The following is a 57,671-nucleotide window of genomic DNA, read 5'->3' on the forward strand; positions in this document are numbered from 1 at the left end:
AGACCGCCCAGCAGGCCGTCGTCGCCGAGGACACCACCCAGCAGGCCACCGTCGCCGCCGAGCAGGCCGCCCAGCAGACCGTCGTCACCCAGCACGCCACCCAGGAGACCACCGTCGCCGCCGAGCAGACCGCCCAGCAGGCCGTCGTCGCCGAGGACACCACCCAGCAGGCCACCGTCGCCGCCGAGCAGGCCGCCCAGCAGGCCGTCGTCACCCAGCACGCCACCCAGCAGACCGCCGTCACCGCCGAGCAGACCGCCCAGCAGACCGTCGTCGCCCAGCACGCCACCCAGCAGCCCATCGCCGCCGATCAGATTCGCCACGCCATCGGTCAGGAAGTCGACCTGCGTGCCCACCGCGCCCAGCAGTGCGTCGGTGGTGCCGGCGCCCAGCAGCTGGTCGGTCAGCGGGCTCAGGAGGCCGCCGACACCGTCGGTGACCTGACCCACGAGGTCGTCCACCGGATCCAGCACGTTCGGGTCGTTCGGCGTGAAGGTATCGCCGAGCACCGGGCCCAGCAGGCCGCTCACGGTATCGGTCAGGCTGTCGGTCAGGCCGACCACCGGGGCGAGCACGTCGCCCAGGCCGAGCTCGCCGAGCAGGCCGTCGTTGAGGCCGTCGACCAGGCCGCCGACGATGCTGTCGGTCGGGTCGAGCAGTTGGGCACCCGTGCCGCCGCCACCGCCGTCGAGCAGGCCACCGAGCAGACCGCCCAGCAGGCCGTCTTCGCCGATCAGGCCACCGACCAGACCGTCTTCGGCCAGCAGGCCGCCGACCAGGCCGTCCGGACCCAGCAGGCTCGGCACCAGGCCGTCTTCGCCGAGCAGGCCGCCGACGATGCCGTCATCGCCCAGCAGACCGCCGAGCAGGCCGTCGTCACCGAGCACGCCACCGAGCAGGCCGTCGTCGCCGAGCAGGCCGCCCAGCAGGCCATCGCCGCCGATCAGGCCACCGAGCAGACCGTCGTCGGCCAGCACGCCGCCGAGCAGGCCGTCGTCGCCGAGCAGACCGCCCAGCAGACCGTCGTCGCCCAGCAGGCCACCGAGCAGGCCGTCGCCACCCAGCAGGCCGCCGAGCGGGCCGCCGGCACCGAGGATGCCGTCGTCGCCGAGCACGCCACCGAGCAGGCCGTCGTCGCCGAGCAGGCCACCCAGCAGGCCGTCGTCGCCCAGCAGGCCGCCGAGCAGACCGTCCTCACCGCCGAGCAGGCCGCCCAGCGGGCCGTCGGCCAGCAGGCCACCGACCAGGCCATCGGGGCCCAGCAGGCTGTCCACGATGCCGCCTTCGCCGAGCAGACCGCCGGCGAGGCCTTCGCTGCCCAGCAGGCCGCCGAGCAGGCCGTCGTCGCCGAGCAGGCCACCGACCAGGCCGTCTTCGCCCAGCAGGCCGCCCAGGGCGCTGTCTTCACCGATCAGGCTGCCCAGCAGGCCGTCGGAACCGAGGGCCGGGCCGAGCAGGCCGCTCAGCAGGCCGCCTTCGCCGCCCACGCCGCCGAGCAGGCCGCCGTCACCCAGCAGGGTGTCGAGCAGGCTGCCGACCGCGGTGCCTTCGCCGATCAGGCCACCGACCAGACCGTCGTCGCCGAGCAGTTGGCCCACGAGGCCGTCTTCGCCGAGCGCGCTGCCCAGCAGGCTGCCTTCGCCGAGCAGGCCATCGACCACCTGGCCGATGGTGCCGTCGGTGCCCAGCAGGCCGTCGACGAGGCCGTCGATGCCCAGGCCGGTGGTCACGCCACCGAGCAGGCCATCGCTGCCCAGCACGTTCTCGAGCGCGTTGCCCAGGGCGTCGGTGACGTAGTCGACCTGGCCGTTGAGCGAGCCGATCAGCGCGTCGGTCACGCCGTTGCCCAGCAGGGCATCGACGACCGGAGCGACCGCGCCGCCCACGCCGTTGGTCAGGTTGTCCACGGCCGTGTCGACCGGGTCGAACTCGTTCGGATCGTCGGGCGTGAACTCTTCGCCGACGATCGGCGAGAGCACGTCGTCGAGCAGGTCGGTGACGCCATCGACCACCGGCTTCACCGGGTCGAGCGCGCCGCCCAGGCCGAGGGTGTCGTCCACGGCATCGATCACGTGGTTGACGAGGCCGTCGCCCGGATCGAGGAGGTGGTCGGCGTCGGCGTCTGCGTCGGCATCAGCGTCTGCATCGGCATCGGCATCGGCATCGGCATCGGCGTCTGCGTCGGCATCAGCGTCTGCGTCGGCATCAGCGTCTGCATCGGCATCAGCGTCTGCATCAGCGTCTGCATCGGCGTCAGCGTCTGCATCGGCGTCAGCGTCTGCATCGGCGTCAGCGTCCGCATCGGCGTCAGCGTCAGCGTCAGCGTCAGCGTCAGCGTCTGCGTCTGCATCGGCATCTGCATCCGCATCGGCATCGGCATCGGCATCCGCATCCGCATCGGCATCGGCATCGGCATCGGCGTCAGCGTCGGCGTCGGCGTCGGCGTCGGCGTCAGCGTCGGCGTCGGCGTCCGCATCAGCGTCGGCGTCCGCATCAGCGTCGGCATCCGCATCTGCGTCGGCATCCGCGTCAGCGTCCGCATCCGCGTCAGCATCCGAGTCCGCGTCAGCATCAGCATCCGCGTCGGCATCGGCGTCCGCATCGCCATCGGCATCCGCGTCCGCATCGGCGTCCGCGTCGGCATCGGCGTCGGACTCACCCACGCCGCCTGGAATCTGGAAAGGAATGAAGCCGCCATCGCCACCACCGCCGCCGCTCAGCGCGGCACCCAGTGCGGCCGCGCCCAGCGCGCCGAGGGCGAACTCGCCCAGGCCGATGCCGCTGCCGGCAGCGAGCTTCTTGGTGACGGCCAGCGCGGCGGCATCCGCATCGCTGTCGGGCGGCGTGACCTGCAGGTCGCCCGAGGCCACGTCGACGTTCACCTGCTCGAGACCGCCAGGCAGCTTGGTGGAACCCACGGTGGCATCGGTGCCGCCGGTGAAGACGCCGGCCAGCGGCGCCTTGTTGCCGGCCGAGCCGGGGAACAGGACGTTGGCCTGGCCACCGTCGGGAACGATCACGCGATCGCCGGCCATCAGCGAATGGCCGCCGTCGACGGGAATCGACACGCCATCGCGCATGACGACCGTGCCCGGCGTAGCATTGGATAGCGATCCGATGCTGGCGGGCCCCGTCGCGACAGGCGCGGAGGGTGCGACCACCGGTGCCGAGCCCATGGGGGCGATCGGCGTTGCGGTGGCCTGGGCGATGACCACTGGAGCAACGCCGTTATCGGCAGTTCCCGCGGTCGAAGGGGTCGATGCTTGTGGTGCAGTCATGGCGGCCTCTGTGACAAAAGATGGAACTACAGGGGCAACTTGCGTGCCGCCTTTTCGCGGCCTTGCACCCACTGCCCATCGACCGCCGCAACTCGTTGATCTGCTTGGGTTTTTCTTTCAAATCAGTCCTTCGCGAGACGGCTTGCGAGGGCTTTCACCGAGGTCTTTTCTCGATTCGTTACGTAACGATGTAACGTGTGCGCCCCGGAACGCCGGCCCGACCCCAGGGGTTTTCGGCCGACACGCGCAAGCGCCACGGACCTGCGTTACGCGTCATCGCCGCGCACGTGCCCACGGCCTCGCGGCCTGCGTCCCCTCCGCTTCTTCTCTGCCTATCTATATATGTTCAATCCCTCCCAGGAAGACGTGCGCCGCTTCTTCTGCGACGTGTACGCCAAGCACCGCCAGGGCCTGCCGATGGAAGCGCTCGAGACCATCGCCGCCGGCTGGATCGAGGCGCACCCCGAGTACCACGAGGACCTGCTCGACGCCGACGCGGCGGTGGCGCGGGTCTACGACGGCGCGAACGGCCGCGAGAACCCGTTCCTGCATCTGTCGATGCACCTGTCGATCAGCGAGCAGTGCTCGATCGACCAGCCGCGCGGCATCCGCCAGGCGGTCGAGCTGCTGGCCGCGCGCCGCGGTTCGCTGCTCGATGCGCATCACGAGGCGATGGAATGCCTGGGGCAGATGATGTGGGAGAGCCAGCGCGCGGGGCGCCCACCGGATGGCGACGGCTACGTCGCCTGCGTGCAGCGCCGCGCCACGAAGGACTGAGGTCGACTACCCCGCCGACGCCCCGCGCCGCCGCGCCGGCAGCGAGCCCTGCGGCTTCGCGGCCTCGCGCAGCAGCCCCGCCATCGCGGTACGCAGTGCCGAGGGCTCGGCATCGCTGCGCTGCAGCAGGCCCACGGGCTCCTCGGTGCCGGCGGTGTCGATGCGCAGCCGCACCATGCGGCCGTCGGCCAGTTCGCCGCGCGCCGCGCCCAGCGGCGTGATCCACACGGCATCCGACAGCGCGACCAGCGCGCGCGCCAGCGCGACGTCGAGCGTCTGCAGCGTGTTGGCCGGCAGCGCGAGGCCGCGCGCCGACAGGAAGCTCTCGGTGTTGTGGCGCGGGATCGTGCCCTCGCCGTAGACCATCAGCGGATAGTCGAGCACGGCCTGCACCGACACCGGCCGGTGCGCGAGCGCATGGCCGGTGCGCACCGCGAACACCAGCGGCTCGGTGTGCAGCAGCTCGAAGCTCAGGCCGCCCATCAGCCGCGGATCGCTCATGCGCCCGACCACCAGGTCGAGCTCGCCGGCGCGCAGTTCGTCGAGCAGCACCGGGTTGGCCGCGCTCTTCACCACCACCTGCACCGCGGGCCAGAGGCCGCGCAGCCGCGCCAGCGCGCCCGGCAGCAGCGCGGGCGCGACGCTGGGCAGCGCGCCGATGCGCAGCCGCTCGACGCGCCCCGCTGCCGTGGGCGCGATGGCCTCGGCGCTGGCATCGAGCGCCTCGAGCACCTTGAGTGCATGCGCGAGCAGCTGCTCGCCGGCCGGCGTGAGCCCCTGCACGCCGCGCCGCCCGGCGCTGCTGCGCTCGACCAGCCGCGTGCCGGCGATGCCCTCGAGCTCCGACAGCGTCTTCGACACCGCGGGCTGGCTCAGCGCCAGCCGCTCGGCCGCGCGCGCCAGGTGGCGCTCCTGCGCCACCGCCACCAGGCAGCGCAGGTGGCGCAGCTGCACGTTGCGCACGAAGTCCAGCCGCAGGTCGCTCGTCATCGGCCCCTTGTCCTCGTCTTCTGGATTACCAATGGTTATTGAAACGGAATCAATCTTCAATTTACATCATCGAAGCGGGATTCCAGAATGCGCCCATCCGGACCCGGTCCGTCCCACGACAGGAGACAACAGGCATGTTGACCAAGACCCAGCCCCAGCTCACCCCGCGTGACTGGGACGCCCATCCCAGCTACGTCTACCCCGGCTACAAGTCGACCGTGAAGCGCGGTCCGCAGAAGCCGCTGATCCCGCTCAAGGCCTCGCTCGGCGAGCTGCAGCAGCCGGTCTACGGCCACGAGAGCATCGGCGAGTTCGACCACGACCTCACGCGCAACGCGCGCCGCAACGGCGAGCCGCTGGGCGAACGCATGATCCTCACGGGCCAGGTGCTCGACGAGCGCCGCCGCCCGGTGGCCAACACGCTGGTCGAGCTCTGGCAGGCCAACGCCTCGGGCCGCTACGTGCACAAGGTCGACCAGCACGATGCGCCGCTCGACCCCAACTTCCTCGGCGCGGGCCGCTGCCTGACCGACAGCGAGGGCCGCTACCGCTTCCTCACGATCAAGCCCGGCGCCTATCCCTGGGGCAACCATCCGAACGCCTGGCGTCCGCAGCACATCCACCTGTCGCTGTTCGGCCAGAGCTTCGCGAGCCGCCTGGTCACGCAGATGTACTTCCCGGGCGACCCGCTGCTGCAGTACGACCCGATGGTCACCGGCACGCCCGAGCGCTACCGCAACCGGCTGATCGCCGACTTCAGCCTCGACATCACCGAGGAAGGCTACGCGCTGGGCTACCAGTTCGACATGGTGCTGCGCGGCGCCGACGAGACCCCGTTCGAGACCCGCTGAGCGAAGAAGGAAAGAGACACGCCATGAGCAAACTGATGAGCGCCCAGGAAGCCGACTTCGGCCAGACGCCCTCCCAGACCGTCGGCCCCTACTTCGCCTACGGCCTCACCGCCACGCAGTACGGCTACGACTTCGACCAGCCCTTCGACGCGGTGCTGGCGCTGGACGACGCCGCCGGCGAACGCATCCGCCTCGAGGGCCGGGTGATCGACGGCGACGGCAATGCCATCAACGACGCGCTGGTCGAGATCAGCCAGCCCGACGGCGAGGGCCGCTATCCGCAGACGCCGGCGCAGGCGCGCGAACTGGGCTTTCGCGCCTTCGGCCGCGTGGGCACCGGCACCGACGCGCAGAACCGCTTCGTGTTCCACACGGTGAAGCCCGGCGCCGAGTCGCCCGGCGAGGCGCCGCACATCAACGTGATCGTGCTGATGCGCGGCCTGCTGCTGCATGCGTTCACGCGCGTGTACTTCAGCGACGAGGCCGAGGCCAACGCCAGGGACGCGGTGCTGCAGAGCGTGCCGGCCGAGCGCCGCCACACGCTGGTCGCGCAGCGCGTCGAGCGCGGCGGCGCAGTGAGCTACCGTTTCGACATCCGCATGCAGGGGGCGGAGGAAACCGCCTTCTTCGACGTCTGAGCGCCTGAACCCGAAGCCGGCCACCGCGCCGGCTTTTTCGTACCCGGACTTCTTCTTTACAGCGCGGCAGCCGCAAGGCGGCCGCGCGCTCGCCGCTGCGCAACGCAAAACCATTCCAACACGGAGCAACGCATGTCATCCCCCTCGGCTTCCCTGGACGTCCAGTCATTCCTCGACCGCCATCCCTTCTCGGCCTTCCAGTGGCGCATCTTCGCGCTGAGCTTCCTCGTGGTGCTGCTCGACGGCTTCGACACCTCGGCGATCGGCTACATCGCGCCCTCGCTCGCGAGCGAATGGGGCGCCAGCAAGATGGCGCTCGCGCCGGTGCTCAGCGCGGCGCTGTTCGGCCTCGCGGCCGGCGCGCTGCTGGCCGGGCCGCTGGCCGACCGGCTGGGCCGCAAGCGCGTGCTGGTGGGCGCCGTGCTGGTGTTCGGCCTGGGCTGCCTGGCCTCGGCCTTCTCGCAGAACATGCCGCAGCTGGTGGGGCTGCGCTTCGTCACCGGGCTCGGCCTGGGCGCGGCCATGCCCAACGCGGTGACGCTGATGAGCGAGTACTGCCCGAGCCACCGGCGCGCCACCATCACCAACACCATGTTCTGCGGCTTCCCGCTGGGCGCGGCGCTCGGCGGCTTCCTCGCGGCCTGGATGATCCCGCACCTGGGCTGGCGCAGCGTGCTGGTGCTCGGCGGCATCGCGCCGCTGCTGCTGGTGCTGCTGATGGCGGTGCTGCTGCCCGAGTCGGCGCGCTACATGGTCGCGAAGAAGTACGCCACCGAGCGCATCCGCGCCGTGCTGCGCCGCATCTCGGAGAGCGCCGCGCAGGCGCGCGCCTTCACGCTGACCGAGGCCGGCCCGGCGCCCGTGGACGGCAGCGGCGGCGGCCTCGCGCTGGTGCTCTCGCCGCGCTACCTCGTGGGCTCGGCCATGCTGTGGATCGCCTACTTCATGGGGCTGGTGATCTTCTACGCCATGATCAACTGGATGCCGATCCTGTTCCGCGAGGCCAACGTGCCGCCGCAGACCGCGACCGTGATCTCGGCGCTGTTCGCGCTCGGCGGCGTGGGCGCCATCTTCTTCGGCTGGCTGATGGACCGCTTCAACGCCAACCTGGTGATCGCCACCGGCTATGCGCTGACCGCCGTCAGCGTCTACCTGATCGGCCAGTCGCTCGGCAACCTCGCGGCGCTGGTGCTGACGGTGCTGCTGGGCGGCACGCTGATGAACACCGCGCAGTCCTCGATGCCGGCGCTGGCCGCCGCCTTCTACCCGACGCAGGGCCGCGCCACCGGCATCGCCTGGATGCTGGGCCTGGGCCGCTTCGGCGGCATCGCGGGTTCGTTCCTGGTGGCCGAGCTGGCCAGCCGGCAGCTGGGCTTCGCCCAGATCTTCGCGGTGCTGGCGGTGCCGGCGCTGATCGCGACCGTGGCACTGCTGGTCAAGCAGGTGGTGCACCCGCATGCGGCCGATGCCGGCCGGGGCGCCGGGGCGGTGGCCGGGCACTGAACACGCCCGCCTCCCGGAAAGCAAAAAGCCCGCGTCCGCGGGCTTTTTGCTTCTTGCGCAGGGCCGGCGGACCGGCTCGCCCGCTGTTACTTCTCGGCGTGGTGGATGCGCGACTCGGGCACCGTCTTGAGCTCGCCGGGCACCGAGGCGATGTAGCTCGCGAGGGTCTTGAGTTCGGCGTTGCTGAACTTCTTCGGCTCGACCTGGCCGGCCATCACGGCGTTCGAGCGGCCGAGGTGGATGTTGTTCTTCACGCGGTAGGACTTCAGCGCGACGAACAGGTAGTCGGCATGCTGGCCGGCCAGCTTGGGCACGGTGCCGTCGTTCGGGGTGTTGAAGTTGGCGCCGTGGCACTTGGTGCAGCTGTTGTCCTCGCCGTTCTTCTTGATCAGCGCCTGGATGTTCTCGGGCATGGCCTTGGCCAGCGCGGCCGGGGGCGCGTCGCCTTCCTTCACGCCAAGCTGGCTGTAGTAGGCGGCGAGGTCGGCGATGTCCTGCTCGGTGAGCGTGTCGGCGATCGCGCGCATGGTCGGGTGCTTGCGGTCGCCGCCCTTGTAGGCGGTGAGCGCCGCCGTGATGTACGTGGCGCTCTGGCCCGCGATCATCGGCACCTTGTGGATTTCAGGAAAGCTGGCCTGGTAGCCGATGATGCCGTGGCAACCCACGCACATCTGGACCTTCTTGGCGCCGTCCTGGGGCTTGCCCGTGACTTGCTGGGCTTGTACCGACACCGTCCCGCAAGCGACAGCAAGGGCAAACATCGTGGTCAACAACTTGTTCATTTTGCGCGCACAATCTCGTGGAGATACCGTTTTTCGAACCAACTTTCGATTATATGCAAGGCTCCCGCGGGCGCCTGTGCGGGCCGACCCGAAGGACGCACGTTGCCGATCGAGTGTGTTCTTTTCTCCACCACAGCCTCCCGTTCACGCATGAAATTCAAGGGCTCAGACAACTACGTCGCGACACAGGACCTGATGCTCGCGGTCAATGCCGCCATCACCCTCAAGCGCCCGCTGCTCGTCAAGGGCGAACCCGGCACCGGCAAGACCATGCTGGCCGAGGAAGTGGCCCAGGCGCTGAACCTGCCGCTGCTGCAGTGGCACATCAAGTCGACCACCAAGGCGCAGCAGGGCCTCTACGAGTATGACGCGGTGAGCCGCCTGCGCGACTCGCAGCTCAAGGACCTGGATGGCGGCGAGCGCGTGCGCGACATCCACAACTACATCGTCAAGGGCGTGCTGTGGCAGGCCTTCACGGCCGAGCAGCCGGTGGCGCTGCTGATCGACGAGATCGACAAGGCCGACATCGAATTCCCGAACGACCTGCTGCGCGAACTCGACCGCATGGAGTTCTACTGCTACGAGACGCGCGAGCTGATCCGGGCCAAGCACCGTCCGCTGGTCTTCATCACCTCGAACAACGAGAAGGAGCTGCCCGACGCCTTCCTGCGCCGCTGCTTCTTCCACTACATCAAGTTCCCCGATGCCGAGACCATGCGCAGCATCGTCGACGTGCACTTCCCCGGCCTCAAGCAGGAACTGCTGGCCGCGGCCATGAAGACCTTCTACGACGTGCGCAACCTGCCCGGCCTGAAGAAGAAGCCCTCGACCTCCGAGCTGCTCGACTGGCTCAAGCTGCTGGTGGCCGAGGACATCCCGCTCGAGGCGCTGCAGAGCAAGGAAGACAAGGTCGCCGTGCCGCCGCTGGTGGGCGCGCTGCTCAAGAACGAGCAGGACGTGACCCTGTTCGAGAAGCTGGTCTTCATGCAGCGCAACAACCGCTGAGGCAGCGTCGCTCATGCCTGTGCGGCCATCGCCCCCCGTCGGCCAGCTGCTGGTGCTGGGCGTGGCCCAGGCCGTGCTGTTCGTCGTCGGCGCACTGCTCGGCCGCTGGATCGGCCTGTACTTCGGCCTCGATGCCTTCGGCCCGAACGGCTACGGCAACCGCGAGATCTTCGGCATCCTGCTGATCGGCCTCGGCGGCGGCGCGGGCGTGCAGCTCGCGCGCGCCTGGTACGACCGGCGCTACGGCAAGCCGGCGCCCTGAACGACACGAGACACCGCGCAACCATGGCTTTCGTCGAACCCGTCACCCTGACATCGCGCGGCCTCGCGCTGGTACCGCTCGCGCTCGCGCACGAAGAGGGCCTGCGCGCCGCGGCCGCCGATGGCGAGCTCTGGAAGCTGCGCGTGACCTCGGTGCCCGAGCCGCAAGATACGCGCGCCTACATCGAGACCGCGCTCAAGACCGCCGACCGCTTCGCCTTCGCCGTGACTGAGGAAGCCACCGGCACCGTGCTCGGCAGCACCAGCTTCCACGACATCCTGCCGGCCGTGAAGCGCGTGGAGATCGGCTACACCTGGTACGCCAAGCGCTGCCAGCGCACCCACGTCAACACCACCTGCAAGCTGCTGATGCTCACGCACGCCTTCGACACGCTGGGCTGCAACGTGGTGGGCTGGCGCACCGACAACTTCAACCACGCCTCGCAGCGCGCGATCGAGCGGCTGGGCGCGAAGAAGGACGGCGTGATCCGCGGCCACGCGATGCGCCGCGACGGCACCATCCGCGACACCGTGATGTACAGCCTGCGCGCGGGCGAATGGCCCGAGGTCAGGGCGCAGCTGCTCTACCTGCTCGACAAGCCGCGCGGCTGACAACCCCAAGGAGCGTCCCATGCTCATCGATTTCTTCTATACCCTGCGCTCGGCCAAGCTGCCGGTCTCCGTCAAGGAATACCTGACGCTGCTCGAGGCGCTGCAGGCCGACGTGGTGGGCCCGAATTCCGACGACGCCTATGGCCTCGACGACTTCTACTACCTCTCGCGCACCGCGCTCGTGAAGGACGAGAAACACTACGACAAGTTCGACCGCGCCTTCGCCGCCTACTTCAAGGGCGTGGAGATGCTGACCGACTTCACCAAGGAAGTGCCGCTCGACTGGCTGCGCAAGACGCTGGAGCGCGAGTTCTCGGCCGAGGAAAAAGCCAAGATCGAGAAGATGGGCTGGGACGAGCTCATGGAGACGCTCAAGAAGCGCTTCGAGGAGCAGAAGGAGCGCCACGAGGGCGGCAGCAAGTGGATCGGCACCGGCGGCACCTCGCCCTTCGGCCACGGCGGCTACAACCCGCAGGGCATCCGCATCGGCGGCGCCGGCAAGAACAAGAGCGCGGTCAAGGTCTGGGACCAGCGCGCCTACAAGGACTACGACGACACGCAGGAACTCGGCACGCGCAACATCAAGGTCGCGCTGCGCCGGCTGCGCAAGTTCGCGCGCGAGGGCCACGAGGAAGAGCTGGACCTCGACGACACCATCCACTCGACCGCGGCCAACGCCGGCTTCCTCGACATCAAGATGCGGCCCGAGCGCCACAACAACGTCAAGGTGCTGCTGCTGATGGACGTGGGCGGCACGATGGACGAGCATATCCAGCGCGTGGAGGAACTGTTCTCGGCCGTGAAGACCGAGTTCAAGCACCTGGAGTTCTACTACTTCCACAACTGCGTCTACGACTTCATGTGGAAGAACAACCGCCGCCGCTTCTCGGAGAAGTTCGCGACCTGGGACATCCTGCGCAAGTACAACAAGGACTACAAGCTGATCTTCGTGGGCGACGCGACCATGAGCCCCTACGAGATCCTGCAGCCCGGCGGCAGCGTCGAATACAACAACGAGGAAGCCGGCGCCGAGTGGATCCAGCGCCTCACGCACGCCTTCCCCAAGTTCGCCTGGATCAACCCCGAGCCCCAGGGCGTGTGGCAGTACCGCCAGAGCATCTCGGTGATGCAGCAGTTGATGTCCAACCGCATGTACCCGCTGACCCTGCGCGGCCTCGAAGAGGCGATGCGGCTGCTGTCCAAGTAACGGAAAAGACCTCCCGGCATACCGGGCCTTGACGGCCCCCGAGCCCCGGCCGCGCGAGCCTGGCGGCCCGCACATCATGTATCCGAACGCGTCCGACACGGACGCGCCGGATCATGCTGTCAGAATCATCGCCCATGTTCAGGGTGGTTCGTGTCGTTTTGCCGGCGTGTTGGCCGGCATTGCTTTTTTCCGGCGTCCTGCTTTTGCAAGGCTGCAGCCTGCTGCCGAAAAAGGACGCGGGCGACTCGGCCGCGTCCACCCCCGCGCTGGTGAGCGACGGCGGCGACCGCGCGGCCAGCGCGTCCACGGACGGCGAGAGGGAGGGCAAGGACGGCAAGCGCCGCGATGCCTTCTCGGTCGACGTGCGCGGCCCAGACAGCGTGCGCGAGTACCTCTCGCTGCACCTCGAGATCCAGCGCTACAAGACGCTCGACGACCTCGGCGCCACCGAGATCTCGCGCCTGATGGTCGCGGCCGAGGCCAATGCGCGCGAGCTGCTCGCCACGCTGGGCTACTTCACGCCCGCGCTCACGCTCGAGCTGCACGAGACGCCCGCGAGCGACAAGGCGCCGCGCGAGATCGTGGTCACCGTCGAGCCCGGCGAGATCACGACCGTGAGCAACGTGCAGCTCAGCTATGCCGGCCCGATCGCCGACGACCCGAGCGCCGAGTCGCAGCGCGACACCATCCGCACCGCCTGGGCGCTGCGCGCGGGCCAGCCCTTCACCCAGCAGGCCTGGGACGACGCCAAGGCGGTCGCGCTGCGCAGCCTCACGGCCAAGCGATTCCCCACCGGCAACATCGAGATCAGCCGCGCCGAGGTCGACGCCGACCGCCACGAGGCCCGCCTCAGCGCCACCTACCAGTCGGGCCCGGCCTACAAGTTCGGCCCGCTGCTGCTGCGCGGCAACCAGCGCTACAGCGCCGACGGCATCCGCCGCATCGCGCAACTGCCCAGTGGTGCCGACTACGACCAGCAGAAGCTGCTCGACGCCCAGCAGCGCCTGGCCAGCAGCGGCTACTTCGATTCGGTGTTCCTCACGCTCGACACCGAGAGCGGCACGCCGCTGGCCGCGCCGGTGATCGCGCAGCTGCGCGAGGCGCCGCTGCAGAAGGTGGTGCTGGGCGTGGGCTTCACCACCGACAACGGGCCGCGGCTGTCGATCGACCACATCCACAACCAGCTGCCGCTGCTGGGCTGGCGCGCGGTGTCGCGGCTGTCGGTGGACCGCGACATCCAGTCGCTGGGCACCGAGTGGAAGGCGATCCCCGGCGACGACGGCTGGCGCTGGTTCTCGGGCGCCGAGCTCAAGAGCGAGCAGTCGGGCAGCTACGTGGTCGACAGCGGCCGGCTGCGCGGCGGGCGCAACAAGACCAGCGACCACATCGACCGCAGCTATTTCCTGCAGTACGACTACGCGACCAACCGCGGCACCGATGCCCCACCCTCGGCCTCGGCCGTGACCGCCAACTGGGGCTGGACCGGGCGCTACTTCGACGACAACGGCTCGCCGCGGCGCGGCTACGGCCTCGCGCTCGAACTGGCCGCGGGCTACACGCTGACCGGCCAGCAACTGCCGTTCACGCGCACCTACGTTCGCTGGCTCGGCATCGTGCCGGTCGGCTGGGCCGACGGCAAGGACGCCGCCACGCTGGCGCGCCGCAGCCGGCTGCAGCTGCGTGCCGAGGCCGGCGCGGTGGTCGGCAAGGACTCGGCACAGATCCCGTCCACCCTGATGTTCCTGACCGGTGGCGACACCACGGTGCGCGGCTACGCCTACCGCGACATCGGCACGGTGCGCGCCGACGGCCAGACCGTGGCGGGCCGCTACCTCGGCGTGCTGAGCCTCGAGTGGCAGCGCCCCTTCGTCTACAAGGACAAGCTCACCGACTTCGAGAGCGTGGTGTTCGTCGATGCCGGCGCGGTGGCCGACAAGCCCAGCGAGCTCAAGCCCAAGGTCGGCGTGGGCGTGGGCACGCGCTGGCGCAGCCCGGTCGGACCGGTGCAGGCCGACCTGGCCTATGGCGTGGACACGCGCAAGTTCCGGCTGCACGTGCGGCTGGGCTTCACCTTCTGAGCACGATGGCGAACGCAGCGACCGAGACCCCAACCCCGCCGACGCCGCCCACGCCGCCGGCCCGGCGCTCGCGCACCCGCCGCGCCCTGCGCGCGCTGGCGTGGACCGTCGCCGGCCTGTTCGTCGCGCTGCTGCTGGTGCTCGGCGCCGCCTGGTGGTGGCTGGGCTCGAACCAGTCGCTGGCCTTCGCGCTCGCCAAGGCCGCGGCCTACCTGCCGGCCGGCCAGACGCTCGAGAGCCGCGAGGTCACGGGCTCGCTGCGCACCGGCGGGCGCATCGGCTGGCTGCGCTGGCAGAGCGAGAGCCTCGCGGTCGAGGTGCACGAGGCGAAGATCGGCTGGCAGCTCGCGCCGCTGTTCGAGCGCAAGGTGCAGCTCGGCGAGGTGCATGCGGCGCAGCTGCTGATCGAGCGGCGCGGTGCGCCCAGCGACAAGCCCGCCGAGCCGCTCGAGAAGATCGTGCTGCCGGTCGAGGTCGACCTGCCGTTCCGCATCGACGACCTGCGCTGGGCCGGGCCGCCCGCGCTGCAGGCGCAACGGCTCGCGGGCCACTACCGCTACACCGGCGGCGAGCACAAGCTCGACGTCGAGGGCGTCGACATCGCCGAGGGCCACTACAGCGCGCGCGTGAAGCTGCAGGGCGCGGCGCCGATGGCGATCGAGGCGACGCTCGACGGCCGCGTGAAGGCGCCGCTGCCCGAGGAACGCAGCCTCGAGGTGCTGGCCAAGGCCGGCATCCAGGGCACGCTCGCGGGCGCCGACGCGCGCCTGAACGTTCAGGCCGAGCTCGCGCCGGCCGAACCCGATGCCGACGCGCCGATGGAGGCCAAGCTCGCGGCCACCATCGCGCCCTGGCAGCCGCAACCCGTGATCGCGGCCAAGGCCGACCTGCGCAACGTCGATGCGTCGAGCCTGTGGCCCGGCGCGCCGCAGACGCTGCTCACGGGCAGTGTCGCGCTCGAACCCGATGCCGCCACCGGCCCCGCCGCCTGGAAGGCCCAGGCCGACCTGCGCAACGCGCGGCCGGGCCCGTGGGACCAGGGCAAGCTGCCGCTCGAGCAGTTGCAGGCCCAGGTCGGCTACGACGGCACCAGTTGGGACATCCCGCAGGCCACGCTGCGCGCGGGCGGCGGCCGCATCGAGGCCGCGGGCCGCTGGAGCCCCGCGCCCGCGCCCTGGCAGGCGCGCGCCGAGGTGCAGGGCGTGCGGCTGGGCGCGCTGTACAGCGAACTCTCGGGCGCGCCGATCAGCGGCCGCGTCACCGCGCAGCAGCGCGACGACGGCATCGGCTTCGACCTCGCGCTGCGCGCCGAGGGCGGCGCCGGCAGCAAGGCGCTGCCGGGCTTCGGGCTCGACCGCGTGCTGGCCCAGGGCCAGTGGAAGGACCAGGTGCTGGACCTGCGTACGCTGCGCGTCGATGCGCAGCGCGCCAGCGTCGAGGGCAAGCTGCAGGTGCGCGTGGCCGAGCAGGCCGGCAGCGGCAACCTGAAGCTCGCACTGCCCGGCGCCGAGGCGCAGCTCGACGCCCGCATGGCGCCCGCGCAGGGCACCGGCGAGCTCAAGGCCCGCATCGACGACACCGAGGCCGTGCAGCGCTGGATCGAGAGCCTGCCCGAGATGGCGGGCCTGTTCGCGGGCCGCAGCGCGAAGGGCTCGGCCCGGCTCGACGCGAGCTGGCAGGGTGGCTGGCAGAACTTCCAGCGCCGGCTGCAGAACCCCGCCGCGCCGCTCGCGCGCGGCAACGCCGAACCGAGCCTGAAGGCCAGCCTCACCGTGCCCAGGCTCGACCTGCTGCTGCCCGCGGCCCAGGCCGGCGCCGCTGCAACCCAGGTGCAATTGAGCGCGCTGCGCGCCGAGCTCGCGGGCAGCATCGCGCAGGCCACGCTGTCGCTGCAGGGCGAGGCCGCCACCGGCACGCAGAAGCTGGTGCTCGACACCCGCGCCAGCGGCGGCCTCGCGGGCGCCGGCCAGTGGCGCGCCGCGCTCGCCAGCCTGCGGCTGCAGGCGCAGGACAGCGCCCAGCCCGCCACGCAGAAGTCGCCCTGGGTGCTCGAACTCGGCCGCGAGGTCACGGCCACGGTGCGCACCGGCGGCGACCGCCTCGAGGTCGAGGCCTCGGCCGCCGGCGCCACCCTGCGCGGGCCCGTGCCCGGCACGGTGCGCATCGACTGGCAGCCGCTGCGCTTCAGCCAGAGCGGCGCCGCCGCCAACCGCGTGTTCCGCGTGCAGTCGAAGGGCGAGCTCAAGGGCCTGCCGATGGCCTGGGCCGAGGCCTTCGGCGCCAGCACCACCTTCGGCGAACTCGGCATCAGCGGCGACCTGATCTTCGACGGCGACTGGGACATCGATGCCGGCGACACGCTGCGCGCCCAGGCCCGGCTCGCGCGCCAGAGCGGCGACATCCGCGTGCAGGCCGGCGAGGCCGCGCTGATCACGCGCATCGAGAGCCGCGGCACCGGCACCGCGAGCGAACGCAAGATGAATTCCAGCGAGGCCGGCCTGAGCCCCAGCACGCCGGCCGGGCTGCGCCGCGCCGAGCTGCGGCTCGATGCCCAGGGCGAGGCGGTGCGCGCCACGCTGGCCTGGGACAGCGAACGCGCGGGCCAGATCGATGCCGAGGCCGGCACGCGCTTCCAGCAGCGCGCCGGCGGCTGGCAATGGGCACCCGACGCGCCGCTCACGGGCCGTGTCGCCGCCAAGCTGCCGAACCTCGGCGTGTGGTCGATGCTCGCGCCGCCGGGCTGGCGCGTGGCCGGCACGCTCGACGCCAATGCCACGCTCTCGGGCAGCCGCGCGGCGCCGCGCTGGAACGGCACGCTGGGCGCCGACAAGCTGGCGCTGCGCGCGCCGGTCGAGGGCCTGGACCTGCGCGACGGCCGGCTGCGCGCCAACCTGTCCGGGGACCGCGTCGAGATCGCCGAGTTCACGCTCAAGGGCGGCGCCGGCAGCACGGCGCGCATCGCGGGCCAGAGCGGCAACCGCAGCACCGCGGCCAGCGAGGCCGGCACCGATGGCGGCACGCTGAGCGCGCGCGGCGAACTCAACTGGTCGGGCGCGGGCACGGCCGCTGGCGCGCCCGGCATCCGCATGGCGCTGCAGGCCGAGCTGCGCGCGCTGCGCGTGCTGGTGCGCACCGACCGCCAGGTCACGCTCTCGGGCGACCTGCAGGCGCGGCTCGAGAACCGGCAGTTCATCGTGCGCGGCAAGCTCAAGACCGACCGCGCCGTGATCATCCTGCCCGACGAGACCGCGCCCAGCCTCGGCAGCGACGTGATCGTGCGCTCGGCCGCCAAGGACCGCGAGGCGGCCGAGGCGCGCGAGCGCGAGGCCGCGCGCAGCGATGCGCAGGCGGCCCAGGCCGCCAAGCCGCAGACCGCGAAGCCGCCCGACATCGCGGTCGAGTTCGACCTCGGCGACGACTTCGCGGTGCAGGGCCGCGGCATCACGACCCGGCTCGAGGGCCAGCTCGACATCCGCAGCACGCGGCTCGATGCGCCGCCGCGCATCACCGGCGAGGTGAAGACCGTGAAGGGCCAGTACCGCGCCTACGGCCAGCAGCTCGACGTGGAGACCGGCATCGCGCGCTTCAACGGCCCCTACGACAACCCGCAGCTCGACATCCTCGCGATCCGGCCCAACATCACGCAGCGCGCCGGCGTGCAGATCAGCGGCAGCGCGCAGTCGCCGCGCGTGAAGCTCTATTCGGAGCCCGCGCTGTCCGACGCCGAGACGCTGTCGTGGGTGGTGCTGGGCCGCGCCTCGGCCACCAGCGGCGGCGAGTCGGCGCTGCTGCAGCAGGCCGCGCTCTCGCTGCTCGGGCGCATCAGCAAGGGTGCCAGCGGCGGCAGCCTGGCCAGCCGCTTCGGCCTCGACGAACTGGGCTTCAAGGGCCCGGGCAGCGGCGGCGACGTGCGCGATTCGGCCGTCACCTTCGGCAAGCGGCTGTCGAAGGACTTCTACGTCACCTACGAGCGCAGCATCGGCGGCACCTTCGGCACGCTGTTCATCTTCTACGACCTCACGCAGCGCCTCACCCTGCGCGGCCAGGCCGGGCAGACCAGCGGCCTCGACCTGATCTACACCGTGAAGTACGACTGAGGTACGCATGCGGCACATGCCGCATGCACGAAGCCGCGTTTCGTACGGGACTTCGATCTTGACCCCGCGATGGCGCGTGATAAGAATCATCGAAGACGCCTTCCAAGGAGCCGACGATGAACGAGCACGGAGACAAAGGCGGGAGGAACACGGCATCAGACCGTCTGGCAGACGATGCATCGCAGGGCGACGAGACCCGCATCGCCTGGTTGCGCGGCGCTTTCCGCGCCACGATCGCGATCGTCGCCGCCATCGCGGCGGCGGCTTCCGTTCCCCATTGGGGCGGCGACAGCTTCCCCATCACCAGCCTCGTGATCTACGTCGCGGGCATGGTGTTCGTGGCGATGCCGCTGGGCCTCTACTACGAATCGCTGCTGCAGGCGCACGAGCGGCGCCGCGCGCGCAATGCCGAACGCCGCGAGGCGAAAGCGCTGTCGCACGCGGCGGTGTAGCCGAGCCTCAGCCCGCGTCGCCCCCGCCTTGCGGATAGAGCAGCTTCGCCTCCGCCACCATGTGCCCGCCGTCGGGCAGGAGCCTGGCGCGGTGGTCGCGCACGGCCGTGGCCACGATCGGCAGCATCGCCTGCGCCTTGCCCTGGTCGAAGCTCTCCACCAGCGCCAGCCGCATGCTCGGCGCCCAGAAGGACTTGAGGTGCGCCGCGATGGCCTGCGTGGCCGCCCCGGCATCCGACGGGGTCTGGGCCTCGAAGAAGGTGCCGATCTGGTTGGCCATCTTGATCAATTGCACCGACTGGTCATGCATGCGCTGTGTCTCCGCTCGTTGTCGTCGTGAGGTTGTTCGTCATCAATGCGGGCGACGCCCGTTGGCTGCCGCAGCCGGCGCCGTGTCGGCCGGCAGGCGCTGCGGATGGCTGTAGACCCCCAGGTCCTCGCGCCGCGCGAAGCCCACCAGCGTGAGCCCGGCACGCTGCGCGGTCTCGACCGCGAACGAGGTCGGCGCCGACACCGCCGCCAGCAGCGAGACGCCGGCCATCGCGGCCTTCTGCACCATCTCGAAACTCGCGCGGCTGGTCACGGCGATGAAGCCCGCCGCGGCATCGACCTCGTTGGCCGCGAGCGCGCCCACCAGCTTGTCGAGCGCGTTGTGGCGGCCCACGTCCTCGCGCAGCCACACCACCTCGCCGTCGGCCGAGCACCAGGCCGCGGCATGCACCGCGCCGGTGGCTTCCTGCAGGGTCTGCAGCGACTGGAACTGCGCCATCGCGCGGCCGATCGCGGCCCGCTCGAACGACGGCCCCGCGGCCAGCACCGGCAGTTCGCGCGCCACCTGCGCCAGGCTCTCGGTGCCGCACAGGCCGCAGCCGGTGCGCCCGGCCAGCGAACGGCGCCGCTGCTTGAGCCGCGCGAACGCGGCCGCCGAGACCTCGAGCCGCACCGTGATGCCGCGCTCGGCGCTCTCGATCTCGCTGCCGTAGAGCTCGTGCGCCGCATCGAGGATGCCCTCGCTCAGCGAGAAGCCGAGCGCGAAGTCTTCCAGGTCGAGCGGCGTGGCCAGCATCACCGCGTGCGAGATGCCGTTGTATTCGAGCGCCACCGGCACTTCCTCGGCCACCCAGTCCTGCACCGCGAACGGCTGGCCGCCGCGCACGCCGCGCACAGGCAGCAGCCGCGCGCCTTCGCAGAAGGCGGCCGTGTCGGCGCTCGCGAGCGGCAGGGTGGCGATGTTCATGGCGCTGCGCTCTCGTGCCCTACTTGGCCGGCACCGTCTCGTTCGACGGCGCAGGCGCCGAGGCCGCGCTGAGCAGCTCGTTCTGCACCCGGTTGAAGCGGCTGTACTCCTGCTGCCAGGCCGAGGGCTGCATCACCGGCATCACCTGCACCGCCGTCACCTTGTACTCGGGGCAGTTGGTGGCCCAGTCGGAGTTGTCGGTGGTGATCACGTTGGCGCCCGACTCGGGGAAGTGGAAGGTGGTGTAGACCACGCCCGGCTGCATGCGCTCGGACACCGTCGCGCGCAGCACCGTCTCGCCCGCGCGGCTCTGGATGCCGACCCAGTCGCCGTCCTTCACGCCACGCTCCTCGGCGTCGTGCGGATGCAGCTCGAGCCGGTCCTCGCCGTGCCACATGTTGTTGTCGGTGCGCCGCGTCTGCGCGCCCACGTTGTACTGCGACAGGATGCGCCCGGTGGTCAGCAGCAGCGGGAAGCGGCGCGTGACCTTCTCGTCGGTCGGCACGTACTGCGTGACGATGAAACGCCCCTTGCCGCGCACGAACTTGTCGATGTGCATGGTCGGCGTGCCCTCGGGCGCCGCGTCGTTGCAGGGCCACTGGATGCTGCCGAGCTCGTCGATGCGCTTGTAGCTCACGCCGTGGAAGCTCGGCGTCAGCGCGGCGATCTCGTCCATGATCGCCTCGGGGTTCTTGTAGCTCATCGGATAGCCGAGCGCGTTCGCCAGCTTCACCGTGACTTCCCAGTCGGCCAGGCCGGCCTTCGGCGGCATCACCTTGCGCACGCGCGAGATGCGGCGCTCGGCGTTGGTGAAGGTGCCGTCCTTCTCGAGGAAGGAGGAACCCGGCAGGAACACGTGCGCGTACTTGGCGGTCTCGTTGAGGAAGATGTCCTGCACCACCACGCATTCCATCGCCATCATGGCGGCGGCCACGTGCTGGGTGTTGGGGTCGGACTGCACGATGTCCTCGCCCTCGCAGTACAGGCCCTTGAAGCTGCCGCCGATCGCGGCGTCGAACATGTTGGGAATGCGCAGGCCCGGCTCGGGATCGAGCTGCACGCCCCAGGCGGCCTCGAAGGAACCGCGCGTGGTGCTGTCCGACACGTGGCGGTAGCCCGGCAGCTCGTGCGGGAACGAGCCCATGTCGCACGAACCCTGCACGTTGTTCTGCCCGCGCAGCGGGTTCACGCCCACACCCTCGCGGCCCACGTTGCCGGTGACCATCGCGAGATTGGCGATGCCCATCACGGTGGTCGAGCCCTGGCTGTGCTCGGTCACGCCCAGGCCGTAGTAGATGGCGCCGTTGCCGGCGGTGGCGAACAGCCGCGCGGCGGCGCGCATCTCGGCGGCCGGCACGCCGGTGAAGGCTTCCGTGGCCTCGGGCGACTGCTCGGGGCGCTCGACGTAGGCCTTCCATTCGGCGAACGAGGCCGTGTCGCAGCGCTCGGCCACGAACGCGTCGGCCATCAGGCCTTCGGTGACGATCACGTGCGCGAGCGCCGTGACCACCGCCACGTTGGTGCCGGGGCGCAGCTGCAGGTGATGCGCGGCGCGGATGTGCGGCGACTTCACGATGTCGATGCGGCGCGGGTCGACCACGATCAGCTTCGCGCCCTGGCGCAGCCGCTTCTTCATGCGCGAGGCGAACACCGGATGGCCGTCGGTCGGGTTGGCGCCGATGACCATGATCACGTCGGACTTCTCGACCGACTGGAAGGTCTGCGTGCCGGCCGATTCGCCCAGCGTCTGCTTCAGGCCGTAGCCCGTGGGCGAATGGCACACGCGGGCGCAGGTGTCGACGTTGTTGTTGCCGAAGCCCGCGCGCACCAGCTTCTGCACCAGGTAGGTTTCCTCGTTGGTGCAGCGCGAGGAGGTGATGCCGCCGATGGCGTTGCGGCCGTACTTCTCCTGCAGGCGCTTGAACTCGCCGGCCGCGTAGTTGATGGCCTCGTCCCAGCTCACTTCCTGCCACGGATCGGTGATCTTCTGGCGGATCATGGGCTTGAGCATGCGGTCCTGGTGCGAGGCATAGCCCCAGGCGAAGCGGCCCTTGACGCAGGAGTGGCCGTCGTTGGCCTTGCCGTCCTTCCACGGCACCATGCGCACCACCTCGTTGCCCTTCATCTCGGCCTTGAAGGCGCAGCCCACACCGCAGTAGGCGCAGGTGGTGATCACGCTGTGCTCGGGCTGGCCGAGCCAGATCACCGACTTCTCCTGCAGGGTGGCGGTGGGGCAGGCCTCGACGCAGGCGCCGCAGCTCACGCACTCCGATTCCATGAAGGGCTGGTCCTGGCCCGGCGACACGCGCGACTCGAAGCCGCGGCCGCTGATGGTCAGCGCGAAGGTGCCCTGGGTTTCCTCGCAGGCGCGCACGCAGCGGTTGCACACGATGCACTTGGAGGGGTCGTAGGTGAAGTACGGGTTCGACTCGTCCTTCTCGCTCTTGATGTGGTTGGCGCCGTCGAAGCCGTAGCGCACGTTGCGCAGGCCGGTCACGCCCGCCATGTCCTGCAGCTCGCAGTTGCCGTTGGCCGAGCAGGTCAGGCAGTCGAGCGGATGGTCGGAGATGTAGAGCTCCATCACGCCCTTGCGCAGGTCCTGCAGCTTCGGCGTCTGGGTGCGCACCTTCATGCCGGCCTCGGCCGGCGTGGTGCACGAGGCCGGGAAGCCGCGGCGACCCTCGATCTCGACCAGGCACAGCCGGCACGAGCCGAAGGGCTCGAGGCTGTCGGTGGCGCACAGCTTGGGCACCTGGATGCCGGCGTCGACGGCCGCGCGCATCAGCGAGGTGCCGGCCGGCACCGTGACCTCGGTGCCGTCGATCTCCAGCGTGACCTCGCGCTCGGATTCGCGCTTGGGCGTGCCGTAGTCGGTTTCCTTGAGATGGTTCAACATGTCTTTGCTTTCTCTGGGGGCTCAGGCGGCCTTGCGGTCGGGTGCCTCGATGCCGAAGTCCTGCGGGAAGTGGTCGAGGGCGGAGAGCACCGGGAACGGCGTCATGCCGCCCATCGCGCACAGCGAGCCATGGACCATGGTGTTGCACAGGTCGCGCAGCAGGATCACCTGCTGCGGCCGGTTCTGGTTGCCGCGGATCTTGTCGATGACCTCGACGCCGCGCGTCGAGCCGATGCGGCAGGGCGTGCACTTGCCGCACGACTCGAGCGCGCAGAACTCCATCGCGTAGCGCGCCAGCTTCGAGAGGTCGGCCGTGTCGTCGTGCACCACGATGCCGCCGTGGCCCACGGTGCCGCCGACGGCCGCATAGGCCTCGTAGTCCAGCGGCAGGTCCCACTGCGACTCGGGCAGGTAGGCGCCCAGCGGGCCGCCGACCTGCACCGCCTTGATCGGCCGGCCCGAGGCCGAGCCGCCGCCGTAGTCGTAGAGCAGTTCGCGCAGGGTCACGCCGAAGGCCTTCTCGACCAGCCCGCCGTGCTTGATGTTGCCGGCCAGCTGCATCGGCAAGGTGCCGCGCGAGCGGCCCACGCCGTAGTCGCGGTAGAAGGTGGCGCCGCGCGCCAGGATGATCGGCACGCTGGCCAGCGTGATCACGTTGTTGATCAGCGTGGGCTGGCCGAACAGGCCCTCGATGGCCGGCAGCGGCGGCTTGGCGCGCACGATGCCACGCTTGCCCTCGAGGCTCTCGAGCAGCGCCGTCTCCTCGCCGCAGACGTAGGAGCCGGCGCCCTTGCGCACCGCGAGCCGGAAGCGCTTGCCCGAGCGCAGCACGTTGTCGCCGAGGAAGCCCGCGGCCTCCGCGTGGCGGATCGCCTCGTTGAGCGCGGCGATCGCATGCGGGTACTCGGAGCGCACGTAGATGTAGCCCTGCGTCGCGCCGGTGGCGATGCCCGCGATGGTCATGCCCTCGATCAGCACGAAGGGGTCGCCCTCCATCGTCATGCGGTCGGAGAAGGTGCCCGAGTCGCCCTCGTCGGCATTGCAGACGATGTACTTCTGCTCCGACGGCGTGTTGAGCACCGTCTTCCACTTGATGCCGGCCGGGAAGGCCGCGCCGCCACGGCCGCGCAGGCCCGAGTCGAGCACCTGCTGCACGATGTCGGCCGGCGCCATCGCGAGCGCGGCGCGCAGGCCCGCGTAGCCCTCGTGCGCCTGGTAGTCGGTCAGCGACACGGGGTCGGTGATGCCGACGCGCGCGAAGGTCAGGCGCTCCTGCTTCTTGAGGTAGGGAATCTCGTCGGTGGGACCGAGCGACAACGGATGCGAGCGCGCGCCCGTGCCCAGGCCGGCATCGAACAGCGCCGGCACCTCGTCGACCGTGACCGGGCCGTAGGCCATGCGGCCCGCGGGCGTCTCGACCTCGACCAGCGGCTCGAGCCACAGCATGCCGCGCGAGCCGTTGCGCACCAGCTCGATCGCGAGGCCGCGCGCGGCCGCTTCCTGCGCGATGCGCTGGGCCACGGCGTTGGCGCCGACCGCGAGCGCCGCGGAGTCGCGCGGCACGTAGATCTTCACGGCGGCGTTCATGCGCAATCTCCCGCCTGTGCGACCAGGGTCTCGAAACGGTGCGGCGTGATGCGCGCATGCGGCTCGTCGTCCAGCGTCAGCGCGGGCGAGGAGGCGCACAGGCCGAGGCAGAACGCCGGCTCGAGCGTGAAGGCGCCGTCCTTCGTGGTGCCGTGCACCGCGCAGCCCAGGTGCTTCTCGGCATGCGCGAGCAGCGCATCGGCGCCCATGGCCTGGCAGGCCTCGGCGCGGCAGATCTGGATCACGTGCCGGCCCGGCGGCTCGGCGCGGAAGTGGTGGTAGTAGGTGATCACGCCATGCACCTCGGCGCGCGAGAGGTTCTGCGCGTCGGCGATGGTCTGCACCGCATGCGAGGGCACGTAGCCCAGCGTGTCCTGCACCTCGTGCAGGATCGGCAGCAGCGCGCCCTGTTCGTCCGCATGCGCGGCGAGCACGCGGCGCACCTCGGCCAGTTCGTCGGCCGCGGAAAGTCGCAGGGCCTCGCTCATTGGCCGGCCTCCACGCATGCCGCGGGTGCGGCCAGGTGCGGTGCTGCGTACGCGTTCAGCGCTTCTGTTGTCATGGTCCCGTCCGATCTGGTGCCGTTGCCGGTCCGCCGCTGTCTGCCTGCCGGCGGATCCGTTGTCATCGTGGCGTCAATTCGCGCTCGCCTCCCTGTGCGGGGACGGGAAGCCGCGCGCGGTCATCTGCCTCGGGATTCACTGTCGATGAATCGCGCGCGGATGACCTTGACGCAGGTCAATTTCCATCGAAACAGGGGTGGTGTCAATGCGAGCGAGCCCTGTGAAAAGGACTCTTTCGCTGGGCCGCGGCCGGAATATCCGGGGGCCTCGCGGGGACGCGTGCGAACCGTTCGCAACACCGAGGTATTCCGCGCGCGAATCCGTCGCGGCGTGCGGGAACGGAAAGGGAAGAACGCGGGGCCGTTCGCGCCGGCGGCCCCGTGTGGATCAGCGCGCGGCGAGTTCGCGCGCGCGCTGCACGAGGCGCGCAGCCTCGGCATCGTCGACCTGGCCCGTGACCTTGGCCGGGCGGCCCGAGATGAGCGAGCGGTCGGGAAAGACCTTGCCCTCGGTCAGCAGCGCGCCGGTGGCGACGATGCATTCGCGCCCCACCACCGCGCCGTTGAGCGCCACGGTGTCCTCGCCGACCACCGAGCCGTCGCCGATGGTGCAGCCGTGCAGCATCACGTGCCGCTCGACCGTCACGTCGGCGCCGATGGTCATCGGGAAGCCGGGGTCGGCATGCAGCATCACGCCGTCCTCGAGGTGGCTGCCCGCACCCACCGTGATGGGCTCGTTGTCGCCGCGCAGCACGCAGCGCGGCCCGATGCTGCTGCGCGCGCCGAGCACGACCTGACCGATCACGCTCGCCGTGTCCGCCACGCGCGCGCTGGCGTCGATGGACGGTTCATGTTCGTCGAGTCTGTAGAGGGTCACGCCGTTCTCCTGGACAAAGGCGTCGATGGTAGCGGCTCGCGACCCGCCGGCGCTCAGTGCGGGAGTTCGCTGCGTTCGATGTGCTTGCGGCGCATGGGCCGCAGCACGAACCAGGCCATCAGCGCGGCAACGGCATTGACGCCGCTCGCGACGAAGAACACCGCCTCCCAGCTGCCGGTGCTCGCGGCCAGCACGCTCGACAGCGGCACCAGCAGCGAGGCCGTGCCCTTGGCGGTGTAGAGCATGCCGGCGTTCGAGGCCGCGTACTTGCCGCCGAAGGTGTCGGCGCAGGTCGAGGGGAACAGGCTGTAGATCTCGCCCCAGGCGAAGAACACCATGCCGGTCAGCACCACGAACAGCAGTGGGTTGTGGCCGTACTTGTAGAGCATCAGGATGCCGACCGCCTCGATCGCGAAGGCGATGAACATGGTCTGCTCGCGGCCGATCTTGTCCGACACCCAGCCGAAGAACGGCCGCGTCAGGCCGTTGAGCACGCGGTCGATCGCCAGCGCGAAGGTCAGCGCGGGCAGCACCAGGCCCATGATGTTCACCGGCACGTCGATGATCTTGAAGTCCTTGGCGATCGGCGCGAGCTGCGCGGTCGCCATCAGGCCGCCGGCGGCCACCATCACGAACATCGCGTACATCACCCAGAACACGGGCGAGCGCAGCACCTCGGAGGGCGCGTAGTCGCGCCGCGACTGCTGCACGTTGCGGGTGTTCACGGCCTTCGAATGCTCGGGCGCGCGCGTCAGCATCCATGCGAGCAGGAACACGATCAGTCCCTGCCCGATCCCAAAATACAGGAAGGCGGCCTCGTAGCCGCTGTTCTTGATCATGGCCGAGATCGGGATGATGGTGAGCGCCGAGCCCGCGCCGAAGCCGGCCGCGGTCAGGCCCGCCGCGAGGCCGCGCCGGTCGGGGAACCACTTGAGCGCATTGCCCACGCAGGTGCCGTAGACCGCGCCCGCGCCGATGCCGCCGATGGCCGCCGCGATGTAGAGCACCGGCAGCGAGGCCGCGAAGGAGTTGATCACCCAGCCGATGCCGCAGAGCACGCCGCCCACCAGCACCACGGGACGCGGGCCGAAGCGGTCGACGAGGTAGCCCTCGATCGGCACCAGCCAGGTCTCGGTGAGCACGAAGATGGTGAAGGCCACCTGGATCGCGGCGCGGCTCCAGCCGTGCTTCTCCGCGATCGGGTTGACGAACAGGGTCCAGCCGTATTGGAGGTTGGCGATCATCGCCATGCACACGATGCCGATCAGGAGTTGCCCCCATCGGTAACTGTGCGAGCGCTGCGCCGCCGCGGCGCCAGAGTGTCCCGAGGGGGAATAGATCGCGGGGTTCGCACCCGCGATCGTGGTCGTTTGCCGAGTCATTGAATGTCCTTCATCTTTGTGTTTGAGTTGAAGTCCGGCGGATCGCATCGAGGCGCCGCCGGTTTCGTTCCGAGTCACCGGTCCCCGAAGCAGAGATGCGAACAAGTACGGCGTCGCATCACGCAATCGACACGCTTCGGCTGATCCTCCGGTCCCGTCGGCCTCGCTTCGCGACACCGTCGACCCGCAGCCTCCTGCGTGCGGATGACTGTCGGGTGCAGCGACCCAAAAACTCTTGACCCTCGTCAAGTTCCCTCGAAGGGACCCGGCCGCGGACCCCCGTGGATTCCCTAGCATGGTCGTCTTAGCGTGCGATGAGAACGCGCGCGACGGCGCACGGGTCGCGCGACGCGAGGCGCGGCTTGATGCAAGTCGGTGGCGTCTTCGGCAGGTCCCTCGCGATCACCTCGACCGCGTCGCAGCCCACTCTGGAGTGCCTCCGCGCGCCCTGCTCGCGAAAAGGGCATGTCACTCGTGGTTTGCCCTAATCCAGGGTAAACCCTATAATTCGGAGGTTCGCATTCCCACCCACCCGTATTCGGAGCACATCCATGAACAACACCGCACTGAATTCCGCCGCCCTCAAGGCCCCCTCCTTCGCCTCGAACGGCGTGCTGCGCGACCTGATCGCCGCGCTGCCGATCGTGATCTTCGCCAAGGCCGTGCGCGCCGCGCTGCAACAGCGTTGATGCCCGGAGCCCTCGAGGCTCCACCCCGAAGAGAGAGCGCCGCGAGCGCTCTTTTTTTTCGCCTTCAGATCGCCGGATCGAAGGGCACGATCTGCGAGATCAGCGCGGTACCGTCGTTCAGCAGGAAGTCCTTGAAGGCCTGCGCCACCGGCGGCAGCCGCTTGCCGCGGCGGTGCACCACGTACCAGTTGAGCATCAGCGGAAAGCCCTGCACGTCGAGCACCCGCACGCTGCCCGCGCGCAGCTCCTGGCTGATGGTGTGGGCCGACACGAAGCTCACGCCCATGCCCGCGATCACCGCCTGCTTGATGGTCTCGGTGCTGCGGATCTCCATCGCGATGTTGATCTCGGACAGCGCGGCGCCGAAGCCCTCCTCCATCGAATGCCAGGTGTCGGACGCGCGCTCGCGCACCACGAAGGGCTCGCGGATCAGCCGCTTGAGCGGCACGCCCTTCACGCCCACCAGCGGATGCGTGGGCGCCGCGATGATCACGTAAGGGTGCGGCGCGAACGGCTGGTTCAGCGTGTCGAGGTCGGTGGGCGGCCGCACCATGATCGCGAGGTCGGTGAGGTTCTCGGCGATGTGCGTGAGCAGGCCCTCGCGGTTGTGCACCGTGAAGTTGAGGGTCACGCCGCGATGCCGGCCCGCGAACTCCACCAGCAGGCGCGGAAAGAAGTAGTCGCCCGCGCTGATCACGCCCACGTTGAGCTTGCCGCCCGAGATGCCCTTGAACTGCAGCATCGCGTTCTCGGCCGCCTCGAACTGCTGGATGATCGCGCGGCTGAGCTGCAGCAGCTCGGTGCCCGCGGCAGTGAGATAGACCTTCTTGCCGAACTGCTCGAACAGCGTGTTGCCGGCGTGGTCCTCGAGCTTGCGCACCTGGGTCGACACCGCGGGCTGCGTGAGGTGCAGCTCCTCGGCCGCGCGCGAAAAACTCAAGAGCCGCGCCACCGCCTCGAAGACCTTCAACTGGCGCAGTGTCGCGTGCTTCATGGGGATTCCTGGAGAACTGCTTCGTTCGGAAGTCCCATGCTATGGCCGGCGGCGCGCGCGCCGCATGACCGCGGTCAAGTATTCGCGATCAGGAATGGTTTGGAATACGCGCGACGTGCAGCAGGTTGGTGGTGCCCGACTGGCCGAAGGGCAGGCCCGCCACCACCACCACCTTCTGGCCGGGCTGCGCGAAGCCCTCGGCATGCGCGGTGCGGCAGGCGCACTCGATCATCTCGCCCACATCGTGCACGTCGTCCACCAGCACCGCATGCACGCCCCACACCATGGCCATGCGGCGCGCGGTCGCGATGTCGGGCGTGAGGCTCAGGATCGGCACCGCGGGCCGCTCGCGCGCCGCGCGCAGGCTGGTGAAGCCCGAGGAGGTGTAGGTCACGGTGGCGGCCGGTGCGAGCAGCGCGGCCACCTGGCGCATCGAGGTGCAGACCGCGTCGGCCGTGGTCGACTGCGCGCTCTCGTGCGTGGCATCGATGCCGGTGCGGTACGAAGGATCGGCCTCCACGCGCGCGACGATGCGGTCCATCATCGCCACCGCCTCGAGCGGGTACTTGCCCGAGGCCGACTCGGCCGAGAGCATCACCGCGTCGACGCCGTCGTAGACCGCGGTCGCCACGTCCGACACCTCGGCGCGCGTGGGCACCGGCGCGGCGATCATCGACTCGAGCATCTGCGTGGCCACCACCACCGGCTTGCCGCGCAGCCGGCAGGCGCGCACGATCTGGCGCTGCAGCTCGGGCACGCGCTCGGGCGGCAGCTCGACGCCGAGGTCGCCGCGCGCGACCATGATGCCGTCGCAGCGCTCGACGATGGCGTCGAGGTGCTCGATGGCCGCGGGCTTCTCGAGCTTGGCCATGATGGCCGCGCGCGTGCCGATGATCTCGCGCGCCTCGTCGATGTCCTCGGGGCGCTGCACGAACGAGAGCGCCACCCAGTCCACGCCCATCGCGAGGCCGACGTCGAGGTCGTCGCGATCCTTCGGCGTCAGCGGCGAGATCGGCAGCAGCACGCTGGGCACGTTGACGCCCTTGCGGTCGGAGATGGGGCCGCCCACCAGCACGGTGGTCTCGGCGAAGTCGGCGCCGTGGCGGTCGACGCGCAGCCGCAGCTTGCCGTCGTCGAGCAGCAGCTCGGTGCCCTCCTGCAGCGCCGCGAAGATCTCGGGATGCGGCAGCGGCGCGCGGCGGCCGTTGCCGCTGCTGCGGTCCATGTCGAGCCGGAAGCGCGCGCCCGCCTCGAGCTGCGCGCGGCCGCCCTCGAAGGTGCCCAGGCGCAGCTTCGGCCCCTGCAGGTCGAGCAGCACGCCGATGGGCCGGCCGAATTCCTTCTCGAGCCGGCGGATGGTCTCGAGGCGGCGCGCATGGTCGTGCTGCGTGCCGTGGCTGAAGTTGAGGCGGAACACGTCCACGCCACGCTCGAACAGCGCGCGGATCGCGGGCTCGTCGGAAGTGGCGGGACCGAGCGTGGCCACGATCTTGGCGCTGCGAAGGCGTCGCATGGTGTGGGTGTCCTCAGGCGAGTTCGCGCAGCCGAACCTGGCCGCGCTGTTCTTCCATGGTTCGCGCGAGCAGCTTCACGAGCGAATACACGGTGTCGATGTGCGGGGTCGAGGTCTCGGTGAGCCGCGCGAGCTCGACCACCGCACCGACCAGCGCGTCGATCTCGGGCGCGCGGCCGGCCTCCACGTCCTGCAGCATCGAGGTCTTGTGCTTGCCGACCTTCTCGGCGCCCGCGATGCGCTTCTCGAGCGTGACGCGGAACTCGATGCCGAGCTTGTGCGCCACGGCCTGGGCCTCGCGCATCATCGCGGCCGCGAGTTCGCGCGAGGGCGGGTACTGGCAGATGTCGACCAGGGTCGAGTGCGAGAGGCTGCTGATCGGGTTGAAGGTCAGGTTGCCCCAGAGCTTGAGCCAGATCTCGGCGCGGATGTTGTCGAGTACCGGCGCCTTGAAGCCCGCGTTGGCGAAGCAGGCCGCGATGCGCTCGACGCGCTCGGTGGTCGTGCCGTCGAGTTCGCCGACCGGGAAGCGGTCGCCCTCGATGTGCTTGATGACGCCGGGCGCGATCAGCTCGGAGGCCGGATAGACCACGCAGCCGATCACGCGCCGCGGCGGGATCTTGGTGTTGAGCACGCCCTGCGGGTCGACGCTGCGCACGGTGGTGCCCTCGAGCACGCCGCCGTGCTTCTGGAAGTACCAGTAGGGAATGCCGTTCTGCATGGTCACGACCGCGGTCTCGGGCCCGAAGAGCTTGGCCACGTCGTCGGCCACGGCCTCGACCTGGTGCGCCTTCATCGCGAGGATCACGAGGTCCTGCGGTCCGGCCTCGTCGTAGCGGTCGGTGGCCCGCACGTTGCGCGCCACCTGCTCCTCGCCCTCGGCCGACACCAGCTTGATGCCGTTGGCGCCGATGGCCTGGAGGTTGGCGCCGCGCACGATGAAGGTGACGTCCTCCCCGGCCAGCGCGAGTTTGGCGCCCACCAGGCCGCCGATGGCCCCCGCGCCGATGATTGCTATCTTCATGTCGATCCCCAAGAGTTGAAATTCTTCGCGTCAGCCGAAGCGGTTCGAGAGGCGGCCAATGCCGTCGATCTCCACTTCGACCAGGCTGCCGGGCTTCATCGAGCCCACGCCCACGGACGTGCCGCACAGGATCACGTCGCCGGGATGCAGGCTCATGTCCTGCGAGATGAGGCTGACCAGCCGCTGCACCGAGAAGCGCATGTCGCTGATCGGATAGTTCTGCCGCTCCTCGCCGTTGAGCACGGTGCGCACCACCAGCGTGGCGGGATCGAGGCCGGTGGCGATGGCCGGGCCCATGGGGCAGAAGGTGTCGAAGCCCTTGGCGCGCACCCACTGCGCGAACGAGGCATCGCGGTTGAGGATGTCGGCCACGGTGACGTCGTTGGCGCAGGTGTAGCCGAACACGTGCTCGAGCGCGCGCTCCTCGGAGACGGCGGTGGCGGTCTTGCCGATGACGATGCCGAGCTCGCCCTCGAACACGACCTTGCCGTCGCACAGCGGCTTGCGGATCGGTGCCTCGTGCGCCGAGAAGGAGTTCGGTGCCTTCAGCAGGTAGAGCGGCTCTTCGGGCACGGCGAGCTTGAGCTTCTCGCCGAGGGCGTGGAAGTTGTTCCACAGCGCGATGACCTTGGTCGGCTCGCTCGGCGACAGCAGGCGCAGGCCGGCCAGCGCGAACACGCGGCCGGTGGGCTCGGGCGTGCCGTACATGTCGCCGCGGTACTCCCGCACGGCGTCGTCCTCCAGGGTGCCGAAGGCGGCTTCTCCGGCGTGTTCGAAACGGACCCAACGTTGTGGCATGTTGTGCTTTCTTTTGATGCTGTGAATGCGGGTGGGTCGACAGGCGCTGCGCGGGTGCGGGGCCTAGTCGAACGGCAGGTAGTCGGGAACGACCAGCGAGGCCAGCAGCTTTCCCATCTCGGCCGGGTTGTCGGTCACGTGGATGCCGCAGGCCTTCATGACGGCGAGCTTCTCGTGCGCCGTGCCCTTGCCGCCGGAAATGATGGCGCCCGCATGGCCCATGCGCTTGCCGGGCGGCGCGCTGGCGCCGGCGATGAAGCCGACCACGGGCTTGCGCATGTGGGCATGGATCCAGCGCGCGCACTCTTCCTCGGCATCGCCGCCGATCTCGCCGACCATGATGACGGCGTCGGTGCGCGGGTCGTCGTTGAACATCTTCAGCACGTCGATGTGCCGCAGCCCGCCGACCGGATCGCCGCCGATGCCGACCACGGTCGACTGGCCGATGCCGAAGCGCCCGAGCTGGCTCGCGGCCTCGTAGGTCAGGGTGCCCGAGCGCGAGACCACACCGATACGGCCGCGCTGGTGGATGTGGCCCGGCATGATGCCGATCTTGATCTCGTCGGGCACGATGAGGCCGGGGCAGTTGGGCCCGAGCAGCAGGGTCTTGCGCCCTTCCATGCGGCGGCGGGTACGGATCATGTCGCGCACCGGAATGCCCTCGGTGATGCAGATCACGAGGTCGAGCTCGGCATCCACCGCTTCATCGATGGCCGCGGCGGCGAAGGCCGGGGGCACATAGATGACCGACACGGTGGCGCCGGTGCGAGCCTTGGCTTCCTTGACCGTGCCGTAGATGGGAATGCCGGCCATGGCCTGCCCGGCCTTCATCGGATTGACGCCAGCGACGAAGCAATGGCGCCCGTGGCCGTACTCGAGGCAGGCCTGGGTGTGGAACTGGCCGGTCTTGCCGGTGATGCCCTGCGTGATGACGCGGGTGTGGCGGTTGATGAGGATCGACATCTTTTTCCTTTACCGCTCTGTGAGGTCCGTTCTTGTTTTGCTGGAACGGCTGTTCGGGGCGCGTGCACAGGACAGCGGGTACTTCCCTCCGCGAATGTCCCCCGCCTTCGGCTCCTCCTTGATTTCGCTGCGGGAAGCACCCACTGCCCTGTGCACAGAGGCGCATCGGTGGTGCCGGCCGATCAACTGCTGCGCGTCTGGCGCGCGTCGGCGGGGTACTCCCCGCAGCGAAATAAAGGAGGAGGCCGAAGGCCGGGGGACATTCGCGGAGGGGAGTACCCCGTCGGCGCGTGCCCGCAACGAACGGCAAAAAGCTCGTCCAACGTTCATCGCTACCCCTTAGGAACCCGAGCCACGACAACCGCCTGCCGAGCCGCCTCGCCGATATCCTCGGCCCCAATGATCTGAAGCTCCGACTGCGCGAGGATGGTCCGCCCCAGGTCCTCGTTCGTGCCCTTCATGCGCACCACCAGCGGCACCGACAGGGCCGTCTCGCGTGCCGCGGCGACGATGCCGTGGGCGATCACGTCGCAGCGCATGATGCCGCCGAAGATGTTGACCAGCACCGCCTTCAGGCGCGGGTTGCGCAGCATCAGCTGGAAGGCCGCGGTGACCTTCTCCACGCTCGCGCCGCCGCCCACGTCGAGGAAGTTGGCCGGCGATCCACCATAGAGCTTGATCGCGTCCATCGTCGCCATCGCGAGGCCCGCGCCATTCACCAGGCAGCCGATGTCGCCGTCGAGAGAGATGTACGACAGGTCGAACTTCGAGGCTTCGATCTCCGTCGGATCCTCTTCGTCGAGGTCGCGCATCGCGGCGATCTCGGGCTGGCGAAACAACGCATTCGGGTCGAAGCTGAGCTTGGCGTCGAGCGCCATCAACCGACCGTCGCGCGTGCGCACCAGCGGGTTGATCTCGGCCAGCGAGGCGTCGCTCGCATCGAAGGCCTGGTAGAGCTTCTGCATGAACTCGCGCGCCTGCACCACGTCGCGGCCCGCGAGCCCGATCGAGCGTGCGAGCGCATCGGCCTCGGTTGCCTTGATCCCCGTCTCGGGGTCGATGAACAGCGTGTGGATCTTCTCGGGCGAGCGCGCGGCCACCTCCTCGATGTCCATCCCGCCTTCGCTCGAAGCCATCAGCGCCACGCGCCGCGCACCGCGATCGACCACCATGCCGAGGTAGAACTCCCGGTCGATCTCCACCCCCTCCTCGACCAGCAGCTGCCTCACCACCCGGCCCTCGGGCCCCGTCTGGTGCGTGCGCAGCGTCATGCCGAGCAGCGCTTCCGCATGGCGGCGCACCTCCGCGCCCGACCAGGCCAGCTTCACCCCGCCGCCCTTGCCGCGTCCGCCCGCATGGATCTGCGCCTTCACCACCCACGAACGCCCACCGAGCCGGGCGGCGGCATCGGCCGCCTCGTCGCTCGTGCGGCAGACGAAACCGCGCGGCGTCGCCACGCCATGGCGGCGCAGCACTTCCTTGCCCTGGTATTCGTGGATGTTCATTGAATCAACCGTTGTTTGATCTATTCAATTGCAATTCAGGCGCCGAGTTCGGCACCGCGGCATTCGGCCCAATTGAAATGGCGCCTGGAAAGCGGCGAGGAACCTTCGCCTTCGCGGCGCTTGTAGGCTTCCTTCTTCTGTTCAATCGCATCGGCCAGGAATGCGGCGTCGTAGGCGCGCAGCAGATGCGGATGATTCGCCTCGAGATAATGGCCAATGCGCTTTTCGGGTTCCTGCGACGTGCCCATCAGGTCGCAATAGGTCTGGCGGTCCCAATGCCAGCGCAAGCCCAGTTCGTAGAAGGCGGCGTTGTAGGCATTGCGTTCGGTTTCATCGAGCCAGTATTGAACGGGCGTGAGGTTCTGCATGGTCTGCTCCTTTCGAATGACTGCCGTGCGGTGAATTGAATGACTTGCCGGCATGTTCAAACTGTAGAAGCGCAGAACGATAAATAACAGTCAAACTATTTTATTGAGAGCATTCATTTGGAGTTATGCATGACTCCAATTCAATTCAAAGAAAGAAGACGAACGAATCCCTTCGCCGCCGGCAATGCCATTGGCGAATCAATTGCGGATTCGTTCGAATTGGCGCGGAATTACCGCGCCGCGTTCTTCGTCGTCAGATCACGCGTTCGGCGCGCAGCGCCGCCACGTCTTCCAGGCCGTAGCCCAGCTGCATCAGCACTTCCTCGGTGTGCTCGCCCAGGAGCGGCGAGCGCTTCACCTCGGTGGGGCTGTCCGACAGCTTGATCGGATTGCCCACCGTCAGGTACTTGCCGCGCGTGGGATGGTCGACCTCGACGATGGTCCCGGTCTCGCGCAGCGATTCGTCGGCGGCGATCTCCTTCATCGAGAGGATCGGCCCGCACGGAATGTCGTACTGGTTCAGGATCTCCATGGCCTCGAACTTGTCCTTGGTCATGGTCCATTGCTCGATGCGCGCGAAGATCGGCTTCAGGTGCAGCAGGCGCGCGGCCGGCGTGGCGTAGGCCTCGTCGGTGATCCAGCCTTCCTCGCCGATCACCTTGCACACCGCCGGCCACACGGCCGCCTGCGTGATGAAGTAGATGTAGGCGTTGGGGTCGGTCTCCCAGCCCTTGCACTTGAGGATCGAGCCGGGCTGGCCGCCGCCCGAGGCATTACCCGCGCGCGGCACCGCGTCGCCGAACTTGCCGTCGGGGTACTGCGGGTATTCGTGCATGGTGCCCGTGCGTTCCAGCCGCTGCTGGTCGCGCATCTTCACGCGGCACAGGTTGAGCACCGCGTCCTGCATCGGCGCCAGCACCTTCTGGCCGCGGCCGGTGCTGTTGCGCTGGAACAGCGCCGCCAGGATGCCGAGCGCCAGGTGCAGGCCGGTGCCGCTGTCGCCGATCTGGGCGCCGGTCACCATCGGCGGGCCGTCCTCGAAGCCGGTGGTCGACGCCGCGCCGCCGGCGCACTGCGCCACGTTCTCGTAGACCTTGCAGTCGGCGTACTTGCCGGGGCCGAAGCCCTTGACCGAGGCCACGATCATGCGCGGGTTGAGCTTCTGGATGTGTTCCCAGGTGATGCCCATGCGGTCGAGCGCGCCGGGCGCGAAGTTCTCGACCAGCACGTCGCAGGTCTTGATCAGCTCGTCGAGCACCTGGCGCCCCTTGGGGTTCTTGGTGTCGAGCGTGATCGAGCGCTTGTTGTGGTTCAGCATCGTGAAGTAGAGGCTGTCCACACCGGGGATGTCGCGCAGCTGGCCACGCGTGGCATCGCCTTCGCCGGCGCGCTCGACCTTGATGACGTCGGCGCCGAACCAGGCCAGCAACTGCGTGCAGGTGGGGCCGGATTGCACGTGGGTGAAATCGAGGATGCGGACACCCTCCAGCGCTTGACTCATCGACTGTCTCCTTCTTTGATCGTGGTTTCCGCTTCTAGCAGACGAGCGCGCAGTTTGCGCTCTTCCGCAAATCGGGCTGTCTCGTCGCGGACGATGGCGACAATGCCCGAGACCTGGCGTTCCGGCGAAAACAGCATCGACACCGTGAAGGCGATCGACAAGGTGCGGCCGTCCTTGTGCAGGGCCGGCACGCGCAGCAGATCGGCACCGTATTTGGTGATGCCGGTGTCCATGGTCTTGTGGTAGCCGTCCCAGTGGCGCTGCCGCTGGCGCTCGGGAATGATGAGGTCGAGCGAGCGACCCAGCGCCTCGGCTTCGGTGAAGCCGAAGATGCGTTCGGCCGCGGGGTTCCACAGAACGATGGCCCCGGCCGCATCGCACACCATGATGGCATCGCCCGCCCCTTCGACGAGCTGCCTGAAATCCACTGAAGCTTGCATGCTGGCCTCCCGCCTCGACGCATCCGAAATACCGCGCCCCCCGGCGCTTCGTGGACTGGAAAAGCCCCGGGGGAACGCCTGGGTCAGACTGCCTTCGCTTCGTGCAGCGCGGCGATCTGCTGTTGGCTGTAGCCGAGTTCGGCCAGCACGTCGTCGGTGTGTTCGCCCAGCAGCGGCGAACCGGTGATCTCGGGCTTGAGGTCCGAGAACTTGATCGGGCTGCCCACTGTGAAGTAGGTGCCGCGTTCCTTGTGCGGCACTTCCACGATCGAGCCGCTCTTGCGCAGCGATTCGTCGTTGAGCAGTTCCTTCATCGTCAGCACCGGCGCGCAGGGGATGTCGAACTTGCGCAGGATGTCGACCGCCTCGAACTTGGTCTTGTCCTGCAGCCAGCCCTCGATGGTCGCGAAGATGTCGGTGATGTGCGGCTGGCGCGCCTTGGCGGTCATGTAGTCGGGATCGGTCTTCCACTCGGGCTTGCCGATGGCGTCGCAGATCGGTGCCCAGGCATGGCCCTGCACGGTGAAGTAGATGTAGGCGTTCGGGTCGGTCTCCCAGCCCTTGCACTTGAGCACCCAACCCGGCTGGCCGCCGCCGCCGGCATTGCCGCCGCGCGGCACCACGTCGCTGAAGGTGCCGTGCGGGTACTGCGGGTATTCCTCGAGGTAGCCCAGGCGGTCCAGGCGCTGCTGGTCGCGCATCTTCACGCGGCACAGGTTGAGCACGGCGTCCTGCATCGAGCAGGCCACGCGCTGGCCCTTGCCGGTCTGCTCGCGGCCGATGATGGCCGTGAGGATGCCGATCGCCAGGTGCATGCCGGTATTGCTGTCGCCCAGCGCCGCGGCGCTCACGGTCGGCGGGCCGTCCCAGAAGCCGGTGGTGGAGGCGGCGCCGCCCGCGCACTGCGCGACGTTCTCGTAGACCTTCAGGTCGTCGTAGTGGTGGCCGTCGCTGAAGCCCTTGACCGAGGCGACGATCATCTTCGGGTTCAGTTCCTGGATGCGTTCCCAGCTGAAGCCCATGCGGTCGAGCGCACCGGGGCCGAAGTTCTCGACCAGCACGTCCGATTCCTTGATCAGCTTCTCGAGCACCACCTTGCCCTCGGGCTGCTTGGTGTCCAGCGTCAGCGAGCGCTTGTTGCTGTTGAGCATGGTGAAGTACAGCGCGTCCACGTCGGGGATGTCGCGCAGCTGCGAGCGCGTGACGTCGCCGGCGCCGGGGCGCTCGACCTTGATCACGTCGGCGCCGAACCAGGCCAGCAGCTGGGTGCAGGCCGGACCGGCTTGCACGTGCGTGAAGTCGATGATCTTGATGCCGTTGAGAGGTTTGTTGCTCATGTCGAATCTCCTGGAATGAAAGGAATCACTTCTTCTTCGCCGTGGCCGGATTGAGACTGGTGATGCGGCCGCTCTCGGTGCCCGCGGTCTCGTCGATGACGGCATTGATCAGGGTCGGGCGGCCCGTGGCGACGGCCTCGGTCAGGGCCGCCTGCAGCTCGTCCGCGGTGGTCGCATGGACGCCAACGCCGCCGAAGGCTTCCATCAGCTTGTCGTAGCGCGCGTTCTTCACGAACACGGTGGGCGCCACGTCGGGCGTGCCGCTGGGGTTCACGTCGGTGCCACGGTAGACGCCGTTGTTGTTGAACACGATCACGCAGATCGGCAGGTTGTAGCGGCAGATGGTCTCGACCTCCATGCCGCTGAAGCCGAAGGCGCTGTCGCCCTCGATCGCGATCACCGGCTTGCCCGTGACCACGGCCGCGGCCACCGCGAAGCCCATGCCGATGCCCATGATCCCCCAGGTGCCCACGTCGAGGCGCTTGCGCGGCTCGTACATGTCGACGATGCTGCGCGCGAAGTCCAGCGTGTTGGCGCCTTCGTTGACGACGATCGCATCGGGCCGGGCCTTGACCTGGTCGCGGATCACGCTGAGCGCGCTCTGGAAGTTCATCGGCGAGGGACGCGCGGCGAGCGTGGCGGCCATCTTCGACAGGTTCTTGTCCTTGCGCTCGGCGATGGCGCCGGTCCACTCGGTCGGCGGCTTGGCCCACTTGGCGTCGATGCCCGCGAGCAGCGCGGCCACGCAGGAGCCGATGTCGCCGATCACCGGCGCGGCGATCGCCACGTTGCTGTCGATCTCGGTCGGCGCGATGTCGATCTGGATGAACTGCTTGGCGCCCTTGTCCTGGCCCCAGGTCTTGCCCTTGCCATGCGAGAGCAGCCAGTTCAGGCGCGCGCCCACCAGCAGCACCACGTCGGCTTCCTGCAGCACGTAGGAGCGCGCCGCGGCGGCCGATTGCGCATGCGTGTCGGGCAAGAGGCCCTTGGCCATCGACATCGGCAGGTAGGGAATGCCGGTCTTCTCGACCAGCGCGCGGATGTCGGCATCGGCCTGGGCGTAGGCGGCGCCCTTGCCCAGCAGGATCAGCGGGCGCTTCGCACCCTTGAGCAGGTCGAGCGCGCGCTGCACGGCATCGGCGGCCGGGATCTGGCGCGGCGCGGGGTCGATGACCTTGATCAGCGAGTTCTTGCCCTTGATGGCGTCCATCGTCTGCGCGAACAACTTGGCCGGCAGGTCGAGGTACACGCCGCCGGGGCGGCCCGAGACGGCCGAGCGGATGGCGCGCGCGATGCCCACGCCGATGTCCTCGGCGTGCAGCACGCGGAACGCGGCCTTGCACAGCGGCTTGGCGATCGCCAGCTGGTCCATCTCCTCGTAGTCGCCCTGCTGCAGGTCGACGATCTCGCGCTCGCTGGAGCCGCTGATCAGGATCATCGGGAAGCAGTTGGTGGTGGCGTTGGCCAGCGCGGTCAGGCCGTTGAGGAAGCCGGGCGCCGACACCGTGAGGCAGATGCCGGGCTTCTGCGTGAGGAAGCCGGCCGCAGCGGCGGCATTGCCGGCGTGCTGCTCGTGGCGGAACGAGATCACGCGCATGCCCTCGGCCTGCGCCATGCGGGTCAGGTCGGTGATCGGGATGCCCGGCAGCGCGAAGATGGTGTCGATGTCGTTCAGCTTCAGCGCATCGATCACCAGGTGGAAACCATCGGTGGTTTCCGCTTCCGGCGCTTCCTGCGTCATCTGCTGGAGGGCGCGCGCGACGAGTTGCTGATCGTCGGCGGCGCCGTTGGCTGGCCGACTCTTGGGCTTGATCGCCTCATCGAGCGTCGTGGCCGCCTCTTTGGCTGTGCTAACTGAAGACATGTCTCTCCTTCTGCTGGGGTGAATGGCCGAGGCCCGAGCCGCGACTATGATTCGGGCCATCCTTTCGGCCGTTGACCTCGGTCAACTTTCCCGAAAACGGCGCCGACCCCCGATGAAGCGGCGCCGCAGGCGACGAAATCGAGCAAGACGGTGACCATGACGTTGTTGGAAAACCACCCGGAGAAGAACATCATTCGCGCCCAGCTCCGGCAGAACATCCTGCTCAAGGACCTGAACGAGGGCGAGCGCGCCGAGCTCGAGGCTCACCTGGTGATCGTCGACGGCAACAAGGGCGATTTCCTGCTGCACCAGGGGGTGCGGGAGATGGAGCAGTACTTCATCCTCGACGGCATCCTCAAGCGGGTGGTGAGCAACCCGGAGGGCAAGGAGATGATCCTGCGCTTCGCCGACGAGAACGACATGGAGACCAGCTACGCGGCCATGCGCCTGGGCACGCCCACGCCCTACGGCATCGTCTGCGTCACCAAGGCCCGCGTGGCGAGCCTGCCGCTGAAGGAATGGACCGCCTTCCTGGCGAGCCATCCCCAGACCAAGGAACTGTTCGAGTTCCTCGTGATGCGCGGCATGAGCGAGATCATGGCGCACACCATCACGCTGCACCTGCTGGACGCGCCGGGCCGGGTGCACCGTTTCCTGCGCAAGCACCCCGAGCTCGTGGACCGCATCCCGAGCAAGGAGCTCGCGTCCTACCTCAATCTCTCCGCAGAAACCCTGAGTCGGCTGCGCAAGCGCGGGAAGATCTGAGGCCGTCCAATACCCCCTAGGTCTGCTTCGCCGACGCGAAGCGCCGGGTCGTCGCCATCAGCCGCAGCTGGTTGTCCACCGCGCCCACGCCCTCCACCGCCGCCGTGACGGCCTCGGTCTGCGCGCGCTCGTCCGCGTCGAGCACGATGCCGCGCAGGCTCACGCGGCCGTGGTCGGCCTCCACCGTGACGCGGATGTCGGCCGTGGCCGCTGCGTCCTTGAGCGCCGCCTTCACGCGTGCCGCCAGCGCCATGTTGGCCAGCAGCGCGCGCGAACGCGCGGTCTCGGCGAACTCGGGCCGCGCTGCCAGCGCGCGGATCTGCGCCACGCAGCTGTCGACCGTGAGCCGGTCGGTGTTGAGCACCAGGTCGTAGAGCACCGGGTCGCCCCAGCTCACGCCGAACTGCGCATGCATGCGCGCCGCATGCGCCTCGTCGCTGCGCCGGATCTCGGCCTCGGCGAACTCGGCGTCGTCGGTCTCCAGGTGCGTCATCAGCCAGTCGATGCGCTTCTTCAGCGAGCGCGTGATGCGCACGCACACCACGTGCGGCACCGGCCGCAGCAGGCAGGTGGCGCCCCAGCCGCGCAGCACCACGTTGCCGCGGTCGGCCAGCGCGAACAGTTCCTCGGCCGTGTAGAGCGCGAGGCTGCGCCGGTCGGTCGTGAGCCGCTCGACGAAACCGGCCTTGCCGCCGCGCAGGCGGCCGATCAGGCTGGTCGAGACCTGCATGCGGTCGGCGACGCGCTCGATGACCTCGTGGCGCATCAGCTCCAGCCCCATTTCCTCGGCGAGCTGAACCGACACGTCCTTGGCGAGCGATCCCATTTCCTGGGTCAGTGCGATGACGGGCATGGCGTGACCTCCGGGTTCAATCGACCGGCCGCTCGACGGCGAACTCGTCGGGCTTCTTCGGCTTGAAGAGCGCCAGCAGCTTGGAGATCAGCGGCCAGAAGAGCAGCGTGAGCGCCAGGGTGGTGATGCCGCCGACCAGCGGGTTCGAGAACATGATCATCACGTCGCCCTGCGACACCAGCATGGCCTGGCGGAACGAGTCCTCGGCCTTGTCGCCGAGCACCAGCGCCAGCACCAGCGGCGCGAGCGGGAAGTCGAGCTTCTTGAACAGGTAGCCGATGACGCCGAAGCCCAGCATGAACCAGATGTCGAGCATCGCGTTGTGCACGGTGTAGGCACCGATCGCGCAGATCACGATGATCACCGGCGCGATGATCGAGAACGGGATGCGCAGGATCGAGGCGAACAGCGGCACCGTGCTCAGCACCACGATCAGGCCGACGATGTTGCCCAGGTACATGCTGGCGATCAGGCCCCAGACGAAGTCCTTCTGCTCGACGAACAGCAGCGGCCCGGGCTGCAGGCCCCAGATCAGCAGGCCGCCCAGCAGCACCGCCGCGGTCGGCGAGCCCGGGATGCCGAGCGCCAGCATCGGCAGCAGCGCGCTGGTGCCGGCCGCGTGCGCCGCGGTCTCGGGCGCGACCACGCCCTCGGCCTCGCCGGTGCCGAACTTCGAGCCGCGCTTGGACATCTTCTTGGCCAGGCCGTAGGCCATGAACGAGGCGGGCGTGGCGCCACCCGGGGTGATGCCCATCCAGATGCCGATCAGCGAGCTGCGCAGCGAGGTCATCCAGTACTGCGGCAGCTGCTTCCAGGTCTGCAGCACCACCTTCGGATCGATCTTCGCGCTCTTGCCCGAGAACTTCAGGCCCTCCTCCATCGACAGCAGGATCTCGCCGATGCCGAACAGGCCGATCACCGCGATCAGGAAGTCGAAGCCGCGCATCAGCTCGGGCTGGCCGAAGGTCAGGCGCAGCTGGCCCGTGACCGTGTCCATGCCCACGCTGGCGAGCGCGAAGCCCAGCGCCATCGAGGCCAGGATCTTGAACGGCGAGCCCTTGCCCATGCCCACGAAGCTGCAGAAGGTCAGCAGGTAGACCGCGAAGAATTCGGGCGAGCCGAACTTCAGCGCGAACTTGGCCACCAGCGGCGCGAGGAAGGTGATCATCACCACCGCGAGGAAGGCGCCCACGAACGACGAGGTGAAGGCCGTGGTGAGCGCCGCGCCCGCGCGGCCCTGCTGCGCCATCGGGTAGCCGTCGAAGGTGGTGGCCACCGACCAGGGCTCGCCCGGAATGTTGAACAGCACCGAGGTGATGGCGCCGCCGAACAGCGCCCCCCAGTAGATGCACGACAGCATGATGATCGCCGAGGTCGGCGACATCGTGAACGTGAGCGGCAGCAGGATCGCGACGCCGTTGGCGCCGCCCAGTCCGGGCAGCACGCCGATCAGCACGCCCAGGATGATCCCGACGAACATCAGGCCGATGTTGGTCGGTGTCAGGATCACCGAAAAGCCCTGCATCAGGGCACCGATTTCTTCCATTTCGCTTGTGCTCCGTGAGGTGTCAGTAGCCGAGGAACGAGAGCGGATCCAGGGCGCCCTTGAACAGCGGCACCTTGAACCAGACCTCGAACATGAAGAAGAACAGCGTGTTCACGGCCAGCGCCGCGATCGCGGCCTTGACCCAGGAGTACTTGCCCAGGATCACCATGAACAGCGCGATGTAGACCGCCGAGGCCACATACAGGCCGAGCAGCGCGATGCCCAGCACGTAGACCACCGCCGGCAGCAGCACCGAGAGCACGCGCTTGAGCTGCTCGCGGTCGACGAAGACCTCGGTATTGCGGTTCTTGCCCAGCAGCGACTGGTAGAGGATGCCGATGCCCGAGATCGTGATGATCAGGCCGATGAAGAACGGGAAGTAGCCCGCGCCCGGGCCGTCGCTGGTCCAGCCCGCGCCGAGCCGGCGGCTTTCGAAGATCACCACCAGGCCGATCGCCAGCAGCAGCAGTGCCACCACCGCCTCGACCTTGTTCGTGGCCACGCCCGTGCGCGCGGCCGGGTCGGATACGTTGTCGTCGTGCTCCATGGAGCCCCCATCGTGTTGTTGTCGAGAGAGAAAACCGGGCGCGACGCCACGCGCCCGCGCGGGCGCATGCTCACGTCGTCCGATGCATCGCGGCGGCGCGCCCGGCCGCCGGTGCCTTCTTGCCTGTTACTTGCTGGCGGCCAGGAAGCCGGCTTCGGTCATCAGCGTCTTGTGCGTGATTTCCGCGCTGGCGAGCCACTTCTCGAAATCGGGGCCGGTCATGAAGGTCGGGTTGAAGGCGCCCTTCTCCATGTATTCCTTCCACTCGGGCGTGGCGATCACCTTGGTCAGCAGGTCCTTGTAGAAGGCCAGCTGTTCGGGCTTGACGCCCGGTGCCATGAAGATGCCGCGCAGCATCGTGTACTTGGCCGGCACGCCCGCTTCCTTGCAGGTGGGCACGTCGTTCCACGACTGCGTGTCGGTGACCTTGGCCTTGAACGGCATGCGCTCGTCGTCGAACACGCACAGCGCGCGCAGCTTGCCCGCGCGCCACTGCGCCACCGCCTCGATCGGGTTGTTCACGGTGGAGTTCACGTGGCCGCCCACCAGCTGCACCGCGACCTCGCCGCCGCCCTTGAAGGGCACGTAGATGAACTTGGTGCCCGTGGCCTTCTCGAGCGCGACCGTGATGATCTGGTCTTCCTGCTTCGAGCCGGTGCCGGCCATCTTGAACTTGTTCGGGCCCGCCGCCTTCACCGCGGCCACGTACTCGCCCGCGGTCTTGTACGGCTGCTCGGCGTTGGTCCACAGCACGAACTGGTCGAGCGCCAGCATCGCCACCGGCGTCATGTCCTTCCAGTTGAAGGGCACGCCCGTGGCCATCGGCGTGGTGAAGAGGTTCGACAGCGAGATGATGATCTTGTGCGGATCGCCCTTGGCTTCCTTCACCGAGAGAAAGCCTTCGGCCCCCGCGCCGCCCGACTTGTTGACCACGATCAGCGGCTCCTTCATCAGCTTGTACTTGATGACGATGCCTTGCAGCAACCGGCCCATCTGGTCGGCGCCGCCGCCGGTGCCGGCGGGGATCACGAACTCGACGGGCTTGGCGGGTTCCCAGGCCCATGCGGGGGTGGCGGCTGCCATCACCGCGGCGGCGGCGGTGGCGACCAGGACTCGTGCGCGACACGCGCCGAGGCGCGGAATGAAATGCTTCATCTGTTGTCTCCTGCTGTAGAGGGTGCGCTCTTTTTTTTCGTGAGTCTGAGCCGGATCCGAACAGCGCAGATGGTGCGCGTGCGCGAAACGCGCCGGCTTGATCGCGGTCAATTTTTTGAAGATTCCGTATCGGGGTAAGCCCACCCCGCGATCGGTCGCGGCGATGCGCGCGCGGACCCTGCGCAGCGCCTCGCGGGCCGCTCGCGCGATGCGTTCGGCGCGCTGGCGAGAGGCGCTTCGGGAGGCCCGACCCCGCCTCCTCAGGGGATTCGGGTTAACCCTATAAAATCGACGCCCCCGTCCACTTTCCATGCCCAGGAGCTTCCCGCCATGCCCAGCCTCGACCGATCGTCCGCCCCCGCGAAGCTGCTGCGTCGCGCCACGGTCGTCCTCAAGAGACTGGCCTTCGAGGCCGACATGCTGCTGGGCACCCTGCTGAGCCCCAACAAGGTCATCGCCGAGGTCGAGCAGATGCGCGCCCTGCAACGCCGCGCCGACCGCATCGAGGCCACCGACCCGGCCCGCGCCGCCGCCCTGCGCTGGCACGCCTCGCGCGTCGGGCTGCGCTGAGCGCGGGCGCGCTGTCGCAGGAAAGACCGGACGAACTGGTAAAGTCCAGCCGCCCACCGTCTTCGTAGTTCAATGGATAGAACGGGGTCCTCCTAAGACTCAGATACAGGTTCGATTCCTGTCGAAGGCACCATGTTGATGTCCCAGAAGATCCATCAACGTACTTCAACCGCAGCCTCCCCCGAAAATACAGGGCAACCTGTCCAGCACGTCTACGGAGGTAGAACGCCATCCGAAACACTTGGGGGCATCGTGGGGGCAGAAGGCTAGGCCTGGGGCCATCAATTTTTAAGACGAGCTCTTCGCAAGGACAGCAGATGTGGGCCTGTCCCTCGTTGGCCGGCCGGTGCAGCCGCTAGCGACGGCAAGTCAATTGCGGCCGTTGCCATGCACGTAGCCCTCAGACGTGCAGAGCACTGCATCGATATCGTCGGCTCAACTTGCTGCCGTGCAACTTCACGGGCGACGGGCTCGGGCAGCGCTCGGCGCGACCGACGACACCTTATGCGATACGGGCCTTGGATCTGCCTCAGGACATGGGATGACGCCCGTCCGTCGTGCCTGGGAGGCATCGGTGGTTGCTCACACTGCAACGCGCCACTTCTTTTTGCCGTCATCTCCGATTTGGACAGATCTCTCAGGCATCAGGCGCGGCTACGACATCGCCGTTGACTGTATGTGTGTTTTTCTTCCTTTTTCCATTTCCTCCTTGGTTAGAAACTTGCATTGAGATTGAAGCCCAGCGTGACCTTCGCGGTGCGATAGCCCTCTGGCTTGCTGATCGGCGCGCCGATGAAGAAGTCGTAGCTCAGCTTGCTCCACTGGCCGCGCATGCCGATGACGGCGCCGGCAAGGCTGCGACCGAGCAGGTCGACCGTCGAGCGGCCGCCTATGTGGCCATAGTCGGCACCGACGTACAACTCAGCCCCGCTTTGCCCCACAGCCCATCCGATGTCGTTGCGGATGAGCCAGCCGCGCTCGCCCATCAGACTCGTCTCGCCATCGAAGCCGCGCACCGTGTAGCGTCCGCCGATGGCGAAGCGGTCCTGCGGCGTCAACGACGTACGGTTCCATTGGGCGCGGATCAGTCCTGAGTAGCGCAGCTTCTGTTCACCGACTTTGAATGGCGCGTTGAGGCTGATGTCGGCGGTGTAGAGCTTCAGCCGCGAAGTGCCCTCGCCGAACTCCTCTTCCGGCGCGGTACGCGAGCCGAAGCCACCTGTGCCGCGCTTGTAGGCCAGCGTGCCCTCGAGCGTCGCCTCGCCGACGTACTCCTTGTGGCTAAGGCTGAGCTCCCAGCCTCCGACCACGCGGTGTTGAACCTCGACCTCGGTGTCGTCGACGAAGTTTCGAGATTCGCGCCGCCAACCCTTGATCGACACGCTCGTCTTGCGACTCTGGTCGCGATAGAGCAAGCGCGAGAGCTTGACCTCGGCGTTGTTGGTCTTGCCGGCGTAGACGTAGTCCTGGTTCAGGCCGGCCACGCTCTGGCGATACCGACCGTTGGAGGCGGTGAAGCCCAGGAGCCAGTAGCCGTAGGGCAGCGAGTAGTGAATGGTCTGGCCTTCGGTGCCCCTGGCCGGGTCGCCGAACAGGTGGCCGTTGATGCTGTGGTTGGCGCTGACGTAGAACAGGTCGTTCAGGCCGAAGGGGCTGTCAAGGGACAAGGTTGCGCTGGTCTGGTAGCGGCCAGTAGCTTCAGTGCCGCTGTCGTCCAGGCTCAGGGTGACGCGCCACTTCTTGGATTGGACGTACTTGACGACGAGATCGCTGTCGCCGGGCTTGGCGCCTGCGGCTGTGGAGGGTTCGATCTGGATGTCGGCCTCGGCGGTGGGGGAACGCTTGAGGTTTTCCAGGCCCTGTTCGATGTCGCGCAGGTTCAGGAGATCGTTGGGGCGTGCGGGGATGGCGGTGGCGAGCAGGGCTGAGCTGCCGAGCAAGGCCGATGAGGAGTCTGCGGTCGTGCGGATGGCTGCGATGCGGCCTGGCACCAGAGAGAGGGTCAGCGTACCGGTCGACAGGTCCTGTGGGGCGGCGAGGACTCGGGTGCTGACAAAGCCGCGAGCGATGGCGGCTTGTTGGGCGCGAGCGAGAACTACGTTAACGCCGGCTGTGCCGAGGCATCGGCCGATGGGCGAATCGTTGCCATCGGGACCGGACAAGTCGGCAACAACCCATTGGAAGGACTCGGACTGCTCGCCGACCAACAGCACGCGGTCGATGCGAAAGCATGGAGCCTCGGCCTCAGGGATGCGCTGGGTTGGAGCTGGGAGCGCTGCTTGCGGACGCTGGTCGACGGTCCGTTCGTTCTGTTCACGCAAGGCGCGTTCACGCTCTTGCTGGCGTTGCTGTTCGACAAAAGGTTGCGGCGTGCTGGGCGCTTGCGCGAACGCAAATAACGGCAACGCGACGGCGACTGCCGCCACTGCTTGATTCTTCATTGCGACAACGCTCAACGCGCGGGTGCCGGGCAACCAGGGATGCTATTGGCCATCACCGGCTGCGGCGCATCAGGATCGGTTGCATCCATGACTGCGAGGTGGCATGACATCTTTTCCCCCCAAATGAACTCGACGGTATAGGCGTGGTTCACCACCGGCGTGAAGCGCACGGTCATCGGACCGCAACTGCCGGTGTGGAAGGCCACACCCGCTCCGCTCTTGTTCCAGTTTCCGATGCTGCGGACCTGAATCGGTTGCCCTGGCGTTGCTTCATGAACCAGATAGGGACTGGCGCGCGTGCCAGCGCGCAAGGCGCTTGCAATCCAAGGGTAGACAACGCCACTTCCCGTGTAGGCGGCCACACCCAAGTGCTGAAAACTCTGGCAAGGCACCTCGGAAGTGCTCACGTCGAACTGGGCGTTGGCCGAAGTCCCAAAGGTGCGCATGACCAACTTGGAAGTACCGGGCTCGATGTCCTTCAACTCGTTATAGCCGCTATTGGCGCGTACATCTTCCGCTGCAGCGTCCGGGTTGATCTGCGAGTAGGTGCAGCCGGCAATCGCAATTGCGACGAAGCATGGTATCGCTGCGATGTGCCAAGTGTGGTTCTTGGATGACCTCATTCCGCTCCCTGAAAAATTAGAAAACCCTTCTTTGATCGCACTGCGCGCTGTGTCAGCAGTGCATCTTCCCAAGTAGGTCTGAACTTGACACTTAGTTCGTGGGTGGGCGGCTCTCCGAATCGCCGCGCTGTTTGATCGTTCTTAGCGCAGCACCAAAATCTGTGATTGCATTGAGGAGTTCCGCCATTTCAAGATGTGCTCCCGCCAGACAGTCATCCCGCATTCCAAAGAAAAAATGGGGTCTTGGAAGATCTTCGGGTAACTCGTCGATCTTTTTCTCCAAAGCCAGAGAAACCAATGGAGACAAGACGGAGCGTGTCTCCCTCAAAATTGCATCTTCATCAGAGAGCAACAAGAGTTCTTGCTGAAGCCTTCGTGCCGAAGAAATTAGATTTTCAGTACTCATGATCGATTATCAAAGCGCGCCCAACGTGTATGGATTAACCTGAACAGGCGGACTCCACGCCGATCGATTGGGAACAAGCACTTGAAGTGCATTTGGTGCGGTTGTGACGCCGCCTTGTGTGGTTGGGGCGATTTCAGAAACGAACACACGTGCAGGAGATCCGGGACGTGCCGCGATCGCATAGAAGTCCATGCCATCTTTGAATATTTTGGCAGCTTGAGCCGCAGGCAACCCAAGTGCAATACCCGCATCTGCCGCTCCCATCGATGCAATCGCGCGTGCTTGTTCAGCAGACATCCAGTAGGGGCTATACGCGCTGACAGCATCCCCTCTAGGCACAACCTTCACCAATACACTCCCAGGTGCAGCAGTGCTGACGGTTGGCAGCGATTTTCCCGAAGCAATCATGCCCGCTGCGATCTCTTTTACCGTTGCATCGCTTAAGCTGGGCGAAGCCGCTTTGATTTCCGCAACGAGAGCTTGTGCTGGGGGAGACCCCATGGTTGCGGCATTGATTGGAACTCCGTTTGTCGCAAAGTCCGCATAGCTCGCACGAGCAAGTGAGTTGTACTGCGACGCGGCGCTCGCTGCTCGCATCAGGGCGATCCCTTCCAACGCAACCGGTGCAACTCCCAAGGCCGCATATGTGTAGGCAGCCGCAGTTGACGACAGGCCAAGCGATTCGAAAACCTGCTGACCATACGGAGTTTGGCCCTGACCAATTGCAGCCTGTTTGACGCCAGCTTGAGCGTAATCCGCGCTCACTGTTGCGCCAAGTGCTCCAACCACACACCCTAACCCAGTGCTGCAGAGCGCGGAGCTTCCGACAAGCCCTATCGATCCCGCCAACCCCTGTGCTGCCCCTACAGCTCGGGTTGCAAGCGCATTTCTTCCGGCCCAATCTTTGGCGGAATCAATCTTGTCGTAACCAAAAAGTCGTTCACTTCCGTTGATCGTTTGTTGGCTTAGCAATGAGAGTTCGTCCACCATGGAACGTCCCGCAGATTGCAACTGCGACAAGTAGGCGTACTCTGGCGCTGAACGAGGAACGCCGTCGGCACATCGCACAAGAGCACATGCGGCCGCCGTCAGGCGCGCTTCTTTTATTGGATCTTCTCCTGCCAAATCCTTAATGCGCTTGACTTCACTTGGATGCAGTTGCCTGTTATTGATGTCAACGCCGTATGCGCTGGCAGCCCCCGCCGGACCTCCTGCAATATTGCCAATAGCTGAAGCGGCCACGGCCTCCAAGGCCTGCACAACTGGCAAGGGCAACCCCATCGCACCGATTGCATCGCCCAGTCGGGGCATCAATGCAGCGCTAGCTCCTGCACCTAGCGCCCCCGCCACGCCACCACTCAAGGAGCCCGCGGCCGCATGAAGCGCGACCCGGTAATCGCCACCTTCCTTCCAATGATCGTAGGCTTCCTGTTCCGCACCCATGGTCTGGCGCGCAGCGCTCAACTGAGTCCGTGCGGCGCTCTTGCCCTGCTCACTTGCCGCAGCATCGTCCAAGACCTTTTGCGCGCCTTGGGCTAACGACTGGGCAACTTCGTACTTGCGGACTTGATTGTTTGCGTAGGTTCCTACTTCGCGTGCGGCATTCTGGTTGAATTGCTGGATGATTTGCGCTTGTGCCTGGACGTTCTTGACGATGCTCTGGGTATTCCAGTCCTTGATCAACATGCCGGCACTGCTGTGGTCCCCCGTTCGCACATTCTGATCACCCGCAATGCCCGAGACGCCGGATTTCGTGACGCTGACTTGGTTGTTGCCGCTGTAGTTACTCACACCCGCGGCCCCGATGGGCCGATTGCTCGGGCCGGTCCACGATGCCGTCATGTCTCTGGCGGGCGCCGTATCCGTGGCGGCGCTCGGCGCCGTGGTGTAGCCCACGCTCAGCCCTCCGCTGACCGAGTAGCTACTGCCACTTGACTGGCTCACGTTCTGCAAGTCGGTCATGGTGAGCGAACCGCCTGTGCTGAAGTTGTTCTTCTTGCCGTCGATGGCTGCTTGTGTGCTCTCGATCACCGCACCCTTCAGGTCGGTATTTCCCGCGACCTTCACATCAAAGCCGCCATCTCCGGCCTTAATGCCCGATTGCACGGCCGGGCTGATGAAGATTCCGTCCGCTTTCGCTCCTGCCGCGCCGCCGCTGACAGAGGCCACCGCACCGTAGCAGATCGGCGGAATGCACAAACTCACTCCAGAACCGCCGCTGGACTGCCGGCTCTGGCCCACACTCACATCCTGCAAGGTGGTGATCTTCAGGTCGCCTCCGACATCCGCCGTCACGCGGTTGCCTTCGATCGTCGCTCCATCGAGCGTCAGGTTGCGCCCCGTGGAGACGTTCACTGCCTTGCCACCGGAAACCTGGGTGGCGTTGTACTTGGTGTCGTTCTGGTTGTTGCTGCCTTTGCCGCTGTTCACGCCCAACTGGATGCTGAAGCCGTTCTGAGCACCCGCGCCGACGGTCGCACCCACATTGGCGCCACGACTGGAGTTCTGGCCGACCGTCACGCTCGTGCTCTTGCTGGCCTCCAGGGTGATGTCGTTGTCCGCCGCCACGTTGACGGTATTGCCCGCAGCGATGGCGGAGCCCACCGCGTGGATGTTCGAGTCCTTGTCACCACCCGTAGCCACGATGTTGACGTTGTTCGCCCCCACCACACTGGAACCCACCGCCTCACTGCTGTTGGTGAAGCTTGTGCTCTGGCTGGTGTTGCGGCTCACGTTGACGCTGACGCCATAGCTCAGCGGACCTGTGCCGCCAATCGCCTGCACGGCGTCATAGGCCTGCTTGCCACTCATAGCCAGGTTGATGGCACCCAGGGCCTGCATGCGACCGTCGCCGCCGATGTCACCGATGGCCTTGATCGTGCTGGAGCCTCCCTTGAGGGTATCGGTGCCCACGCCCATGAAGTTGGCGCTGCCTCCCACAATGGTGCTGGAACTCTTGTCCAACGTGACCGACTGCGTGGTGTTGTACGCCTCGTTGATGACGACGTTCTTGGCGAGGATGTTGACGTCGCCGCCGACCAATGGGCCAGCCTGTCCTGCCGCCAATACGCTACTGGCCGTCTGGCGGTACTCATTGCCCGCCACCAGTGTCACGTTGCCTTGCAGGCTGGCCACCTGGCTGGCTTGCTGCGTCGTGCTGGTGGTCGCATTCGCCTGCGAGCCCTTGACGTTGCCAATGGCCGGGTTGTACCACTGGCCGATCATCCCTGACTTGCTGCTGGCGTCGTAACTGTTCTCGACACGGGTGTTCTGCGCGCTCTCGATGATCAGATTGCGCCCGGCCATCAGGGTGATGCTGTTGTCTGCAACGACCGTGGCCCCTTGCAAGGTGGTGTCGCGTCCGCCCACGGCCTGCAGGCTGCCGGCCGAGATGCTGGTGCCGATGGCCTGGTTTTCGATGCTGGCGCTGGCGCTGTTGCTGGACTTCTTGTTGCCGGCAATGGCAACGGCTGTGACGTCGCCAGCGAAGGTCGCGGCGGCAAGCGCCTGCCCCAGGAAGGTACCGCTGCTGCGGCTCTGCGCCGCATGCAACTCCTGGGTAGTCCGATTGGCGGTCGTGAGGTTGATGTCGCGCCCCGCCGACAGACTCATCGCATCGTCGGAGCGAAGCTGCGCAGCCTGGAAGTTGATGTCATTGCCCGCCACCAGCGCCACGCTCTTGCCGCTCAGGCTGCTGGAGAGAACATCCGTCGTCGTGGTGCTGTCGAAGGTGCTGGAGCTGCTCTTCTTGAACAGGCTCTTGGAAGACCTCTGGGTCGCTGCCGAAACGCTGGTGGTGGCCAGGCCCGCCGTGACATTGATGTCGTTCTTGGCTGTGGCGACCAAGGCCCCATCCACGCTGGCGACCGCCCCCGCGCGGATGTTCAGGTCATTGCCGGCTGCAAGGCGCACATTGTCCTGCCCTTGAATGACCGAACCCACCTCCCGGCGCTCCGACGAGATGCCAGCCCCGTTCTTGCTTGCGAACGAGATGGTGTATCCCTCGGTCACGGTGCCCAGGTTGACGTTGCGCCCAGCACCCACCGCCGCGCTGCCGGCACTGACCAGGGCAGCGGCCACGAGATTCGCATCACGGCCCGCGGAGGCGATCAGCGTGCCGCCCGGATTGGTCACGTAGATACCGGCCACGCGGTCGATGGCGGTACTGCTGCCGGCTGTCGATGTCGTCGTCTGAATGTTGATGTCGCGTCCGGCGGTCAGGACCGCGGCATCCCGGGCAGTAATGCTGCCGCCGATGTTGTTCAGGTCGTTGCGAGCGTTGACACCGACGGCGCCTCCGGCAATGCGACCGCCCAGATTGCTGACGTTCTCGGCATCGATCTTGACCAGGCTGCGACCGGCGATGGTGCCGGTGTTCACGAGATCGCCCGAACTCTTGATGACCGTGGCATCGGCGCTCAGAAGTGCCCCTGCGCCGTCGATGTCGCCGGGCCGCACGCGCACATAGACCTGTGGCACAAGTACCTTCTGCGTGGAGCCATCCGGTAAGGTGACCGTCTGCTCGACCAGCCAGACGATGTCGCTGGTCAGTTGGGCCATCTGCGCCGCGCTCAATGCGACACCGGGGCGCAAGCTGTATTGCTTCGCAAAGGTCGCGCCAGCATTCATCAGCGCGATGTACTGATCGTCGTCGTTGTTGTACCCCTCCAGGTAGCGATAGCCCGTGAGCTTGGCGACCTGCTCGCGGATGAGCTTCTGCTCGTAGAAGCCATCTCCCAGGCGCTTGAGGGTATTGCTTGGGTCAAGCCCGAGGCTGTTGAGCAGGTAGTCGCTGCTGAGCCAGCTGCGGTAGTTGGCGAAGCGTGGATCGGTCTCGACTAGGTAGCTGCCGCCCGTGCGAACATTGAAGAGGCTTGCATTGGGAATGCGCGTGTTCGGCGTGCTGGTGCGCACGACCGCGGGGACGATCTGGCTCGCGTCCGCACTTCCGACCCCGTTGGCACCTCCAGTTGCACCGGCCGTATTTCCCGAGGTCTTGACGACCGCCCCGACATTGGCCGGCACTTGCACGATGACGTCGGGACGGTTGCCGCCGTTCACGCCTCCTGCACTGCCTGTACTTCCCGTCGTGCCACCGACCGGCGCCGTGCCCGCGTCATAGCCATTGGTAGCGTTGATGTACTCCTGGTACTTGAACGCGCCGAGATTGATCGACTTGGGCGCTATGACGAGCGGGATGTTGGGCGGCCCCTGCGCCTGTCCTTTGTTGTCGACCACATTCGCAAAGCCGATGACCGAGACTTGGCCGGTCATTTGGTCTGGCACGTAGTCCGACGCCGTGATGGTCTCGCCGGCGAGCACCTGGCTGTCCTGGTTGTACAGACGGCCGTTGATGTTCATGTTTCCGCCTGCGACGAGACGGGCGGGCTCGACGTTGGTTGCGGTTTCTTCGGTGGTGATGATCTGGTTGGTCCAATAGGCGAAGCCGCCCATCCCCACGAGTTCGCCTGTCTTCTTAAGAAAGACCAGGCCGTTGACGTAGTCGAGCGTGACTTCGTCGGGCAGGTACATGGAGGTCCTGCCGACGCCGCTGCCCATGGGGGTTATCGGCGCAATGCCTACCGCGGCGCTGGGCGTCACCCTGGGCGCCCCCTTCTGGATATGCACATCCCGGTTGTTGACCTGTCCCATGGAGATGGCCATGTCGCCGATGGATTCGATGTCGGCGCTCAGGTTGTTCAACACGCCACCTTGGCCGGTGGCTTTGCGGTTAGCGTCGAGCGCTCCACCGATGGACATGCGGCCCTGGCTGAAGATCAGTGCGTGCTCACGGTTGGTGATGGTGTTCGCGCCAATGACAAGGTCGACGCGCGAGGCAATGGTTCCTGCCTTCGCTTGGCTTACCCCATCGGCGCTCGTGATGGTCTCGGCGCCGTTCTCGACGGTGATCGCACCGATGGAAATCGCATCGCCGTAGATACGGCCGGTACCGATGTTCTTCAGCGTGTCCGCATTGATCTGCGTCTGGCCCTTGCTGTCGATCAGACCGCGATTGGTCAGCGTGCCGCTGGCGTTGACGGTGGTGTTTGTCCCCGACATTTCTGCATTGGCGGTGTTCTCGACGTTGTTGCCCCCCACCGTGAGCGCTTGGCCCGCCAGCAGCTTGCGGTTGTTCGTGAAGTTGCCGGCGGTGGTGTAGCTCAGATTGCCGTTGGCGGCGACCTCGCCGTTGTTGACGATGTCTTGAGTGAGCGCGATGCTCAGATCCTTGCCTGAGACGGCCTTGCCGTCGCCGCTGAACCTGGCGGCATCGAGCTTGAGGCTTTTGTCGGCCACCAGGGTGCCGCCGGTGTTGACGACATTGAGTGCCTTGGCACCGGGATCGGCGCGATTCGGGTCGCGGATGCTCAGTTCGTTGCCGGCCGAGATTAGGCCCTTGGTGTTGGTCAGGGTGCCGCTGGCGATGATGGTCGTATCGGCATCGGCACGGATGGCGCCAGAGGTGTTGTTCAGGTCACCGGTATCGATGAAAACGGACTTTCCTTCGATGCCTTGATCGGTGCCGGATGTATCGTTGTTGGCGACGCTGCTGGCATTGATCGTGGTCGTGGCGGCTGAGCGGATCAGGCCGCTCGCATTGGTCAGGGCTGCGGCGCTGATGCTCAGGTCACTCGCGGCCACGGTCTGGCCACTGCTGTTGTCATAGCCTTGGCCGTGGGTATCGATGCTCAGCGTCTTCTTTGCACCAAGGTAGCCGTCCGTGTTGTCGACTTCCCCCGTCCTCAGCACGAGCGTGTCCGCGCTGGCGATGCCGCCTTGCTTGGTGGTGTAGTCCGCCGCGTGGGTGTTGGTGAGCTTCTTGCCATCGGTGTCGATGGTCATGGCGCCAATGGACTGGATCAGTCCGCCGTCGTTGTTCAAGCCCCCCGACTTGATGTCGACGGTGGTGGTGGCCGAGAGCGTGCCCTCCTTGCTGTTGTCCAGGGCATTGCCGTGCGTATCGATGGACAGGCTATTGCCGAAGACCTTGCCGCCCTGGTTGCTCAGGCCTCCATTGCTCAGCGTGGCTTTGTCGCCCGCTTGCAGGGCGCCGGCATCGTTGATGGACTTGCCCGTGGTTGTGACGCTCAGATCGCCTTTGACGGCCCCTATGGTCCCGCCGCTGTTGTCCAGCGTGTCCGCCGCAAGGGTGGTGTTGCCGTTGGCCGCAAGCATTCCACCTGCGTTGGTGGCAGCCTTGTCGATGGTGGCCTTCAGATCGCCGACAGCTGTCACGCTGCCGACATCGTTGTTCAGGCTGCCTGCAGTGACGGTGACGTTGCCGCCTGCACCAATCGTGCCCCTCTTGCTGTTGTCCAGGCCCGTGCTGACTTTGAGGTCCAGATTGGCGGTGCCGGCTGCCTGGGTCGAACCGCCCTGGTTTGCGAAGCTACCGGCCGTAATGCTCGTGTCGCCATTGCTGACAAGGGTTCCGGTATTGTTTTCGATGGCGCCGACCACGTTGATGCGGGTGGCCTCGGTACCGGTCTGGATGATCTTGCCGCCGCGATTGCTCAGGGAACCTGCGTCAACGGTGATCTGCTTGGCGCTGGTCTGAGCCTTGTCGCCATCTTGGTTGAAGGCGCCCGACACGGTGACCACCAGTGCGCTGTTCGTGGTGATCTGGCCGTTGGCACCCGTGTAGCCACGGCCGGATATCTTCAAGGTGCCGGTGCCGGCATGTTCGATCGTGCCCGCGTTGTTGGTGACGGTCCTTCCACTCAGGATCAGATCCTGGCCGTTGCTGGCGATGCGAGCGCCGTCATTGTTCAGGGTGCCGGCCACGGCGATGGTGGTCGCGCCCGTGCCAGTCTGCACGATCTCGCCGCCGTTCGTGTTGGCGAGGTTCGAGGCATTGATCTGCAACTGGCCGGCGTTGAGTTGACCCCCGTCGTTGACGAGGGTTTGAGCTGCGTTGCTGTTGGCGGTGACCGCCAGCGTACCGGGAGTGACCAGCCTTGCCTTGCTGCCGGTGGTGACATTGCCTTGTGTGGCCGTGACCGCGATGTTCGCGGCGCTGGTCTGGCTCGCCGACAAATCGACGTTCGCGCCTTGCAGAGTGGCATTGCCTGCCGCGAGATTCGTGCCGTTAACGACCAATGCGCCGGCGGTGACCACGCGCAGGCCGCCAGTTCCACCGAACTTGCCGTCGTTCTGGATGCCCGCGCCAAGCACACTTGACGTCCCGCCCTGCACGCTGCCAGCCGTGATCGTGGTGTTGCGGTTCGCCGTGATACTGCCGTCATTTGCAAGCACACCGCCAACCGCGATGCTGGCATCGATGCCACCTCGCAGGCTGCCACCGTTGGCAAGCGAACCAGCCTGAATGCCCAAGTCGGTAGCTGCGCTGATGCTGCCGCCGGTGCCGGTGGTCAAGGCGTTGGTCACCCCGAGCTGCACGCCGGCCTGTGCCGATTGGATGTTTCCTCTGGTGTTTTGTAACGAACCCGTGTTCAGCATCAGCGCCTGATTGGAAGCCAGGGTGCCGTTGCTGTTGGTGGTGGCCTCGGACACGTTCGCTGTCAGTGCGCCCGCTGCCGAGATCGATCCGCGTGTGTTCTCGATCTTGCCGCCGACAGTGAGGTTGGCATCGGTGGCACTGCTCAATACGCCGTCGGTGTTGATCAGGTCGGCGCCGGTGACGATGTTCAACGAGCCGGCAGTCAGCTTGCCACCCGTGTTGTCCAACTGGTCGAC

Annotated in this window: 43 protein-coding genes and 1 tRNA gene (1 of these 44 cut by a window edge); 15 read left to right on the forward strand and 29 right to left on the reverse strand. The window is 67.5% G+C overall.

Features of this window, described 5'->3' with window-relative positions:
* Window positions 1-3,278, reverse strand: a 3,278-nt coding sequence (locus AC07RV_RS39945) for a hypothetical protein (RefSeq protein ID WP_493196367.1), incomplete at its 3' end; no start/stop codon positions are given.
* A 342-nt stretch (window positions 3,279-3,620) separates the two neighbouring features.
* On the opposite strand from AC07RV_RS39945, the gene AC07RV_RS39950 reads away from it, so the two are divergent.
* Window positions 3,621-4,055 carry a DUF1841 family protein gene (locus AC07RV_RS39950; protein WP_208511236.1) on the forward strand — a complete coding sequence of 145 codons (435 nt, stop codon included), beginning with the start codon at window positions 3,621-3,623 and terminating at the stop codon, window positions 4,053-4,055.
* 6 nt (window positions 4,056-4,061) lie between these two features.
* On the opposite strand, the gene AC07RV_RS39955 is transcribed toward AC07RV_RS39950, so the two are convergent.
* Window positions 4,062-5,045 (reverse strand): LysR substrate-binding domain-containing protein, encoded by a 984-nt coding sequence (locus AC07RV_RS39955; protein WP_296781807.1) that lies wholly within the window; start codon window positions 5,043-5,045, stop codon window positions 4,062-4,064.
* A gap of 134 nt (window positions 5,046-5,179) precedes the next feature.
* On the opposite strand from AC07RV_RS39955, the gene pcaH reads away from it, so the two are divergent.
* From pcaH to AC07RV_RS39970, 3 genes are all read left to right on the forward strand, one after another.
* Complete coding sequence (pcaH, locus tag AC07RV_RS39960; protein ID WP_203202863.1) at window positions 5,180-5,896, forward strand: protocatechuate 3,4-dioxygenase subunit beta; 717 nt, start codon at window positions 5,180-5,182, stop codon at window positions 5,894-5,896.
* A gap of 23 nt (window positions 5,897-5,919) precedes the next feature.
* Window positions 5,920-6,534: a protocatechuate 3,4-dioxygenase subunit alpha gene (gene pcaG / locus AC07RV_RS39965; protein ID WP_296781806.1), complete on the forward strand. Its 615-nt coding sequence runs from the start codon at window positions 5,920-5,922 to the stop codon at window positions 6,532-6,534.
* A gap of 132 nt (window positions 6,535-6,666) precedes the next feature.
* Entirely contained in the window at window positions 6,667-8,037 is a 1,371-nt protein-coding gene (locus AC07RV_RS39970; protein WP_296781805.1) for an MFS transporter, read from the forward strand.
* An 86-nt stretch (window positions 8,038-8,123) separates the two neighbouring features.
* Here AC07RV_RS39970 and AC07RV_RS39975 read toward each other — a convergent pair whose 3' ends face one another.
* Complete coding sequence (locus tag AC07RV_RS39975) at window positions 8,124-8,819, reverse strand: c-type cytochrome (protein ID WP_093347749.1); 696 nt, start codon at window positions 8,817-8,819, stop codon at window positions 8,124-8,126.
* Between the two features lie 150 nt (window positions 8,820-8,969).
* Here AC07RV_RS39975 and AC07RV_RS39980 point away from each other — a divergent pair, with 150 nt between their 5' ends.
* From AC07RV_RS39980 to AC07RV_RS40010, 7 genes are all read left to right on the forward strand, one after another.
* Window positions 8,970-9,824, forward strand: coding sequence for an AAA family ATPase (locus tag AC07RV_RS39980; protein WP_093347752.1), 855 nt, complete (start codon window positions 8,970-8,972; stop codon window positions 9,822-9,824).
* Between the two features lie 13 nt (window positions 9,825-9,837).
* Window positions 9,838-10,086, forward strand: coding sequence for a hypothetical protein (locus AC07RV_RS39985; RefSeq protein ID WP_203202866.1), 249 nt, complete (start codon window positions 9,838-9,840; stop codon window positions 10,084-10,086).
* Window positions 10,087-10,109: 23 nt separating this feature from the next.
* Window positions 10,110-10,697: a GNAT family N-acetyltransferase gene (locus tag AC07RV_RS39990; protein WP_296781803.1), complete on the forward strand. Its 588-nt coding sequence runs from the start codon at window positions 10,110-10,112 to the stop codon at window positions 10,695-10,697.
* 19 nt (window positions 10,698-10,716) lie between these two features.
* Window positions 10,717-11,904, forward strand: coding sequence for a vWA domain-containing protein (locus AC07RV_RS39995; protein WP_057590875.1), 1,188 nt, complete (start codon window positions 10,717-10,719; stop codon window positions 11,902-11,904).
* Between the two features lie 134 nt (window positions 11,905-12,038).
* Entirely contained in the window at window positions 12,039-13,982 is a 1,944-nt protein-coding gene (locus AC07RV_RS40000) for an autotransporter assembly complex protein TamA (protein ID WP_296781802.1), read from the forward strand.
* A 5-nt stretch (window positions 13,983-13,987) separates the two neighbouring features.
* A complete protein-coding gene (locus tag AC07RV_RS40005) occupies window positions 13,988-18,079 on the forward strand; it encodes a translocation/assembly module TamB domain-containing protein (RefSeq protein WP_296781801.1) in 4,092 nt (1,363 codons plus the stop codon).
* Between the two features lie 116 nt (window positions 18,080-18,195).
* On the forward strand, window positions 18,196-18,531 hold the full coding sequence (locus AC07RV_RS40010; RefSeq protein WP_296781800.1) for a hypothetical protein: 336 nt from the start codon (window positions 18,196-18,198) through the stop codon (window positions 18,529-18,531).
* 7 nt (window positions 18,532-18,538) lie between these two features.
* Here AC07RV_RS40010 and AC07RV_RS40015 read toward each other — a convergent pair whose 3' ends face one another.
* From AC07RV_RS40015 to oxlT, 7 genes are all read right to left on the reverse strand, one after another.
* On the reverse strand, window positions 18,539-18,841 hold the full coding sequence (locus tag AC07RV_RS40015; protein ID WP_203202872.1) for a formate dehydrogenase subunit delta: 303 nt from the start codon (window positions 18,839-18,841) through the stop codon (window positions 18,539-18,541).
* Between the two features lie 42 nt (window positions 18,842-18,883).
* Window positions 18,884-19,768, reverse strand: a complete 885-nt coding sequence (gene fdhD / locus AC07RV_RS40020) for a formate dehydrogenase accessory sulfurtransferase FdhD (RefSeq protein WP_296781799.1) — start codon at window positions 19,766-19,768, stop codon at window positions 18,884-18,886.
* 19 nt (window positions 19,769-19,787) lie between these two features.
* On the reverse strand, window positions 19,788-22,664 hold the full coding sequence (gene fdhF / locus AC07RV_RS40025; RefSeq protein WP_296781797.1) for a formate dehydrogenase subunit alpha: 2,877 nt from the start codon (window positions 22,662-22,664) through the stop codon (window positions 19,788-19,790).
* Window positions 22,665-22,685: 21 nt separating this feature from the next.
* Complete coding sequence (locus AC07RV_RS40030; RefSeq protein WP_093347783.1) at window positions 22,686-24,251, reverse strand: formate dehydrogenase beta subunit; 1,566 nt, start codon at window positions 24,249-24,251, stop codon at window positions 22,686-22,688.
* Entirely contained in the window at window positions 24,248-24,739 is a 492-nt protein-coding gene (locus AC07RV_RS40035; RefSeq protein ID WP_296781795.1) for a formate dehydrogenase subunit gamma, read from the reverse strand. The genes AC07RV_RS40030 and AC07RV_RS40035 overlap by 4 nt, the downstream gene beginning before the upstream one ends.
* Window positions 24,740-25,201: 462 nt before the next feature.
* Window positions 25,202-25,690: a gamma carbonic anhydrase family protein gene (locus AC07RV_RS40040; protein WP_093347789.1), complete on the reverse strand. Its 489-nt coding sequence runs from the start codon at window positions 25,688-25,690 to the stop codon at window positions 25,202-25,204.
* Between the two features lie 53 nt (window positions 25,691-25,743).
* Window positions 25,744-27,072, reverse strand: a complete 1,329-nt coding sequence (oxlT, locus tag AC07RV_RS40045) for an oxalate/formate MFS antiporter (RefSeq protein WP_208513477.1) — start codon at window positions 27,070-27,072, stop codon at window positions 25,744-25,746.
* A 551-nt stretch (window positions 27,073-27,623) separates the two neighbouring features.
* Here oxlT and AC07RV_RS40050 point away from each other — a divergent pair.
* The gene (locus AC07RV_RS40050; protein ID WP_177239439.1) at window positions 27,624-27,761 is read left to right on the forward strand and encodes a hypothetical protein; all 138 of its coding nucleotides are present in this window, start codon (window positions 27,624-27,626) and stop codon (window positions 27,759-27,761) included.
* 64 nt (window positions 27,762-27,825) lie between these two features.
* Here the strand turns inward: AC07RV_RS40050 and AC07RV_RS40055 are convergent, their stop codons facing one another.
* The 11 genes from AC07RV_RS40055 to oxc form a co-directional block, all read right to left on the reverse strand.
* Window positions 27,826-28,755 carry a LysR family transcriptional regulator gene (locus tag AC07RV_RS40055; RefSeq protein ID WP_093347794.1) on the reverse strand — a complete coding sequence of 310 codons (930 nt, stop codon included), beginning with the start codon at window positions 28,753-28,755 and terminating at the stop codon, window positions 27,826-27,828.
* 88 nt (window positions 28,756-28,843) lie between these two features.
* Window positions 28,844-30,268, reverse strand: a complete 1,425-nt coding sequence (gene pyk / locus AC07RV_RS40060; RefSeq protein ID WP_296781794.1) for a pyruvate kinase — start codon at window positions 30,266-30,268, stop codon at window positions 28,844-28,846.
* A gap of 13 nt (window positions 30,269-30,281) precedes the next feature.
* Entirely contained in the window at window positions 30,282-31,292 is a 1,011-nt protein-coding gene (locus AC07RV_RS40065; protein WP_208513479.1) for a 2-dehydropantoate 2-reductase, read from the reverse strand.
* A gap of 30 nt (window positions 31,293-31,322) precedes the next feature.
* On the reverse strand, window positions 31,323-32,090 hold the full coding sequence (locus tag AC07RV_RS40070; protein WP_057590861.1) for a fumarylacetoacetate hydrolase family protein: 768 nt from the start codon (window positions 32,088-32,090) through the stop codon (window positions 31,323-31,325).
* A 63-nt stretch (window positions 32,091-32,153) separates the two neighbouring features.
* Window positions 32,154-33,053 carry a succinate--CoA ligase subunit alpha gene (gene sucD / locus AC07RV_RS40075; protein ID WP_296781793.1) on the reverse strand — a complete coding sequence of 300 codons (900 nt, stop codon included), beginning with the start codon at window positions 33,051-33,053 and terminating at the stop codon, window positions 32,154-32,156.
* A 332-nt stretch (window positions 33,054-33,385) separates the two neighbouring features.
* Window positions 33,386-34,558 carry an ADP-forming succinate--CoA ligase subunit beta gene (gene sucC, locus AC07RV_RS40080; RefSeq protein WP_296781792.1) on the reverse strand — a complete coding sequence of 391 codons (1,173 nt, stop codon included), beginning with the start codon at window positions 34,556-34,558 and terminating at the stop codon, window positions 33,386-33,388.
* 35 nt (window positions 34,559-34,593) lie between these two features.
* Window positions 34,594-34,926, reverse strand: a complete 333-nt coding sequence (locus AC07RV_RS40085) for an HAD family hydrolase (RefSeq protein ID WP_296781791.1) — start codon at window positions 34,924-34,926, stop codon at window positions 34,594-34,596.
* 253 nt (window positions 34,927-35,179) lie between these two features.
* The gene (gene frc, locus AC07RV_RS40090; RefSeq protein WP_093347812.1) at window positions 35,180-36,427 is read right to left on the reverse strand and encodes a formyl-CoA transferase; all 1,248 of its coding nucleotides are present in this window, start codon (window positions 36,425-36,427) and stop codon (window positions 35,180-35,182) included.
* A complete protein-coding gene (locus AC07RV_RS40095; protein WP_208513482.1) occupies window positions 36,424-36,867 on the reverse strand; it encodes a PAS domain-containing protein in 444 nt (147 codons plus the stop codon). The genes frc (AC07RV_RS40090) and AC07RV_RS40095 overlap by 4 nt, the downstream gene beginning before the upstream one ends.
* 83 nt (window positions 36,868-36,950) lie before the next feature.
* Window positions 36,951-38,204: a formyl-CoA transferase gene (frc, locus tag AC07RV_RS40100; protein WP_296781790.1), complete on the reverse strand. Its 1,254-nt coding sequence runs from the start codon at window positions 38,202-38,204 to the stop codon at window positions 36,951-36,953.
* A 25-nt stretch (window positions 38,205-38,229) separates the two neighbouring features.
* The gene (oxc, locus tag AC07RV_RS40105) at window positions 38,230-40,068 is read right to left on the reverse strand and encodes an oxalyl-CoA decarboxylase (RefSeq protein ID WP_209543639.1); all 1,839 of its coding nucleotides are present in this window, start codon (window positions 40,066-40,068) and stop codon (window positions 38,230-38,232) included.
* A 156-nt stretch (window positions 40,069-40,224) separates the two neighbouring features.
* Here oxc and AC07RV_RS40110 point away from each other — a divergent pair, with 156 nt between their 5' ends.
* Entirely contained in the window at window positions 40,225-40,833 is a 609-nt protein-coding gene (locus AC07RV_RS40110; RefSeq protein WP_093347817.1) for a Crp/Fnr family transcriptional regulator, read from the forward strand.
* 16 nt (window positions 40,834-40,849) lie between these two features.
* Here the strand turns inward: AC07RV_RS40110 and AC07RV_RS40115 are convergent, their stop codons facing one another.
* The 4 genes from AC07RV_RS40115 to AC07RV_RS40130 form a co-directional block, all read right to left on the reverse strand.
* A complete protein-coding gene (locus tag AC07RV_RS40115; protein WP_296781788.1) occupies window positions 40,850-41,686 on the reverse strand; it encodes a cytidylate kinase family protein in 837 nt (278 codons plus the stop codon).
* Window positions 41,687-41,702: 16 nt separating this feature from the next.
* A complete protein-coding gene (locus tag AC07RV_RS40120; protein WP_093347823.1) occupies window positions 41,703-43,232 on the reverse strand; it encodes a tripartite tricarboxylate transporter permease in 1,530 nt (509 codons plus the stop codon).
* Between the two features lie 22 nt (window positions 43,233-43,254).
* A complete protein-coding gene (locus AC07RV_RS40125; RefSeq protein WP_093347826.1) occupies window positions 43,255-43,779 on the reverse strand; it encodes a tripartite tricarboxylate transporter TctB family protein in 525 nt (174 codons plus the stop codon).
* Between the two features lie 126 nt (window positions 43,780-43,905).
* A complete protein-coding gene (locus AC07RV_RS40130; protein WP_093347829.1) occupies window positions 43,906-44,934 on the reverse strand; it encodes a Bug family tripartite tricarboxylate transporter substrate binding protein in 1,029 nt (342 codons plus the stop codon).
* A 330-nt stretch (window positions 44,935-45,264) separates the two neighbouring features.
* On the opposite strand from AC07RV_RS40130, the gene AC07RV_RS40135 reads away from it, so the two are divergent.
* Window positions 45,265-45,504, forward strand: coding sequence for a hypothetical protein (locus tag AC07RV_RS40135; protein WP_093347832.1), 240 nt, complete (start codon window positions 45,265-45,267; stop codon window positions 45,502-45,504).
* Window positions 45,505-45,562: 58 nt separating this feature from the next.
* Window positions 45,563-45,637, forward strand: a tRNA-Arg gene (locus AC07RV_RS40140).
* Between the two features lie 580 nt (window positions 45,638-46,217).
* On the opposite strand, the gene AC07RV_RS40145 is transcribed toward AC07RV_RS40140, so the two are convergent.
* The 4 genes from AC07RV_RS40145 to AC07RV_RS40160 all read right to left on the reverse strand — a co-directional run.
* Complete coding sequence (locus tag AC07RV_RS40145; protein ID WP_296781785.1) at window positions 46,218-47,945, reverse strand: ShlB/FhaC/HecB family hemolysin secretion/activation protein; 1,728 nt, start codon at window positions 47,943-47,945, stop codon at window positions 46,218-46,220.
* An 11-nt stretch (window positions 47,946-47,956) separates the two neighbouring features.
* On the reverse strand, window positions 47,957-48,568 hold the full coding sequence (locus AC07RV_RS40150) for a hypothetical protein (protein WP_296781784.1): 612 nt from the start codon (window positions 48,566-48,568) through the stop codon (window positions 47,957-47,959).
* Window positions 48,569-48,659: 91 nt separating this feature from the next.
* Window positions 48,660-48,974, reverse strand: coding sequence for a hypothetical protein (locus AC07RV_RS40155; protein WP_296781782.1), 315 nt, complete (start codon window positions 48,972-48,974; stop codon window positions 48,660-48,662).
* Window positions 48,975-48,983: 9 nt separating this feature from the next.
* On the reverse strand, window positions 48,984-57,671 hold the 3' portion of the coding sequence (locus AC07RV_RS40160) for a two-partner secretion domain-containing protein (RefSeq protein ID WP_296781781.1). 1,497 nt of this gene lie beyond the right edge of the window; 8,688 of the gene's 10,185 nt are visible here — the last part of the coding sequence; its start codon lies off the right edge, out of view — the gene reads right to left on this strand; it ends in the stop codon at window positions 48,984-48,986.

Source organism: Variovorax sp. GW821-FHT09B01 (genome assembly GCF_059418345.1).

What these genes read in the sequence shown, in the direction of transcription:
- AC07RV_RS40030 (WP_093347783.1), bottom strand. Translation starts at nt 24,251, where the DNA reads ATGAACGCCGCCGTGAAGATCTACGTGCCGCGCGACTCCGCGGCGCTC.
- AC07RV_RS40070 (WP_057590861.1), bottom strand. Translation starts at nt 32,090, where the DNA reads ATGCCACAACGTTGGGTCCGTTTCGAACACGCCGGAGAAGCCGCCTTC.
- fdhF (WP_296781797.1), bottom strand. Translation starts at nt 22,664, where the DNA reads ATGTTGAACCATCTCAAGGAAACCGACTACGGCACGCCCAAGCGCGAA.
- sucD (WP_296781793.1), bottom strand. Translation starts at nt 33,053, where the DNA reads ATGTCGATCCTCATCAACCGCCACACCCGCGTCATCACGCAGGGCATC.
- AC07RV_RS40130 (WP_093347829.1), bottom strand. Translation starts at nt 44,934, where the DNA reads ATGAAGCATTTCATTCCGCGCCTCGGCGCGTGTCGCGCACGAGTCCTG.
- AC07RV_RS40120 (WP_093347823.1), bottom strand. Translation starts at nt 43,232, where the DNA reads ATGGAAGAAATCGGTGCCCTGATGCAGGGCTTTTCGGTGATCCTGACA.
- AC07RV_RS40050 (WP_177239439.1), top strand. Translation starts at nt 27,624, where the DNA reads ATGAACAACACCGCACTGAATTCCGCCGCCCTCAAGGCCCCCTCCTTC.
- AC07RV_RS40035 (WP_296781795.1), bottom strand. Translation starts at nt 24,739, where the DNA reads ATGAGCGAGGCCCTGCGACTTTCCGCGGCCGACGAACTGGCCGAGGTG.
- AC07RV_RS40125 (WP_093347826.1), bottom strand. Translation starts at nt 43,779, where the DNA reads ATGGAGCACGACGACAACGTATCCGACCCGGCCGCGCGCACGGGCGTG.
- AC07RV_RS39990 (WP_296781803.1), top strand. Translation starts at nt 10,110, where the DNA reads ATGGCTTTCGTCGAACCCGTCACCCTGACATCGCGCGGCCTCGCGCTG.
- AC07RV_RS40055 (WP_093347794.1), bottom strand. Translation starts at nt 28,755, where the DNA reads ATGAAGCACGCGACACTGCGCCAGTTGAAGGTCTTCGAGGCGGTGGCG.
- AC07RV_RS39995 (WP_057590875.1), top strand. Translation starts at nt 10,717, where the DNA reads ATGCTCATCGATTTCTTCTATACCCTGCGCTCGGCCAAGCTGCCGGTC.
- AC07RV_RS40010 (WP_296781800.1), top strand. Translation starts at nt 18,196, where the DNA reads ATGAACGAGCACGGAGACAAAGGCGGGAGGAACACGGCATCAGACCGT.
- AC07RV_RS39950 (WP_208511236.1), top strand. Translation starts at nt 3,621, where the DNA reads ATGTTCAATCCCTCCCAGGAAGACGTGCGCCGCTTCTTCTGCGACGTG.
- AC07RV_RS40095 (WP_208513482.1), bottom strand. Translation starts at nt 36,867, where the DNA reads ATGCAAGCTTCAGTGGATTTCAGGCAGCTCGTCGAAGGGGCGGGCGAT.
- AC07RV_RS39970 (WP_296781805.1), top strand. Translation starts at nt 6,667, where the DNA reads ATGTCATCCCCCTCGGCTTCCCTGGACGTCCAGTCATTCCTCGACCGC.
- frc (WP_093347812.1), bottom strand. Translation starts at nt 36,427, where the DNA reads ATGAGTCAAGCGCTGGAGGGTGTCCGCATCCTCGATTTCACCCACGTG.
- sucC (WP_296781792.1), bottom strand. Translation starts at nt 34,558, where the DNA reads ATGAACATCCACGAATACCAGGGCAAGGAAGTGCTGCGCCGCCATGGC.
- AC07RV_RS39985 (WP_203202866.1), top strand. Translation starts at nt 9,838, where the DNA reads ATGCCTGTGCGGCCATCGCCCCCCGTCGGCCAGCTGCTGGTGCTGGGC.
- AC07RV_RS40085 (WP_296781791.1), bottom strand. Translation starts at nt 34,926, where the DNA reads ATGCAGAACCTCACGCCCGTTCAATACTGGCTCGATGAAACCGAACGC.
- AC07RV_RS40015 (WP_203202872.1), bottom strand. Translation starts at nt 18,841, where the DNA reads ATGCATGACCAGTCGGTGCAATTGATCAAGATGGCCAACCAGATCGGC.
- AC07RV_RS40065 (WP_208513479.1), bottom strand. Translation starts at nt 31,292, where the DNA reads ATGAAGATAGCAATCATCGGCGCGGGGGCCATCGGCGGCCTGGTGGGC.
- AC07RV_RS40115 (WP_296781788.1), bottom strand. Translation starts at nt 41,686, where the DNA reads ATGCCCGTCATCGCACTGACCCAGGAAATGGGATCGCTCGCCAAGGAC.
- pcaG (WP_296781806.1), top strand. Translation starts at nt 5,920, where the DNA reads ATGAGCAAACTGATGAGCGCCCAGGAAGCCGACTTCGGCCAGACGCCC.
- fdhD (WP_296781799.1), bottom strand. Translation starts at nt 19,768, where the DNA reads ATGAACATCGCCACCCTGCCGCTCGCGAGCGCCGACACGGCCGCCTTC.
- pcaH (WP_203202863.1), top strand. Translation starts at nt 5,180, where the DNA reads ATGTTGACCAAGACCCAGCCCCAGCTCACCCCGCGTGACTGGGACGCC.
- pyk (WP_296781794.1), bottom strand. Translation starts at nt 30,268, where the DNA reads ATGCGACGCCTTCGCAGCGCCAAGATCGTGGCCACGCTCGGTCCCGCC.
- AC07RV_RS40005 (WP_296781801.1), top strand. Translation starts at nt 13,988, where the DNA reads ATGGCGAACGCAGCGACCGAGACCCCAACCCCGCCGACGCCGCCCACG.
- AC07RV_RS39975 (WP_093347749.1), bottom strand. Translation starts at nt 8,819, where the DNA reads ATGAACAAGTTGTTGACCACGATGTTTGCCCTTGCTGTCGCTTGCGGG.
- AC07RV_RS40150 (WP_296781784.1), bottom strand. Translation starts at nt 48,568, where the DNA reads ATGAGGTCATCCAAGAACCACACTTGGCACATCGCAGCGATACCATGC.
- AC07RV_RS39980 (WP_093347752.1), top strand. Translation starts at nt 8,970, where the DNA reads ATGAAATTCAAGGGCTCAGACAACTACGTCGCGACACAGGACCTGATG.
- AC07RV_RS40155 (WP_296781782.1), bottom strand. Translation starts at nt 48,974, where the DNA reads ATGAGTACTGAAAATCTAATTTCTTCGGCACGAAGGCTTCAGCAAGAA.
- oxlT (WP_208513477.1), bottom strand. Translation starts at nt 27,072, where the DNA reads ATGACTCGGCAAACGACCACGATCGCGGGTGCGAACCCCGCGATCTAT.
- oxc (WP_209543639.1), bottom strand. Translation starts at nt 40,068, where the DNA reads ATGTCTTCAGTTAGCACAGCCAAAGAGGCGGCCACGACGCTCGATGAG.
- AC07RV_RS39955 (WP_296781807.1), bottom strand. Translation starts at nt 5,045, where the DNA reads ATGACGAGCGACCTGCGGCTGGACTTCGTGCGCAACGTGCAGCTGCGC.
- AC07RV_RS40000 (WP_296781802.1), top strand. Translation starts at nt 12,039, where the DNA reads ATGTTCAGGGTGGTTCGTGTCGTTTTGCCGGCGTGTTGGCCGGCATTG.
- AC07RV_RS40135 (WP_093347832.1), top strand. Translation starts at nt 45,265, where the DNA reads ATGCCCAGCCTCGACCGATCGTCCGCCCCCGCGAAGCTGCTGCGTCGC.
- AC07RV_RS40110 (WP_093347817.1), top strand. Translation starts at nt 40,225, where the DNA reads ATGACGTTGTTGGAAAACCACCCGGAGAAGAACATCATTCGCGCCCAG.
- frc (WP_296781790.1), bottom strand. Translation starts at nt 38,204, where the DNA reads ATGAGCAACAAACCTCTCAACGGCATCAAGATCATCGACTTCACGCAC.
- AC07RV_RS40145 (WP_296781785.1), bottom strand. Translation starts at nt 47,945, where the DNA reads ATGAAGAATCAAGCAGTGGCGGCAGTCGCCGTCGCGTTGCCGTTATTT.